This is a genomic window from uncultured Azonexus sp. (assembly GCF_937982035.1).
Taxonomy (GTDB): domain Bacteria; phylum Pseudomonadota; class Gammaproteobacteria; order Burkholderiales; family Rhodocyclaceae; genus Azonexus.
Map to the genome: position 1 here is coordinate 113218 of NZ_CALJNI010000017.1, position 55558 is coordinate 168775.

The window sequence follows — 55558 nt, forward strand, 5'->3', positions numbered from 1 at the left end:
TCGACCTGATCAACTCGGTGACGGCCAATGGTTGGACCAACTACGATGCTGCGCTTGCCCAGGCGATGGCCGCCTGGAGCAACGAGGGCAAGCTGACCAGCGTGCCGGCGGGTGGAACCCTGCAGAACGTGGTTTACTTCCTGACCGACGGTGAGCCGAATTACAACGACGGCAATACCTCTGCCCTGGTCAATAGCGGTGCTTCGAGCGGAGGCGCGGATGCCGGTATCCAGCCTGCCGAGGAACTCATCTGGACCAACTTCCTTGCCGCCAATGGCATCAATTCGATTGCCATCGGTGTTGGGTCGGGTATCAGTTCTACCGCGATGACGCGTATCGATCCGATTGCCTACAACGGATCGACCAGCACCAACACTAACGCCATCCAGGTGCTCAATGAAAACAACCTGTCCTCGGTCCTCCAGTCCACCGCGATTCCGAGCAGTTCCGGTAACCTGCTAACCGGCGCAACGCCGGGAGCGGTTGGTGCAGACGGTGGTTACATCAGCACCATTTCCATCGGTGCGCTGGGTGATCGTAGTACCTATGTCTGGAATCGTTCCACCAATACGATCGGTGTGACCAACGACGCAGGTGCGACGAATACCTACGTCTGGGATGCCGCGACGCACACCCTTACGGTGACCACCGAACAGGGCGGGACTTTCGTCATCGACATGGATACGGGGGATTATTCCTACCGTCCGTCGGCCACGATGACGGGTACGGCACAGGAGATCGTCGGATTTACGCTGGTTGATGGCGATGGTGATCAGGCTACCGGTCAATTGACGATGAATGTCTCGCGCAATCCGGGCGGCGAAATCGACGGAACGACTGCTGGCAATACCATTAACGGTACCAGCGGGAACGACATCATCAACGGCATGGCCGGCGATGACACCATTTACGGACTCGACGGTAACGACAAGTTGTCCGGTGGCGCCGGGGTCGACCGGCTTTATGGCGGCGCGGGTAACGACATCCTTTCCGGTGGTGCGGGCAACGACATCCTGGATGGTGGCGCCGGTAACGACGTCCTCTGGGGTGGTGCCGGCAACGACAACCTCACCGGTGGTCTGGGTGCGGATACCTTTGCCTGGGGCTTGGGTGATCGCGGTACGGGCGGTAGCGGTCGGGCGGTCGATACGATCACCGATTTCGATGTCCGTGCCTTTGCCAGCGGCGGTGACCGACTCGACCTGCGCGACCTGCTGGTCGGCGAGAACTCGGGTAACCTGCAGAACTACCTCGATTTCGATACCACGAGCCAGGCAGGGAATACGATCATTCGTATTTCCTCGACGGGTGCCTTCTCGAGTGGCAATTATTCGTCGGGCTCGGAAGATCAGCGCATCGTTCTGGAAGGTATCAATATCCGGACGGATCTGGGGCTGGCCAACAATGCCTCCGACAATCAGATCATCAATGAGCTGATCAGCCGCGGCAAACTGGTTACCGATTGATTCCTGACGGTGAAGGAATGAAAAGGGCGAACTTAGGTTCGCCCTTTTTTTTGCCCCGTTCAGGGACGGTAATCGCTCAGTCGGGCGAGGTCCGGGATTTCAATCTGCCGGCCGCGGACGACGATCAGGCCTTCCTCGACCAGTTCATGCAGGATCCGCGAGAAATGCTCCTGGGTCAGGTTGAGGCGCGAGGCGACGATGCCCTTGGTGGTGCTCAGGCTGACCGTGGCAGTCTGGCCCGGCGCGGTGCCGGCCGGGAGTTCGCGCAGCAGGTAGGTGATGATGCGTTCCTTGCCGGAATGCAGGGAGTTGGCTTCCAGGTCGGCCATCAGCTGGTGCAGGCGGACGGCCATGCTGGCGAGCATCTTGCGCGCCAGTTTGGGGTCGCGGTCGAGTTCGGCGAAAACGGTTGCCTTGGCAATGTGGATCATCTGCGCGTCGGCGAGTGCCTGGGCGTAGACGATGTAGGGCGTGTCCATGAACATGATCGCCTCGCCGAAAGTCTGGCCCGGCTGGATGATTTCGACGACTTTCTCGTTGCCCTGGGCTGAGGTGAAAGCGAGCTTGATCTGGCCGCTGAGCAGCAGGTGGAAACCGTGGTTGGGGTCGCCCTTGTGGAACAGGATGTCGCCCTTGGCCGCCCTGACTTCGCGGGCGCCGGCGGCGATGCGGCTGACTTCTTCGACGGACATGCTGGAAAACAGCGGCAGGCGGCCGATCAGGTTGGCGATGTCGGGGAGGGAAGCAGTCATGGCTGGTTTGTCGGGACGGAGCGTCCGATCATGTCACCGCCATCGGCTGCGCACAATACCTCCTAATGCTTACTGCCCGGCGCCGGTTTTCAGCTTGCGGTACAGCGTCTGCCGGCTGATCCCGAGTTGCCGGGCGGCGGCGCTGAGATTGCCCTGGTGGTCGACGATGGCCTGCTGGATGGCGGCCAGCGACAGCGTGGCAAGATCCTGCGCCGGCAGCACGGCACTGGCCGGCGACGGCCGCTCCGTCCCGGCCTGGAGCGCGGCCAGGATATCGTCCGGCAGGTGTTGCCAGTCGATGCGGGTATCGCCCGGGTCGAGCATGGCGCAGGCGGTGCGCAGCACGCTGGCCAGCTGGCGCAGGTTGCCCGGCCAGTGGTAGGCCGCCAGGCGCTGGCGCAGTCCCGGGGCAATGTCCACCGGCAGATCGGGGAAAAGCTCGGCCAGCAGCTTGTCGCACAGCGCCGCGAAATCGCTGCGCTCGCGCAGGGCGGGCAAATGCAGGCTCAGGCCGTTGATCCGGTAGTACAGGTCGCTGCGGAAGCGGCCGCTGGCGCAGGCGGCCGGCAGATCGCAATGGGTGGCGCAGATCAGCGCGAAATTGACCTTGACCGGCGTGCCGCCACCGAGCGGCGTGACCTGGCGCTCTTGCAGCACGCGCAACAGGCGGGTCTGCATGGTCAGCGGCATGTCGCCGATTTCGTCGAGGAACAGGGTGCCGCCGTCGGCTTCGCGCAGGCGGCCGATGTAGCCTTCCTTGCGGGCGCCGGTGAAGGCACCGGAGACATAGCCGAACAGTTCGGCCTCAATCAGGTTTTCCGGCAGTGCGGCGCAATTGATGGCGACGAAGGGGCCGTCGCGCTGCGGCGACGATTCGTGCGCGGCGCGGGCGAACATCTCCTTGCCGACCCCGGATTCGCCGCCGATCAGCAGGGGGATGTCCTTGCCGACGATGCGCCGGGCCTTGTCGGCGGCGGTACGCCAGCGGCCGTCGCCGGTATCCAGCGCGCTCAGCGCGTCGTCCTTCTTCGGGGCCGGCGTGGCCGGAACCGACAGGATGCGCGGTTCGTGCCCATCGAGCCGGGCGTACAGGGTCATGCCGTCGTGGCGGCGCAGCGCCAGGCCTTGCCCGGGGCGGCGCCGGGCCTGTTCGAGCAGGTCGGCCAGTCGCGTGTCGAGGGCGCGGAACAGCGGTGTGGCGCCGATGTCGGCGCTGGCCAGGCCGAGCATCTGCAGCGCATTGCGATTGGCGCCGACGATCCAGCCGTCCTCGGAGAGGGCGACGATGCCCTCGGCGACCGTACCGATGCCGGCCGGGTCCGGGTGCAGGTGCAGGCGCAGGTGGCGCTGGCAGGCATCGACGACCAGGCGGTTCTCGATCATCCGCGCCGCGGTGTTGACCAGCCCAAGGGTGTGCGGATGGCGGCTGCGCCGGTCGCCGGAAATGTCGAGGATGCCGAGCAGTTCGCCGGTCGCCGAGACAATGGGCGCGGCGGCGCAGGTGAGGAAGGTGTTGCGCTCCAGGAAATGCTCGTCGCCGTGGATTTCGACCCCGGCTGCTTCGGCCAGCGCGGTGCCGATGGCATTGGTGCCGCGCTGGCGCTCGTCCCAGCAGGCGCCCGACATCAGGGCGACGCGCTCGGCCTTGCCGAGAAAGTCGGCGTCGCCGAGGGTGTGCATGAGCACGCCCCGGTTGTCGGCGAGGATGACCATGCTGTGGCTGTGGCGCACCTGTTCGAACAGGTATTCCATGATCGGCCGCGAATGGCTGAGCAGTTCGTGATTGCGTCCCAGCGCCCGGCCCAGTTCCTTGCCGCTGAGATTGTCCGGGATGGCCAGACGGCCGGTCGGCGTCAGGCCGGCGGCCAGGCTGCGTCGCCATGAACGGGCCAGGCGCTCGTCGACGGCGGCATCGGAGAAGTCGCTGCCTTCGAGCAGCTTCAGGCGAGCTTGCCGCAACTGCGGGGCCGGCACGGGGGAATGAGTGCGCATCGTGTTTGTCTCCTCGCCCGTTCGTCGCCGGACTTTATCGGGAGTATAGGGGGCCGGGCCGGGCATGCAAGCCCTGGCGAACGAATTGCCGGACACTGTTCCAGAATGTGACAGTTGTTTCCTTGTGAGACGTTCCAGTCGTCGCCTGGCTGCTGGTCGAATTCTGGAAATTCTTTTTGAATCAATGATGTGTTTGCCTGGCACGGCCCTTGATATGGGTTGCTGGCCATCAGGCAACTGATTCACTCATTCGTAAAAACAGGAGACAAGATGATCTACGCAGCCCCCGGCGCCGCTGGCGCAAAAATCGCCTATAAGGCCAAGTACGACAACTTCATCAACGGCAAGTGGACCGCCCCGGTCAAGGGCCAGTACTTCGACGTGGTGACCCCGGTCAACGGCAAGGTGTACACGCAAGCCGCCCGCTCCACTGCCGAGGACATCGAACTGGCGCTCGACGCCGCCCACGCCGCCTTCCCGAAGTGGGGCAAGACCGATGCCGCAACGCGCTCGAACATCCTGCTCAAGATCGCCGACCGCCTCGAACAGAACCTCGAACTGCTGGCCTACGCCGAGACCGTCGACAACGGCAAGCCGATCCGCGAAACGCTGAACGCCGACATCCCGCTCGCCGTCGATCACTTCCGTTACTTCGCCGGCTGCCTGCGCTCGCAGGAAGGCGGCATCTCGGAAATCGACGAGAACACCATGGCCTACCACATCCATGAGCCGCTCGGCGTCGTCGGCCAGATCATCCCCTGGAACTTCCCCATCCTGATGGCCGCCTGGAAGCTCGCTCCCGCGCTCGGCGCCGGTAACTGCGTGGTCTTGAAGCCGGCCGAATCGACCCCGATCTCGATCCTGATCCTGGTCGACCTGATCGCCGACCTGCTGCCGCCGGGTGTCCTGAATATCGTCAATGGTCTGGGTCGCGAAGCCGGCATGCCGTTGGCGACTTCCAAGCGCATCGCCAAGATCGCCTTCACCGGTTCCACCGCCACCGGCCGCGTGATTGCCCAGGCTGCCGCCAACAACCTGATCCCGGCGACGCTGGAGCTGGGCGGCAAGTCGCCGAACATCTTCTTCGCTGACGTCATGGACAAGGACGATGGCTTCCTCGACAAGGCGATCGAAGGCCTGGTCCTGTTCGCCTTCAACCAGGGTGAAGTGTGCACCTGCCCGAGCCGCGCGCTGATCCAGGAATCGATCTACGATGCCTTCATGGAGCGCTGCCTGAAGCGCGTCGCCGCGATCAAGCAGGGTTCGCCGCTCGACACCGAGACGATGATGGGTGCGCAGGCCTCGCAGATCCAGATGGACAAGATCGAGTCCTACCTCAAGCTGGGCAAGGAAGAGGGCGCCCAGGTGCTGATCGGCGGCGAACGCGCCCACCTCGGCGGCGACATCGAAGGCGGCTACTACATCCAGCCGACGCTGTTCAAGGGCCACAACAAGATGCGCATCTTCCAGGAAGAAATCTTCGGGCCGGTGCTCGCCGTGACCACCTTCAAGGACGAAGCCGAAGCCCTGGCCATTGCCAACGACACGCTCTACGGCCTTGGTGCCGGCGTCTGGAGCCGCAACGGTAACGTCGCCTACCGCATGGGCCGCGCCATCCAGGCTGGTCGCGTATGGACCAACTGCTACCACGCCTACCCGGCGCACGCTGCCTTCGGTGGCTACAAGGAGTCGGGCATCGGTCGCGAGACGCACAAGGTCATGCTCGACCACTACCAGCAGACCAAGAACCTGCTGGTCAGCTACGCCGAACAGAAGCTGGGTTTCTTCTAAGCGGATTTCTCCTCCGACTCTGCGTGCCCTTGCGGGCTTTGACGGGGGCCGATGGCCCCCGTATTTTTTTCGAGGATGACATGGTCGAACGCGTCACTGCCACACCCGCTGCCCTGGTCCTGATCGAGCATTTGCAGCACACGCACGGAACGGCGATGTTCTTCTATCAGTCCGGTGGTTGCTGCGACAACAGCAGCCCGAATTGCTACCTCGACGGCGAACTGACCCTGGGGGCCCAGGACATCCGGCTCGGCGAGATCGGCGGCGTGCCGTTCTACATCAGCGCTGCCCAATACGAGTACTGGCAGCACACTCAACTGATCATCGACGCCGTGTCGGGACAGGGCGGAACGTTTTCGCTCGAATGCGGCAGCGGGCAATGTTTCATCACCCGTTCCCGGCTGTTCACCGACGAGGAAACGGCGGATTTGCCGAGCGCGTGAGCGTGCTGGCGGTATACTGCGGGCTTCACCAAAACGGATCGACTTCATGGCCGCCAACGACACCGCCAGCATGGCGCTTTTCTGCGACTTCGAGAACATCGCACTCGGCGTACGCGACGCGCAATACGAAAAATTCGACATCCGCCCCGTGCTGGAGCGTCTGCTCGCCAAGGGCAGCATCGTGGTCAAGAAGGCCTACTGCGACTGGGAGCGTTACAAGAGCTTCAAGGCGGCGATGCACGAGGCCAATTTCGAACTGATCGAAATTCCGCATGTGCGCCAGTCGGGCAAGAATTCGGCCGATATCCGCATGGTCGTCGATGCCCTCGACCTGTGTTACACCAAGTCGCACGTCGATACCTTCGTGATCATTTCCGGCGATTCCGACTTCTCGCCGCTGGTCTCCAAGCTGCGCGAGAACGCCAAGAAGGTCATCGGCGTCGGTGTCAAGCAATCCTGCTCGGACCTGCTGGTCACCAATTGCGACGAATTCATCTATTACGACGATCTGGTCCGCGACCGCGAGGCCCAGCGTGGCGGGCAACGGCGCGAGCGTGAGAAGCGTTCGCCGGAAGAGGAAGCCAAGCGGCGCGAGAAGATGGAAGAGCGCAAGGCCAAGGCGGTCGATCTGGTCTGCGCCACGTTTTCCGATCTCATGGCCGATCGCGGCGAGGCCGAGCGCATCTGGGCCTCGGTGCTCAAGGAAGTGGTCAAGCGGCGCAATCCCGGTTTCAGCGAGAGCTATTACGGTTTCCGGACCTTCGGCAACCTGCTCGAAGAGGCGGCCGGGCGCGGGCTGCTGATGGTCGGGCGCGACGACAAGTCGGGCACCTACGTGACGCGTGCGCGAGCCCAGGACAGCGAACTGGTCGCTGCGGAGGCCGGTTCCGAAGCGCTGCCGGAAACTCCGGATGTGCCGGTTGCCGGCGAAGCCGAAATAGCGCCGGCAGCGGTCGAGGAGAAATCCGGTGCTCGCCGTCGCGGCGGTCGGCGTACGCGCAAGGAGACCCGGCCGGAAGAGCCGACGCAGGTTTCCGTTGACGCCGTCTCGCAAGTTGCCGAGGTTGTTTCGCCTGAATCGCCCCTGCCGGAGCCTGCGGTGATCGTCGAAACCACGGACAAACCCAAGCGCGGCGGTCGACGCCCGCGCAAGGCGGCCGAGGCGGTCGTCGAGACGACGGAAGTGCCGTCGGCGATGCCTCCCGAAACAGCGGTGGCGGAAGAGAAGAAACCGGCCAGGAAAGCAGCGCGTAGCCGCAAGCCGAAAAAGTCGGACGCCGGCAAGAAGTCCGACGAGTCGGCGGGCTAGATCACTTTCAGCAACATCGTCCTGAGTTCCTCGGCCCGTCGGCGACCCTCGCGGGTCTGCACGACGGCATGAAACCAGGGATCGAACTGCAGCCGCAGTTCCTCGTGAGTCTGTGCGGCGAAGGCGGCTTCGACGATGTGCAGATGGGCGAACGGACCGCAGAAGGTTTTCAGCGTGTTCTGGATGAAATTGCGCGCCAGTTCCATTTCCTTCGGATTGGGCGGTTGCGGTGCCGGCCTGAAGGCGGTGATCGACGGCAGCGGTTCGGCCGGTGCCGGCTGGGTGGCGCCGGTAGCGGCATCCTTGAGCCCGCCGATTTCGATGAAACCGGATTCCTCTAGCAGGCCCAGCGTGTGCTGGAGATCGTCGGTCTGCAGCATTTCCCGCAATTCATCGACGGTGCGCTTGCCGTCGACCATGATCAGCACCCGTCGCTGACGCGGGGTCAGCCCACCCGACTTGGCGGTGAGCTCTTCGTGCCCTTTCTGTGTCTTGGCGAATACCACGCCCATGTTTGTCTCCGTTGGCTTTTTTAAAAATAGTGCAACGGATTGTACAGAAAAAGAAAAGCCCGCCAAGCGGCGGGCTTCGTCGACAACGGTGCAGGCCGTCAGCTCAGGCGGCGGCCTGAACCGGAATCTTGTGGCCGCGACGGACGATGCGGTTTTGCGAATCGACGTAGATCAGGTCCGGCTCGTGACGGGCCAGTTCAACCTCGGTATAGGCGGCGAAGGTGGCAATGATCAGGATGTCACCCGGTGCGGCGCGGCGGGCAGCCGAGCCATTGACCGAGATCACGCCTGAACCGCGTTCGGCACGAATCGCGTAGGTGGTGAAACGCTCGCCGTTGTTGACGTTCCAGATGTCGATCTGCTCGTATTCCTTGATATTGGCGGCTTCCAGCAAATCCTCATCGATCGCGCAGGAGCCTTCGTAGTGCAGGTCGGCATGGGTTGCCGTCACGCGATGCAGCTTGGATTTCAACATGGTTCTCTGCATGGTTTCACTCATCCAGAAAGTTGGGGGAAGCGCATTTTAACGGCAATGGGGTGCGTGTCAACGATCTTTTTTCTGCCCTGCCAGCCCGCGTCAAACCTCGATATTGTCGATCAGCCGGGTGGTTCCGAGACGGCTGGCGGCGACAATGACCAGTGCGGCGTCGTCGGTTGTCGCGACGGCCAGGTCTGCCTGCCGGCGAACCGAGATGTAGTCGGTTTTCCAGCCCCGGGCATTCAGTTCGGCGACGGCGGCTTGTTCCAGTGCCGCGAAATCGCGATTGCCATTGCGGACGGCGTCGCGGATTTCGTTGAGCAGCCGGTACAGGCGCGGTGCCTCGGCACGTTCGGCGGCGCTCAGGTAGCCGTTGCGCGAGGATAGGGCCAGGCCGTCTTCGGCGCGCACGGTTTCGCCGCCGACGATGTCGATCGGCAGCAGCAGCTGCCGGGTCATGTTGCGGATGACCATCAACTGCTGGTAATCCTTCTTGCCGAATAAGGCCGCCTGCGGCTGGACGCAGTTGAACAGCTTGGCGACGACGGTGGCAACGCCGCGGAAGTGGCCGGGGCGGAACTCGCCGTCGAGGATGTTCTGGATGCCCGGCGGTTCGACGAAGTATTCCTGCGGCTCGGGGTAGAGGTCGGCTTCGGTCGGCGCGAACAGGACGTCGACGCCGGCGGCAACGAGCTTGTCGCAGTCGGCCTGGAAGGTGCGCGGGTACTTGTCGAAATCCTCGTTCGGGCCGAATTGCAGGCGATTGACGAAGATCGACGCGACCACGGTGTCACCGTGCTGGCGTGCCTGTTCCATCAGGCTGATGTGGCCGGCGTGCAGGTTGCCCATGGTCGGCACGAAAACGATGCGGCCACGATTGGCCAGCGCGCCGCGCAGGTCGGCGATGCGGGAATGGATTTGCATGATCTCAGGCAGCGTAGGTGTGTTCCGGGCCGGGGTAGCTGCCGTCCTTGACGGCGGCGACGGCGCGGCAGGCAGCGTCGTGCAGGCTGCTGGCACCGTCCATGAAATTGCGCACGAATTTGGCCTTCTTGCCCGGCGGGATGTCGAAAGCGTCGTGCAGCACCATGACCTGGCCCGAACAATCCTTGCCGGCACCGATGCCGATGGTGATGATGTGCAGCGCAGCGGTGACTTCGGCGGCAAGCGTGGCGGGAATCGCTTCGAGCACGATCATCGTGGCGCCGGCATCCTGCACGGCGATGGCGTCGGCGAGCAGCTTGCGGGCGGCGCTGTCGCCTTTACCCTGGACCTTGTAGCCGCCGAGCGCATGCACCGATTGCGGCGTCAGGCCAACGTGGGCGCAGACCGGGATGCCGCGGCTGACCAGGAATTGAATGGTCGGCGCCATCTCGGCGCCGCCTTCGAGCTTGACCATCTGTGCCCCTGCGGCCATCAGCGTGACGGCGTTGCGGAAGGCGGCTTCCGGGGATTCCTGGAAGCTGCCGAAGGGCATGTCGGCAATGATGAAGGCACGTTCGGCACCGCGCTTGACGGCAGCGGTGTGGTAGGCGACGTCGGCGACGGTGACCGGCAGCGTGGTGTCGTGGCCCTGGATGACGTTGCCGAGCGAATCGCCGATCAGCAGGCAGTCGACGCCGGCGCCGTCGAGCAGGCGGGCGAAGCTGGCGTCGTAGCAGGTGAACATGGCGACCTTCTCGCCGGCAGCGTAGAGCTTGGCGAGGTCGGCCTGGGTCAGGCGGCGGGTGATGCTTTGAGCAGACATGGGCGTCCCGTGGCGTTGTTGACGGCGCCAAGGATACACAGCGGCGCCGAAGTGGCAAGGGTTAAATCAAAGGCGGCAGATACCCTGGTTGGCAACCGCCGGCAGCCAGGCGGCCAGACGGCCGCGACCGGGGATGGCCAGGTCCGGCGCCAGGTCGGCCAGCGGCTGCAGGACGAAGGCACGCAGGTGCAGGCGCGGGTGCGGCAGCGTCAGGCGCGGCGTCGCCAGCATCAGGTCGTCGTAGAGCAGGAGGTCGAGGTCGAGCGTGCGCGGGCCGTTGCGTTCGGCACGGACGCGCCCGAAGGCTTGTTCGATGCCGAGCAGCGCGTCAAGCAGGGCTTCCGGCGCCAGCGTGGTGTCGATCAGGGCGGCGGCATTGACGAATTCCGGCTGGTCGGCGATGCCGACCGGCGCCGTGCGGTAAAGCGCCGATTTGGCCAGCAGACGGCTTTCCGGCAACTGGTCGAGCGCGGCAAAAGCGGCGTTGACGGTGGCCGCCGGGTCGCCGAGATTGGCGCCCAGGGCAATGTAGGCGAGACTCATGCGTCGCTGGCTTGGGGCGTGGCGTTGGCCGGTTTTTTCCGGCGCCGGCGCTTCTTCTTGTCGCCGGCGGCTTCCGGCAGCAGCATTTCGGCGCGCTTGTCGCCTTCGGCGTTCTGGAAGCGCGTCCACCATTCGACCAGTTCCATGTCGATTTCGCCGGCCTGCGCGCGCAGCAGCAGGAAGTCGTAACCGGCGCGGAAGCGCGGTTGTTCGAGCAGCGCGTAGGGGCGCTTGCCGGCGCGCTGTTCGAAACGCGGTTGCAGCGCCCAGATGTCCTTGATGTCGCCGGCAATGCGGCGGGTGATGGCGAGTTTTTCGCCCTGCACGTCGAGGACCGTGTCCATGGCCTGGAACAGCGCCGGGATCTTGGCTTCGCCCTTGGCCTTCATCTTGTCCCAGTGCGCCAGCACTTCGTGCCAGAGCAGGGTCGCGAAGAGGAAGCCGGGCGAGGTGCCCTTGCCGCGACGGACGCGTTCGTCGGTGCTGGCCAGCGCCAGCATGACGAACTTCTCGCCGAGCGGCTGTTCGAGGATCACGTCGAGCAGCGGCAGCAGGCCGTGGTGCAGGCCCTCGTCGCGCAGTTGCGTGATGCACTTGACCGAGTGACCCGAGGTCAGCAGCTTGAGCATCTCGTCGAACAGGCGGGCAGCGGGAACGTTTTCCAGCAGTTCGGCCATCTCGCGGATCGGCTTTTTCGCCTCTGGGTCGATCGACAGGCCGAGCTTGGCCGCCAGGCGCACGGCGCGCAACATGCGCACCGGGTCCTCGCGGTAGCGGGCACGCGGTTCGCCGATCATGCGCAGCGTCCTGGCCTTGAGGTCGCCGACGCCGTGGTGGTAGTCGATGACGGTTTCGGTCGTCGGATCGTAATACAGTGCGTTGGCGGTGAAGTCGCGGCGGGCGGCGTCTTCCGCCTGCGAGCCGAAGACGTTGTCGTGCAGCACGCGGCCGTGTTCGTCCTTCTTCGTCGTCTCGTCGAGCGTGCCGCGGAAGGTGGTCACTTCGATGACTTCCTGGCCCATCATCACATGGACGATCTGGAAGCGGCGGCCGATGATGCGCGAGCGGCGGAAGTAGCGGCGAACTTCTTCCGGCGTGGCATTGGTGGCGACGTCGAAATCTTTGGGATCGGCGCCGATCAGCAGATCGCGCACGGCGCCGCCGACGACGTAGGCCTTGAAGCCTTCGGCCTGCAGGGTTTCGCAGGTGCGCCGGCTGCCGCTGGACAGGCGGTCGCGGGTGATGCCGTGGCTGGAGACGGGAATCACGGCCGGCTCATGCCGGTTGCCCTTGTTCTTGTTGCCGCGGAAGACGCGGGAAATGAGTTTGCGGATCACGGGTGCCTGAGGGTCAAGCGCATGCTGCGCTGCGAAAAGCGGGAATTTTACCGCAATGTGATGATTTTCCAGCCCATTTCAGTGGCGTGATGACACAGTTTGTCATCCGGATCGACGGCGACCGGGGTGCGGACGTGCTTCATCAGCGGCAGATCGTTGTGCGAATCGCTGTAGAAATAGCTGTTGTCGAAGCTGCCCCACCACAGGCCGTGCGCTTCCAGCCACTGCTCGACGCGGACGATCTTGCCGGCCTGGAACGACGGCGTACCGGTCGAGGTGCCGAAGAAGGCGCCGTCCTTGACGTCGACGGCCGGAATCGTGCCGATCAGGTGATGGATGCCGAATTCGCGGGCAATCGGGCCGGTGACGAAACTGTTTGTGGCAGTGACGATCACGCACAGGTCGCCGGCATCGAGGTGGCTGCGCACCAGCGCGCGCGCCGGGTCGCCGATCAGCGGGCGGATGTGGCGGTCCATGTACTCGCGATGCCAGGCGTCGAGTTCGGCGCGCGGGTGGCGGGTCAGCGGTGCCAGCTGGAATTCGAGGAAGGCGTCGATATCGAGCGTGCCGGCCTTGTAGTGCTCGTAGAACTCGACGTTCTTGGCTTCCTGGACTTCGCGATCGACGACGCCCTTGGAAATCAGGAACTGCGCCCATTCGAAGTCGGAATCGCCGGCGAGCAGGGTGTTGTCGAGATCAAAAAGGGCGAGGTTCATACGGTGGCTTCCTGGTTGAGTAGTTCGCGCAGCAACGGCAGGGTCACCGCGCGCTTGTGTTCTAGGGTGTAACGGTCGAGGGCGACGATCAGCGCCGACAGCGCGCGCATGTTGCGCGGCGCGTGGCGCATCAGGTAGTCGATGGCTTCGGGCGTCAGTTTGAGCGCCCGTTCCCTGGCCTGGGCGGCCAGCGCGGCGGCCTTTTCGGCGTCGGACAGCGGCTGCAGCCGGTAGATCAGGCCGGCACCGAGGCGGGTGCGCAGGTCCTCGCGCAGCGCCAGGTGCGAGGGTGGCTGGCCGGCGGCGGTGAGCAGGCGTTCGCCGCTGGCGCGGAGTTGGTTGAACAGTGCGAACAGGGCAATCTGGCCGGCGGCGTCGAGCGCCTCGACATTGTCCACGGCCAGCGGGCCGTCGGCAGTGACGCCGTCGAGGCCGGGATTGGCGGCGGCGTCGATGTAGTTGAAGCCGCAGGCGAGCAGCAGGTGGGTCTTGCCGCAACCGGTCTCACCGTGCAGGCAGAAGGCAGTCGCCTCCAGCGCGCCGGCCAGCCAGCCAGTCAGCGCCGCCACCGTCTCGTCGTTGCCGCCGGCAACGAAGTTGTCCAGCGACGGTGGGCTTTCCGGCAGCAGGTCGAGGGTCAGCTGGCGCATCGTCGGCTTATTGCCAGCGCAGCATCGCGTACTGCTTCTTGCCCCGGCGCAGGATGGTGAAGCGGCCGTAGAGGCGGTCATCGCCGACGAGACGGTGGTCGAGCGAGTCGGCCTTGGCGCCGTTGATCGTCACGCTGCCGCCCTGGATGAAAGTGCGCGCTTCCGACTTCGACTTGGCCAGGCCGCTGGCTGCCAGCGCGTCGATCAGGCCGTCGGCCGCGCTGTCGAGTGCGATGCCGGGCATGCCGTCCTGGGCCAGTTGTTCGAGGTCGTTTTCGGTCAGATCGGCGAGTTGACCGGAGAACAGGCACTCGGTGATGCGCCGCGCCGCCATCAGCGCCACTTCGCCGTGCACCAGGCGGGTCGCCTCTTCGGCCAGGATGCGCTGGGCTTCAGGCTTGCCGCCGCTGGCCTTGTCCGCCGCTTCGATCTCGTTGATGCGTTCGATCGGCAGGAAGGTGAAGAACTTCAGGAATTTGTAGACGTCGGCGTCGGCCGTGTTCAGCCAGAACTGGTAGAAGGCGTAGGGTGAGGTCTTCTTCGGGTCGAGCCAGACGGCGCCCGATTCGGTCTTGCCGAACTTGGTGCCGTCGGCCTTGGTGATCAGCGGCACGGTCATGCCGTAGACCTGCGTGTGGTGCAGGCGGCGGGTCAGGTCGGTGCCGGCGGTGATGTTGCCCCACTGGTCGGAACCACCGACCTGCAGGACGCACTGGTGGCGCTTGTAGAGTTCGGCGAAGTCGTAGCCCTGCAGCAGGCTGTAGGAAAACTCGGTGTAGGAAATCCCCTGGTCTTCGCGCACCAGGCGCTGCTGCACCGATTCCTTCTTGATCATGGCGTTGACCGAGAAGTGCTTGCCGATGTCGCGCAGGAACTCCAGGCAGTTCATGGCGCCGAACCAGTCGTGGTTATTCGCCATCAGCGCCGCGTTGTCGCCCTCGAAACTCAGGAAGGGCTCGACCTGGCCGCGAATCTTGCCGACCCAGGAAGCGATCACGTCCGGCGTGTTCAACTTGCGTTCGGTGGCCTTGAAGCTCGGGTCGCCGATCATGCCGGTGGCGCCGCCGACCAGCGCAATCGGCCGATGCCCGGCCTGCTGGAAGCGCTTGAGGATGAGCACCGGCACCAGGTGGCCGAGGTGCAGACTGTCGGCGGTCGGATCGAAGCCGCAATACAGCGTGATCTTCTCCTCCTGCAGCATTTTGTCGAGCGTTTCCGCGTCGGTGAGCTGGGCGATCAGACCGCGCTCATGCAGATCCTGAAGCAGGGGGGACTGGTACATCGGTGAAATCTCCACGGGATGGGCGCCATGCCGGGCGCCGGAAAGACGGACCCGCGATTTTAGCAGACCCGGCGCCATGGGTTAGGGGCTCGGCCGGCTTTCGGGTAAAATCGCGGTTTTTTCCAGCGGCCCTTGGGCTGCTTCCGGCGAGCTTTCAAGATCATGACCCAGAATACCTCCCTCTCCTACCGTGATGCCGGTGTCGACATCGATGCCGGCGATGCCCTCGTCGAGCGCATCAAGCCCCTGGCCAAAAAGACGCTGCGCGACGGCGTGCTTGGCGGCATTGGCGGCTTCGGCGCCCTGTTCGAAGTGCCCAAGCGTTACAAGGAGCCGGTGCTGGTGTCCGGGACCGACGGTGTCGGGACCAAGCTGAAGCTGGCGTTCGACCTCAATCGTCACGATACCGTCGGCCAGGATCTGGTCGCGATGAGCGTCAATGACATTCTGGTGCTTGGCGCCGAATCGCTGTTCTTCCTCGATTACTTTGCCTGCGGCAAGCTTGATGTCGATACCGCCGCTGCCGTCGTCGGCGGCATCGCCAAGGGCTGCGAACTGGCCGGCTGCGCGCTGATCGGGGGCGAAACCGCCGAAATGCCGGGCATGTACCCGGCCGGCGAATACGACCTGGCCGGTTTCGCGGTTGGCGTCGTGGAAAAATCCAAGGCCATCGACGGCAAGTCGATCGCCCCGGGCGACGTCGTGCTCGGCCTGGCGTCTTCAGGCGCCCACTCCAACGGCTACTCGCTGGTGCGCAAGATCATCGACCGTTCCAAGCCGGACATGAACGCACCGTTCGACGGCGATCGTTCGCTGGCCGACGTGGTCATGGCGCCGACCCGCATCTACGTCAAGCAGGTGCTGGCGACGATGGAAAAGGTCGCGATCAAGGGCATGGCCCACATCACCGGTGGCGGCCTGCTCGAAAACGTGCCGCGCGTGCTCCCGGAAAACACCGTCGCCGAACTGGAAAAGGCCGCCTGGCCGCGTCCCAAGCTGTTCGACTGGATGCAGGCCGAAGGCAATGTCGCCGAGAGCGAGATGCACCGCACCTTCAACTGCGGTATCGGCCTGGTCATCGTCGTCGCAGCGGCCGACGCCGATGCGGCGATGGCCGAACTGAAGGCGCAGGGCGAAGCGGTTTACCGCATCGGTAAGATCCGGGCCCGTCAGGGTGACGAGGCGCAGACCGTCGTCGTCTGATCTTGTCAGGCGGGTCGCGGCGCTCTGCTGCGGCCTGGGCCTGACCCTGGCGGCGGTTGCCGAGGCGCCGCCGCCTGTTGCCGTGGTCGAAGGGCTGGCCAGTTACTACGGCAGCAAGTTTCACGGCCGCAAGACGGCCAGCGGTGAGGTTTTCGACAAGACCGTCTTCAGCGCCGCCAGCAACCGCTTCCCGCTCGGCAGCCACGTCGCCGTGCTGCGTCCGTCCAATGGCCTGTGCGTCGTGGTCCGCATCAATGACCGCATGCATCGCCGGCATCGGGCGCGGGTCATCGATATCTCGAAGTCGGCTGCCGATTATCTGGAAATGCTCCAGGCCGGCGTCGTCAAGGTCAAGGTTGCCTTGCTCGACGACTCCCTTCGGGCCCGCGGCCATCTCGCCTGCGCCGACGCCTTCGCTTCTCCCGCAAGGGAAAACGCTGCCACGGTCGGTACCGGGGGCGATGTTGGGTACAATTCGTCTGGAATGATCAATCTCGGGCCAAGCCCAGGAATCTCCCCACCATGAACAAGATGAAACGTCGTGGCGTTCTTGCGCTTTCCTTTGCCGGTCTGCTGGGACTTGGTTTCTATGCCTGGTCGGCCAACCGCAGCGAAGCGCCGGCGCCCGCGCCTGGCCAAAAGGCCGCCGCACCGGCAGCTCAGGCGGCACCGGCACGGCCGGTGGCGGTCGAGGTCGCCACCGTGCTGGCTGTCGATTTTGCCGACGACACCACCGCGGTCGGTACGCTGAAAGCCGCCGAATCGGTCGTGCTGCGTCCGGAGGTCAGCGGACGCATCACCCGGATCGGCTTTCGCGATGGTGCGCTGGTCAACAAGGGCGATCTGCTGATTGCCTTCGATGCCACCATTCCCGATGCCGAACTGGCGCAGGCCCGGGCCAATCGCGACCTGGCGCTGGCCAGTTTCAAGCGCAACCAGGAATTGCTGGAAAAGAAATTCATCAGCCCGCAGGCGCTCGATGCCTCGGCGGCGACACTGAAGGTGCAGGAGGCGGCGGTCCAGCTGGCGGCGGCCAAGGCGGCGAAGATGCGCATCCAGGCGCCGTTCCGCGGCATCGTCGGGTTGCGCGACGTGAGCGTCGGCAGCTACATCAAGGAAGGCGAGGTGCTGGTCAATATCGAGGATGTCAGCAGCCTGCGCGTCGATTTCCGTCTGGCCGAGACCTGGCTGGAGCGGGTCAAGGTCGGGCAGTCGCTGGAACTGGGCAGCGATGCGCTGCCGGGGCAGCGATTCGTCGCCAAGGTCGAGGCCATCGATCCGCAGATCGATCCGAACGGCCGCTCGATTGCCGTGCGCGCGCGGCTGGACAATGCCGCCGGCCAGTTGCGGCCGGGCATGTTCGTCCGCCTGCGGCTGGCCTTCGGCGAGCGCAAGGGGGTGCTGATGGTGCCGGAAGAAGCCATCATGCCGGGCGCCAAGCCGGCCGTGTTCAAGGTGGTCGATGGCAAGGCCGAGCGGGTCGTGGTCCATACCGGCATTCGCCGCGACGCCCAGGTCGAGATTGTCGACGGACTGGCGGCGGGCGATGTCGTGGTCAGCGCCGGCCAGCTGAAGCTGCGCCCGGGGGCGCCGGTGACGGTGCCGGGGGCGAAGCCGGCTGACGGCGCCCAGGGCAAGCCATGAGAATTTCGGAAATCTGCATCGAACGGCCGGTCTTCGCGACCGTGCTGTCGCTGGTCGTGATGCTGATCGGTATCGTTTCCTACGATCGCCTGTCGGTGCGCGAATACCCGAAGATCGACGAGCCGGTGGTCACGGTGACCAGCGATTACCGTGGTGCCTCGGCCGACATCATCGAGTCGCAGGTGACCAAGCCGCTCGAGGATTCGCTGGCCGGCATTGAGGGCGTCGAGGTGATCACCTCGATCTCGCGTGCCGAACGCAGCCAGATTTCGGTGCGCTTCAAGCTCGAACGCGAGCCGGATTCGGCCGCTGCCGACGTCCGCGACCGCGTTTCGCGGGTGCGCAACCGCCTGCCCGACGAAGTCGACGAGCCGGTCATCGCCAAGGTCGAGGCCGACGCCAACCCGATCATCTGGCTGGCCTTCTCGTCCGAGAAGCATACGCCGCTGGAAGTGACCGACGTCGCCAACCGCATCGTCAAGCCCAAGTTGCAGACGCTGACCGGTGCCGCCGACGTGCGCGTGTTCGGCGAGCGCAAGTTCGCCATGCGCATCTGGCTGGACAAGCAGCGGCTGGCGGCCTATCGGCTGACGCCGGCCGATGTTGAGGATGCGTTACGCCGTCAGAACGTTGAAGTGCCGGCCGGGCGTATCGAGAGCGTCGAGCGCGAATTTTCCGTGGTGTCGACCACCGACCTGCGTACGCCGGAAGAATTCAGCGCGGTCATCCTGCGCAATGTCGATGGTTACCCGGTGCGTATCGGCGATGTCGCGCGGGTCGAGATCGGCGCTGCTGCCGAACGGACTTCGGTGCGCTTCAAGGGGCGCTCGGCGGTGTCGCTGGGCGTGATCAAGCAAGCCACGGCCAACCCGCTCGAACTGTCGAAGGCCCTGCGCGCCGAACTGCCGCGCATCACCGAAGAGCTGCCAGAGGGCATGCGCGTCGATATTTCCTACGATTCGTCGGTGTTCATCGACCGCTCGATCAAGTCGGTGTTCACCACCATCGGCGAAGCCATCGTGCTGGTGCTGGCGATCATCTTCTTTTTCCTGCGTAACCTGCGGGCGACGCTGATTCCGCTGGTCACCATCCCGGTCTCGCTGATCGGCGCCTTCGCCATCATGTTCGTGCTCGGCTTCACCATCAACACGCTGACGCTGCTGGCGCTGGTGCTGGCCATCGGCCTGGTCGTCGACGACGCCATCGTGATGCTGGAGAACATCTACCGCCACATCGAGGAAGGCATGCCGCGGCGCGAGGCAGCGTTCAAGGGGGCGAAGGAAATCGGCTTTGCCGTGGTCGCGATGACGCTGACGCTGGCCGCCGTGTACGCGCCGGTGGCGTTCATGACCGGGCGCACCGGCAAGCTGTTCATCGAGTTCGCGCTGACCCTGGCCGGCGCCGTGCTGGTCTCCGGTTTTGTTGCGCTGACGTTGTCGCCGATGATGTGCTCGGTGCTGCTCAAGCACGAGGAAAAGCATTCGAAGGGCTTCATGTTGATCGAGTCCTTCCTCAACTGGCTCAACGCCGGCTATCGTCGCGTGCTGACGCAGGCGCTGGCACATCGCTGGATCGTCTTCGTCGCTTTCGTCGCCGTCGCGGCCGCCTGCGGCGTGCTGCTCAAGGCGCTGAAGTCCGAACTGGCGCCGATCGAGGATCGCGGTGTGATTCTCGGGGTGTTCAACGGCCCGGACGGCGCAACCCTGGAATACACCCAGAAATACGCGCAGCAACTGGAGAACATCTACAGCCAGACCCAGGATATCGAGCGCTATTTCGTCGTTTCCGGCAACCCGACCGTGAACCAGGGCATTTCCTTCGTCGGCCTGAGCGACTGGAGCGAGCGCTCGCGCAAGTCGTCGGACATCGCCAAGGAGCTGTTCCCCAAGTTCGCCGCCGTGCCCGGCGTCATGGCTTTCCCGGTCACGCCGCCGTCGCTCGGCCAGAGTCCGCGCGAGAGGCCGATCAATTTCGTCATCGTCACCTCGGCGCCGTATGAGGAACTGCAGCAGGTGACCCAGCAATTCCTCGGCGAACTGGCGAAGAATCCGGGGCTGACCAACGTCGATACCGACCTCAAGCTGAACAAGCCGGAGCTGTCGGTGGTGGTGCGTCGCGACAAGGCGGCCGACGTGGGGGTGCCGGTCGAGACCATCGGCCGGACGCTGGAAACTTTCCTCGGTGGCCGCCAGGTGACCCGCTTCAAGCGCGACGGCGAGCAGTACGACGTGATCGTCCAGGTCGCCGACAGCGACCGCCGGTCGCCCGGCGACATCCGCGACATCTACGTGCGCGGCGGCGATGGCAGCATGATTTCGCTCGACAACCTGCTCGACGTCCAGGAAACCGTGGCGCCGCGGGAACTCAACCACTTCGGCCAGCGCCGGGCGGTGACCATCACCGCCAACCTGGCGCCGGGCTACACCATGGGCGAGGCGCTGACCTACATGGACGGGGTCGCCGGGCAGATGCTCAAACCGGGCTACGCCGTCGATTACAACGGGCAGACGCGCGAGTTCCGCCAGTCGTCGGCGTCGCTGGCGATCACTTTCGTGCTGGCGCTGGCTTTCATCTACCTGGTCCTGGCGGCGCAGTTCGAGAGTTTCCGCGATCCGCTGATCATCATGCTGACCGTGCCGTTGTCGATGGCCGGCGCGCTGTTCGCGCTCTGGGCGACCGACGGAACGCTCAATGTTTACAGCCAGATCGGCCTGGTCACGCTGGTCGGCTTGATCACCAAGCACGGCATCCTGATCGTTGAATTCGCCAACCAGCTGCAGGAAAAGGGCCGGGAACTGCGTGAAGCGGTGATCGAGGCCGCCGAACTGCGCCTGCGCCCGATCCTGATGACTACCGGGGCCATGGTTCTCGGCGCCGTGCCGCTGGCGCTGGCTACCGGCGCCGGCGCCGAATCGCGCCAGCAGATCGGCTGGGTCATTGTCGGCGGTCTGCTGCTCGGTACCTTCCTGACGCTGTTCGTGGTGCCGGCGGTCTATACCCTGCTGGCCACCCGGATCCAGCCGCATCCTGCTGAAACCCCGCTTTCCGAAGAAGCTCATTGATGAAACTCTTTTCTCCCCTCTATCGCCGGGCCATGGACTGGTCGCGTCATCCACGCGCGCCTTGGTATCTGGGCGGACTGAGTTTTGCCGAGTCGTCCTTTTTTCCGGTGCCGCCCGATGTCATGCTGGCGCCGATGGCCCTGGCCAACCCGCCGCGCTGGTGGCGGCTGGCGCTGATCACCACCCTGGCGTCAGTGCTCGGCGGCCTGGCCGGCTACCTGATCGGTTATTTCGCCCTCGATGCGATCCAGCCCTGGCTGCAGGAAAGCCGTTACTGGCCGGCTTACCAGACGGCGGTCGAGTGGTTCGGGAAATGGGGCTTCTGGGCGGTCTTCGTCGCCGGCTTCTCGCCCATTCCCTACAAGGTATTCACCATTGCCGCTGGCGCTTTGTCGATGGCGCTGTTGCCGTTTACGCTGGCTTCCATCGTCGGCCGCGGCCTGCGCTTTTTCTTGGTTGCCGGCCTGATGGCCTGGGGTGGGGCACGGATGGAGGAAGCACTGCATCGCTATATCGACAGGCTGGGCTGGGCAGTGGTGCTTGTCGTGGTGATCGTGGGCTTGTGGATCGGCCTGCGCTGAACCGGGATACAGGGAGAGAATAAATGGACAATAAACTCAAGGTGTTCATCGTCGACGACGATCCGATTCTGCTGGAGGTGCTCGGCGCCGTGCTTGAGGCGGATTTCGACCGGGAATTCTTCGGCTCGGGCGAGGATTGCCTGGCGCGGATTGCCGAGTGCAAGCCGGATATCGTCATCCTCGACCTGACCCTGCCGGGCATCAGCGGTTTCGAGGTCTGCCAGCGTTTGAAGGAGGATTGGGATACGCAGGATATTCCCATCCTGTTCGTTTCGGCCAGTGACGATATCGACACCCGGCTGCAATGCTACGAAGCCGGCGGCGAGGATTTCATCACCAAGCCTTTCGACCCGGACGAGCTTCTGCGCAAGGTCAAGGTGGCGGCGCGCATCCTGGGCGAGAAGCGCAACCTGCACGAGCAGGCCGGTTATGCGCAGCGCACGGCGATGTCGGCGATGGTCAGCATGGGCGAACTGGGTGTCGTCCTGCAGTTCCTGAGCAAGTCCTTCTCCTGCGGCAGTTCGGAAGAACTGGCGGCGGCCTTGATCGACAGCATGCGCCAGTATGAACTGAATGCTGCCGTCCAGCTGCGCATGGACGACCGGGCCCGGTCGTACAGCGAGAACGGTTGCGATCTGCCGCTGGAAGTTTCGGTGCTCAACCATGTCCGGCATTCCGGGCGGATTTTCCAGTTCAAGACGCGCTGCGTGTTCAATTACGGGCACGTCACCTTGCTGGTCAACAACATGCCGCTGGACGATCCGGACCGCTGCGGTCGTATCCGCGACAACGGTGCCTTGCTGGCTGAAGGCGCCGACGCCCGGATGCGTGCGATCGAGGCCGAGGAACTGGCGCGCCACCGGCGGGCCGGCATCGAGGCAGCCTTGCCGCGGGTGCAGTCAACGCTCGATTCGGTGCAGGCCAGCTACCGCCGCAATTCGATGGAGCTCACCGAGATCATGATCGAATTCCAGGAAGCCCTGGGCCGTTCGATGATGTCGCTGGGACTCACCGAGAGCCAGGAGGAGTCGATGACCACGCTGGCGGCGGATTACATGCAGCGCATGGTCGCCAGCCAGGATGCCAGCCTGCAGACCATCGGCCAGTTGCAGGAACTGGCGCAAAGCCTGGAGCAGGTGCTCAGGCGTTGAGGAAACGGGCGACGCGCTGGCTGACGCGTTCGCTTAATCCGGCGTCGATGCAGTCGAAAGTCTCGGCGGCAAAGGAATTGCCCAGCCAGGTAATCTGGCGCTTGGCCAGTTGCCGGGTGGCGAAGACGCCGCGGTCGCGCATTTCTTGGCGCGGAATCAGGCCGTCCTGGGCCTCCCAGACCTGACGGTAACCGACGCAGCGCATCGCCGGCAGTTCGGGGGTGAGCCGGTATTTCTGCCGCAGCATCGCCACTTCTTCGTCCAGGCCGGCGAGCAGCATTTCGTCGAAGCGGCGGGCGATGCGTTCGTGCAGCACGGCACGGTCCGACGGCAACAAGGCCAGTTGCAGGAAATTCCAGTCCGGTTTCTGTTGTTCGCTCTCGGCCAGCACCGCGGACATCGGCCGGCCGCCTGCCAGACAGACCTCCAGCGCCCGCTGGATCCGCTGGCTGTCGTTGGGCGGCAGCCGGGCAGCCGTCGCCGGGTCGAGTTCGGCCAGGCGGGCGTGCATCGCCGGCCAGCCCAGGCGGGCGGCGTCGGCGTCGATGGTGGCGCGCAGGGCATCGTCGGCCTGCGGCAACTCGGCCAGTCCGTGCAGCAGGGCGCGGAAATAGAGCATGGTGCCGCCGACCAGCACGGGGATGCGTCCGGCGGCGCGGATTTCGTTCATCGCCGCCAGTGCCTCGGCGCGGAAGCGGGCCGCCGAATAACGCTGTTCCGGCGTGATCAGGTCGATCAGGCGGTGCGGATAGCGGGCCAGTGTTTCCCGGTCGGGCTTGGCGGTACCGATATCCATGTCGATGAAGACCTGGGCCGAATCGACGCTGATCAGACCGACCGGCAAACGGTCGGCCAGCGCCATGGCGGCAGCGGTCTTGCCCGAAGCAGTCGGGCCCATGATGAGGATGGCTGGCGGTAATTTCATGGCGGGCAATGCTAGCACGGGGGGGCTATAATCCGCTAATCATGACCGTCATTCTCAGTCGTCGTCGCCTGCTCTCCGCCGGCTTGCTCGCGCCGGCCGCCGGCCTGCTGCCGTCGTTTGCCGGGGCGGCCGGTGAGCGCATACCGGGCTTGAGTGCCCGTCATGCCTTCGTCGGCAGCCTGGATGAAACCCTGCTGGCGATCGATGCCGACCGCCCGGTGCAGATTGCCTCGATCAGCAAGCTGATTTCCGCCTGGGTCGTGTTGAGCGCCGAACTGCCCCTGAACGAGACGATACGCATCGAGCAGGCGGATGCGGTGAGCTCGGAACATACCCGCTCCAGCCTCCCGGTCGGCTCGCGCTGGCGCCGCGAGCAGTTGCTTGAATGGCTGGTAGTGGCCTCGGACAACCGCGCAGCGGCGGCGCTGGCGCGGACTTTTCCCGGCGGCTGGGAAGAGTTCCGTTACGCGATGCGGGCGTTGATGACGCAGATGCAGTTGTTCAGCTTCGATTTTGGCGACGCCGCCGGGTTGTCGCCGGTCAATCAGGCCAGCGCCCGGGATCTGGGCGTGCTGCTGGCGACCCTGGCACAGATTCCCTATTTCCAGGCGTTGTCGCGCAAGACGGCGGTCGGCGGCAAGCTCAACGTGAATCGCTTCGCCCATGACCGCTCGGTCTCGCTGCTTGCCGGCAAGACCGGGTTTACCTCGCTGGCCGGCTTCTGTCTGGCCGAAGCCGAGCGCTTCGGCGGCCAGGTGATCGCCATGGTCGTGCTCAACGCCAGCGACCGCGAAGCCCGGGCGCGCGACATGAACCGCCTGCGCAGCTTCGCCCGGGAGCGGCTGGGCAGTGCCTGAGGCCGCCCGGTCTACCGGATCATGGCGCGCAACAGGGCTTCGGCGCTGGCCGCGTCGGCCGGCCGGCCGAAATGGTAGCCCTGCATCAGGTCGCATCCCTGTTCCAGCAGGAATTCGCGCTGCTCCGCCTGCTCGACGCCTTCGGCAATGACTTCCTTCTGCAGGCTGGCGGCGATGGCGATGATGGCGCGGACGATGGCAATGTCGTCCGCATCCTCCGGCAGGTCGCGAACGAAGGATTGATCGATCTTGATCCGGTCGAATGGCAGGCGCTTGAGGTAACCGAGACTGGAGTAACCGGTGCCGAAGTCATCGACCGACAGCTTGATGCCGATGGCCCGAAGTTCCTGCAGGACGTCGATGATCCGGTCGGTATCGTGAATGAACGCGCTCTCGGTGATTTCCAGCTCCAGCCAGCGCGCCTCGAGGCCGGTCTCGGCGAGGATGGCGGCGACCCGTTGGGGCAGGTCGGGCTGGCGTAACTGGACGGCCGAGAGGTTGACCGCCATTACGACCGGCGGCAGTCCCAGGTCCTGCCAGCGCCGGTTCTGCCGACAGGCTTCGCGCAGCACGCGCTCGCCAACCTGGTAGATCAGGCAGCTTTCCTCGGCCACCGGGATGAAGCGTGCCGGCGGGATGGTTCCGAGTTCCGGGTGCTGCCAGCGGACTAGGGCTTCGAAGCCGACCAGGCGTTGCTTCCTGGCATCGGTCTGGGGCTGGTAGTGGACGAATATCTCGTCGCCGCCGAGTGCCCGGCGCAGATTGTTTTCGAGCGTGACCCGCTCCGAAATGCGCAGATTCATTTCCTGGGTGAAGAAGCGGTAGGTATTGCCGCCGGTTGCCTTGGCCTGATACATCGCTGTATCGGCGTTCTTCAGCAGGCTGCCGATGTCCTTGCCGTCCTGCGGATACAGGCTGATGCCGATGCTGGCGCCGACGCGCAATTCGTGGCCGCTGACGAAGAAGGTCCGGCCGAGGACATCGATCAGGCGCTGGGCAATCGTGGCCAGTCGGGCCGGGGCGCCATGGTGACGGATCAGGATGGCAAATTCGTCGCCGCCCTGACGGCTGATCGTGTCGCGCTTGTCGAGGTTGGTGCTGAGCCGCTGGGCGACCTGCAGCAACAACTGGTCGCCGATGTCGTGGCCGAGGGTGTCGTTGATGTTCTTGAAATGGTCGAGGTCGAGGAACATCAAGGCCAGTTCGGCCTGATTGCCGAGCGTTTCGGCCAGGGCGCTGGCCATGTGCTCGGCCAGCAGGAAGCGGTTGGGCAGATCGGTGAGCAGATCGTGTTCGGCCAGGTGGCGGATGCGTTGCTGGTCTTCGTGCAGTTGCGTGATGTCGCGGGCAACGCCGGCAACACCGGCGAGTATGCCGCGATCGTCAAAGACCGGCGTGGCGATGTATTCGTAATGGCGCTGACCACCCCGCTCGGTCGGCAGGCTGCCGGTCTGTTTTTGCTGACATTGTTGCGACAGTGCTTCGTCGGAGAGGGTGCTCAGCGCTTCGGCGAGGATCGGCGGCAACGCGGCTTCGGCCGGTTGGCCGAGAATGGCCTCGACCGGTTTGCCTGACAGTTCGGTGTAGGCGTCGTTGACCGCGATCAGCAAGCCCTGGCGGTCGCTCAGCCAGGCCGGGTCGGGAAGGCTGTCGAGCAGGGCGCGGGTGCGGCGGAAGGTGGTTTCGTAGGCCCGGGTCATGCCCTGGGCGATTTCCCGGGCGCGGTCGTAGGTGCGCAGCCAGACGACGATCCAGCCGGCCAGGACGAGGGCGAGCAGGCCGGTGCTCAAGGTTGCCCAGAAGGCCTGCTGGCGCCAGTTGCTGAGGAAGTGTTCCGGTGTGTGGCCGACGACTACATAAAAGGGTAGTTCGCCAACCTGCCGGACTACATAGAGGCGTTCGATGCCGTCGAGCGCCGACCGGGTGGTGAAATTGGTGTAGCTGCCTTGTTGCCGGATCAGTTCGCCGACTTTCGGATGGCTGACCGTTTGACCGATCCTGTCCGGCGCGGGGGGGTAGCGCGCAATCAGTTGCTCCTGGGCATTCACCAGGGCGATGCTCTGGCCGTCACCCAGGTTCAGGCTGGCGAAGAAATCCTGGAAGTGTTCGGCGCGGATTGCCGCCTGGATCAGGCCGGCGAAGTTTCCCTGCGGGTCTTCGATGCGGCGGCTGAGGGTGATGACCCAGTTGTGCGTAATGCGGGCGAACAGGGGTTCTGAAATGACCAGCGCGCCCGACTTGTCGTCGCGGTTGCGCTGGAAGTATGCGCGGTCGGCAATGCGCGCTGCCGCTGGTTCTCCGGCCGCATCGAAGATGAAACGGCCATTTTTGTCGGCAACGCGCAGGCTTTGCGATTCATCGGCAATCAGTCGCAAGTAGCGGGACAGGGTGGCGTTGATGTCGACCTGATACTTGTCGCGCAGTGGTGAGAGATAGACCTTGCTGCCGAGCAGGATGGTGTCGATCTTGTCGATCGTGTTGCGGGCGTGGTCGTCGAGAACGTGGGCAAGATTCTCCAGGTTGCGCAGGGCGAAGCTACTTTCGCGCTCGTGAGCGATGATCAGGCCGATTGCCAGCAGGCTGGCATAGGTGATGAACGCCAGCGTTCCCAGTCCGAGCAGGGCATAGCGGCGCCAGTTGTCCTGCTGTGGCGAAACCAGTTGCTGGAATCGCGAAATAAGAGACTTCATCGAGGCTCCGGGCGTGATGAACCCGGATTATCGACCGCGAAGAAACAATTTGTCGAGTTCGTTAAGCGACAGCGCGGTCCACGTCGGCCGGCCGTGGTTGCACTGGCCGGCGCGTTCGGTCTCTTCCATCTGGCGCAGCAGGGCATTCATCTCAGGAATCGTCAGCTGACGGCGGGCGCGCACCGCGCCGTGGCAGGCCATGGTCGCCAGCAGTTCGTTGCGGCGGGCGGTGGCCAGCCGGGTGATGCCGTGTTCGCGCAGATCGGCGATCAGCGAGCGCGCCAGCGCTACCGGGTCGCCCGACTGGAGCAGGGCCGGCACGGCGCGCACGCCGAGCTGGCCGGGGCCGAGCGGGGCGATCTGGAAACCGAGGTCGGCCAAGGCGGCAGCATGTTCTTCGACCGCCGCGACGTCGACCGGATCGGCCGAAAAGATTGCCGGGATGAGCAGGTTCTGCGTCGCCACCTGGCGGCTGTCGAAGGCGGTCTTGAGCTTTTCGTAGAGGATGCGCTCGTGCGCCGCGTGCATGTCGACGACGATCAACCCGCCCGCGTTCTGCGCCAGGATGTAGATGCCGTGCAGTTGCGCCAGCGCGTAGCCGAGCGGCGGACCGTCGCGGTCGACCGGGATTTCCGGGCGGAACTGCGGGGCATCGGCTGCGCCGTTGCTGGTCGTTGCCGGGCGTTGGGCGGCCTGGGCGAAAGCCAGGTAAGCCGTGGCCGCGGGTTCGGCAACACCGAGGCTGCCCTGGTGGCGCAGCGGTGGTGGGAAAGTGGGCGCCGTGGGTGCTGGGGATGTCCACGGTTTTTTTTCCGCGAAAACCGTGGTTTGTCCCCTGTTTTCGCTGACCGGCGTTGGTTCGGCAGCCTGGATCGGCGTCGCCAATGTGCGCTGGATGGCGTGGTAGACGAACTGGTGCACGGCGCGCGAGTCGCGGAAGCGGACTTCGGTCTTGGCCGGGTGGACGTTGACGTCGACCAGCCCGGGGTCGATCTCGAGGAACAGGCAGACGGCCGGCTGGCGGGCGCCGTGGAGGACGTCGCGGTAAGCCTCGCGCAGCGCGTGGCCGATGATCTTGTCGCGCACGAAACGGCCATTGACGAAGACGTTCTGGCCGTCCTTGGTCTCGCTGGCGCGGGTCGGGTCGATGGCGAAGCCGGTCAGCGAGATTGGCCCGGCGGCTGCGTCGACCGTACGTGATGCCGCGACAAAGTCGTCGCCGACCACTTCGGCGATGCGCCGGGCGCGGTCGGCCGGTGCCAGCTGGAACAGGCTGCGGCCGTTGTGTGTCAGGCTGATGGCGACGTCCGGCCGGGTCAGCGCGAGGCGGCGGACGGCGTCGGCGCAGTGGGCGAATTCGGTGCTTTCCGACTTGAGGAATTTGCGCCGCGCCGGGGTGTTGTAATAGAGGTCGCGCATCTCGACCACGGTGCCCGCCATCAGTGCTGCCGGTTCGGGTTCGGCCCCATTTTCGCCGCGCAACTTCCAGGCATGCGCGGCGCCGCGTTCGCGGCTGGTGATGGCGAGCCGGGCGACGGCGGCGACCGAGGCCAGCGCCTCGCCGCGAAAGCCGAAGCTGGCGACGCGTTCGAGGTCGTCGAGGCTGGCGATTTTCGAGGTGGCGTGCCGGGTCAGCGCCAGCGCCAGTTCGTCGCGGGCGATGCCGCAGCCGTCGTCGGTGATGCGGATCAGCTTGACGCCGCCTTCCTCCAGGTGCACCTGGATCGCCGTGCTACCGGCGTCGAGGCTGTTTTCGAGCAACTCCTTCAACACGGAGGCGGGTCTTTCGACGACCTCGCCGGCGGCAATCTGGCTGATCAGGAGGTCGGGGAGGCGGGCGATGGTCGGCATGCCCGGATTATAATGCGGCCTCCTTCATTCCCCGGTGACCTGCATGCGCGGCTCGTCAAACTTCCTCCGCTTCCTGCTCCTGGCCTCGGCGGTACTGGTGGCATCGGGCTGCTCGACCCGGCTGGATCGCGAAGGTCGGCCGGCGTCACGCGTCGAGGCGCGTTATCTGCTGAAGACCGAGATCGACCGCGTTACCGACGTCAATCGAGATGAAGTGGTGGCCGGCCTGATGCGCATTGCCGACAAACTGTACAAGCGCAATCCGCGCGAGTGGCGGCAAGCCGGGCTGGCCAGCCGGGAGGCGGCGCTGCAGCGCCTGCAGCAGCGTCAGTCCTGGCCGGCGCTGGCCGGGCAGCGCGAACGCCTGGCAGCGGCTCAGGCTTTTTCCGAAGAGTATCGCGACGACCGTGTCGGTGCGCTGATGTTCGGTCTGCTGACCATGGTCGATGCGGCTTTCGAGCACAAGGACGATTTCTACATTCTCGACAGTCTGAACGAGACCAAGTTGTTCAATGCCGCCCGCAACATGGAGATCGCCATCTGGAAACTGGGCAACGACCGCAATTCGGCCGGCGAACTCTATCTCCTCTCCAACGAACTCGACCCGGCCAACCGCAATCTCTCCTTCGAGCGGGAGTTCGGACGTATCGTCGGTCTGCTCGATTTCATGGCCCAGGTCGTTGCCGACCGCAACGGCCGGACGTTGTCGCGGTTCACCCAGTCGGTCGCGACAGCCATCTTTCTTCCCGTAGGTTTCTGAACATGAAAAACATCGTCATCCTGATTTCCGGTCGCGGCAGCAACATGGAGGCCATGCTGGCCGAGCGCGCTGCCGGCCGCCTGCCGGTCAACATCGCTGCCGTGATCAGCAACCGGCCGGACGCCAAAGGTCTGGAAACGGCCGCCCGTGCCGGTATCGCCACCCGTTCCCTGGATCACAAGGCGTTTGCCGGTCGCGAGGCGTTCGACGAGGCGCTGGCCGCGTGCATCGACGAGTTTTCGCCGGACCTGGTCGTGCTCGCCGGTTTCATGCGCATCCTGACGCCGGCGTTTGTCGGTCGCTACGAGGGGCGGCTGCTCAACATCCATCCGTCGCTGCTGCCTTCCTTCCCCGGTCTGCACACGCACCAGCGGGCGCTCGACGAGGGGGTGCGCATCCACGGGTGCACCGTGCATTTCGTGACGGCGGCGCTCGATCATGGACCGGTCGTCATCCAGGCTGCCGTGCCGGTATTCGACGACGATACCGAAGACAGTCTGGCGGCCCGCGTTCTGCGCCAGGAACATCGGATTTATCCGCAGGCTGTTCGCTGGTTTGCCGAAGATCGTCTGCAACTCGACGGCGGTCGCGTCCGGGTTGCCGGCACGCAGGTAGAACAAACCGCCTTGATCGCGCCGGAAATCCGCTGACCGGGCATGCCCTTCATCCTCTTCGCCGCCCTTGCCGGATCGCTGCTGATTCACGCGCTGGCCCTGTTCGGCGTCGATTACGGGGTGTTTGCCGAACAGGTTGAGCCGCCGCCCTTACAGGCTGAATTGAAAATTCTGCCACCACCACCGGTACTGGAACGGTCGGTTTCCGAACCCCGGCCTGCGTCTGCCGAGCCTCAACGCAAGAAAAAACTTGTCAGACCGGCAAGCACACCGGTCGTGGCAAGCGCCGAGGTCGCGCCCGGGGACGTCCCGCCGGCTGCGGTCGTCGAGCCTGTGCCGCGACCCGAGCCGACACCGGTGGCGCCCGTTCTTGGCGGCAGCGGACGGATCAACTTTCTCGTCGTCCGCGATTCGCCGCGCATGAATATCGGCCGCGCCGTGCATCGCTGGGAATTTCCCGGTGACGGCAGCTATCGGCTCAGCAGCGTGATTGAGACCAGTGGCCTGGTTGCGTTGTTCAAGCCGGTGCGCCAGTCCTACGAAAGTGTCGGGCGCCTGGCGGCCAGCGGACTGCAGCCCGAGCATTTCCGGGTGGTGCGCAAGGATCGCCAGCCGGCCGAAGGCGCCGATTTCGACTGGCAGCAGCACGAAGTGACGCTGATTCGTGACGGCAGCAAGCAGCGGATTGCGCGGGGAACGCAGGACCTGCTGTCGTTGAATTACCAGCTGGCCTATCTGGCGGCGCCGGAAAACGGCTCGGCGATCGGGGTGGTCACCAGCAAGAAATACGAACGCCACGATCTCGATTCGCACGGTGAAGAGGAAATCGAGACGCCGGCCGGGCGTTTCCGCGTGCTGCATCTGCGTGCCACCGGGGAAACGTTGATGGATATCTGGATTGCGCTCGATTACGGTCGCTTGCCGGTTAAAATCCGCTTCACCGACAAAAAAGGCGACAGTTACGAACAAATCGCCACCGATATCGAGCCCGTCGTCGATGTGCCGGGTCGGAACCAAACAGGAAAACCATGAAAGTCCGCTTCACGCCCGCCCTCTTTGCCCACGCCGAAAACCTGCTGGGGCAGTTGCTGAATTTCGATCATCCGGCCGATGCCGTGGTCTCGCGTTATTTCCGTGAGCATCGCCAGCTGGGTCACGCCGATCGCGGTTTCGTCGCCGAAACGGTGTTCGCGGTCCTGCGCCGGGGGCGCAGCATCGAAGCGCGTTGTGCCGACAATCTGTCCGACCGGCGGCGTCTGCTGGTTGCCTTGCTGGTCGTGCGTGGCTGGAATCTGCGCGAGCTCGCCCCGGTGCTGAAAGCCGGCGAGGAAGCCTGGCTGGCCAGTGTGGCGGCGTTCGACGAGTCGGCCTTGTCGCCGGCGGTGCGCTGCGACCTGCCGGACTGGCTCTACGAGCGCCTGCTGACGAGTTTTACCGCGGACGAAATTCCGGTCCTGGCGGAAGCGCTGAACCGACCGGCACCGCTCGATCTGCGGGTCAATACCCTGAAAACCGACCGTCAGGCCCTGCTCGCGCAACTGGCCGAAGCCGGCATCGCCGCCCAGCCCGGCGCCTGGTCGCCGCTGGCGGTCCGCCTGCGCGACAAGCCGGCGCTGGCCAAGCATCCCTTGTTCCTGAGCGGCGCTTTCGAGGTGCAGGACGAAGGCAGCCAGTTGCTGGGGCTGCTGGTCGAAGCCAAACGCGGCGAGATGGTCGTCGATTTCTGCGCCGGCGCTGGCGGCAAGACGCTGCTGCTCGGCGCGCAGATGCGCAATACCGGCCGCCTTTACGCGTTCGACGTTTCCGAGCGCCGCCTGAGCAAACTCAAGCCGCGTCTGGCGCGTTCGGGGCTGTCCAATGTCCATCCGGTGCGCATCGAACACGAGCGCGACCAGAAGGTGAAACGCATGGCCGGCAAGGTCGATCGCGTGCTGGTCGATGCGCCGTGTTCGGGGCTGGGCACGCTGCGGCGCAATCCCGACCTGAAATGGCGCCAGGACGCAGCGTCGGTTGCCGAACTGACCGCCAAACAGACCAGCATTCTGGCGGCGGCGGCGACCCTGCTGCGCCCGGGCGGACGGCTGGTCTATGCGACCTGCAGCCTGCTGGCCGAGGAAAACGAACGCATCGTCGAGGCTTTTCTTGCAGCCCATCCGGCGTTCCGCCTGGTGCCGGCCGAACAGGTGCTGGCCCGTCAGGGCGTGGCCTTGAGCGGCGACATGCTGCATCTGCTGCCGCATCTTCACGATACGGACGGTTTCTTCGCCGCCGTACTGGAGAAGCAGAATGGATGAGTCGACGCGTCAGGCGCTGAGTCTGATCGGCAAGTTACTGGCGGACTTCGGCGATCCGCTGTTCGTCTGGCAGTTGGTCGCGCTGGGCTCCTGCCTGGTGCTGGCCTGGGGAATTGCCCACTGGTGGCAGCGGACGCATCGGGAAGACGGCGGCGGACGTTTCCGCCAGCTCGGCGGCCGACTGGCTTTTCCGGTGTCGGGGATGGTGCTGACCGGGGCGACGCAGGTGGCGCTCAAGTCCTTCATGCCTGTGACCGTGCTGCAAGTGGCGATGCCCTTGCTGGCGTCGATGGCGTTGGTCCGCAGTGTCGTCTATGTGCTGCGCCAGGCCTTTCCCGGGGCCAGTTGGCTGACTTCGTGGGAAAAGCTGATCGCCACGCTGGTCTGGGGCTGGCTGGCGCTGTACATCACCGACCTGGCGCCGTTCGTGATCGAGGCGATGACCCAGGTCGGGTTCAGCATCGGCAAGCAGCAGTTGAACCTGTGGCTGATTTTCAGCGGCCTGGTGACCATTTTCCTGACCGTGATCTTTGCGCTGTGGATCTCCGGCGTCATCGAGGCCCGCCTGATGGGCATGCGCTCGCTCGACGGCAATCTGCGCATTGTCGGCGTCCGGGTTGCGCGGGCCGTGCTGACGGTGCTGGCCGTGCTGGTCAGCCTGGCGATGGTCGGTATCGACATGACTGCGTTGTCGGTGTTTACCGGGGCGCTTGGCGTCGGTCTCGGTTTCGGCTTGCAGAAGATCGCCAGCAATTACGTGTCCGGTTTCATCATCCTGCTCGACCGTTCGATCCGCATCGGCAACATCGTCCAGATTGGCGCCGACAGCGGGGTGGTCAGCCAGATCACCACGCGCTACACGGTTATCCGTAATCCGGGCGGTATCGAATTCATCGTGCCCAATGAAATGCTGATCGGTACGGTGGTCCAGAACCAGACCTATTCCGACAACAGTCTGCGTCTGAGCACGACCGTCGGCGTGGCTTATGACAGCGATCTCGAACTGGCGATGCGCCTGATGGTCGAGTCGGCCCAAGGCCAGCCGCGGGTATTGCCCGACCCGCCGCCGCGGGTGCTGCTCACCCAGTTTGCCGACAGCAGCATCAATCTCGAACTGGGTTTCTGGGTGGCCGATCCGGAGAATGGCAAGATGAACGTCGTTTCGGACATCAACCTTGCCATCTGGCGGGCCTTCCGTGAGCATGGCGTGCAGATTCCCTTCCCGCAGCGCGAGGTCAGATTGCTGGCCGATCGTTGAGCGGGTATTTGCCATGTTTCGCGATGATTTGCAAGCGAATTGATTGTGTTTCTAGAAACTACTGCATATACTCCTCATACAGCTTTGATCTGTTGAGGTTTTTATGCTCGCTGGGACGATAAGCAAGTACCTTTTCCGGATACGGACGCGTAATGGCGTTATCGTTGAGCATCTCTCTTTCTACGGTCGGGATGAGGAAGAGGCTCGCCGCAAGGTCGCGCAGATCTACAACTATTGCGAAATTCTGGAGTGCAAGCACCATCAGGTCAGCATGAACGGCCGTCTGGGGTCGATCAACTACGAAGACGTGGTCGATCTGATCAGCGCGTCGTGACCGGCAGGCTGCCGCGTTCCAGCAGTTCGTTGAACAGTTTGCGGTAATCGTGGGCGCCGGTGCTGCCGGCGTTGTGCCGGAACACGTCCTGATTCAGTGAGGGGCTTTCGGCCACCGTCACGTTCTCGGAAATCACCGTGTCGATCACTTCGTCGCCGTAGCGTTCGCGCAAGCGGTTGCGCACGTCCTCGCTCATCCGGCGGCGGCGGTCGAAGCGTGTCAGCAGGTAGTAACGCGGGACGCGGCGTTTCATCACCGGCTCCAGAACCTGCAGCGTGCGCGTGATGTGGTCGGCGGCCTGCAACGACAGGTAGTCGGTGGATACCGGAATGATCAGGCAGTCGCAGGCGAAAATGGCATTCAGCGCCAGCACGCCGATGTAGGGACAGCAGTCGATCAGGCAGTGCCGGTCCGGATTGGCTTCCTCGAGGGCATCCAGGCCGTGGCGCAACTTGTTGAGAATGGCCGGCCCCTTGCCGAAGATCGAATCGACTTTGATCAGCTGCTGGTGGGCAGGAATCAGCCGGCCGATATGCTCCCATTCAACCTCGAGTTCCTGCAGGGTGCGCAAGTCCTGGAAAAAGGCGAACAGGCTCTGTCCGGCATCGAGCGGCGCCTGGCCGTGGATGCTCGACAGGTGGCCCTGGGGGTCGAGGTCGATCAATAGCGGCGGGTTGCCCGAGCGGTTCAGGGCAGCGCCGAGGTTGAGCGTGGTGGTCGTCTTTCCGACGCCGCCTTTCTGGTTGAATATGGCGATTCGCATGGTTTGGCCGTTCTATACAAGGCGCTATTTTTCACTTAACATTCAGCTTTCTGCAACTCTTTCCGGATTTATTTGCCGGTGCGGGTTGTGATCGTTCCGGCGGCGGTAGCCGCCGTTTTCGTTTTATGGGGTTGCCTCATGTCGCATGTCATGAATACCTACGCCCGCTTGCCGGTGGCTTTCAGCCATGGCGCCGGCAGCCGGATCACGGATACCGAGGGGCGGGAATACCTGGATGCCTTGTCCGGCATCGCCGTCAATACCCTGGGTCACGCCCATCCCAAGCTGGTCGCTGCGATCGCGGCGCAGGCCGGGCGGATGCTGCACACCTCGAATCTCTACGGGGTGACCGGCCAGGAGCAACTGGCCGACAAGCTGTGCGCGCTGTCGGGCATGGACGAAGTCTTCTTCGCCAATTCCGGTTGTGAAGCCAACGAAGCAGCGATCAAGCTGGCGCGCTACTACGGTCACAAGAAGGGTATCGAACTGCCGACCATCATCGTCATGGAAAAGGCCTTCCACGGCCGCACCATGGCAACCCTGTCGGCGACCGGCAACCGCAAGGTGCAGGCCGGTTTCGAGCCGCTGGTCGCGGGTTTTGTCCGTGTGCCCTACGGCGATCTGGAAGCGGTTCGCGCCGTCGCCGAACATAACAAGAACATCGTCGCCGTGATGCTGGAAATCATCCAGGGCGAGGGCGGCATTCATCTGTGCGATCCGGCCTACTATCAAGGTGTGCGCCAGTTGTGCGACGCCCACGAGTGGCTGATGATCTGCGACGAGGTCCAGTGCGGCATGGCGCGTACCGGCAAGTGGTTCGGCTACCAGCAGGTCGGCGTTCAGCCGGATGTGGCGACGCTGGCCAAGGGCCTGGGTTCGGGCGTGCCGATCGGCGCCTGCATGACCGGCGGGCGGGCCACCGGCCTGTTCGGGCCGGGTAACCATGGCTCTACCTTTGGCGGCAATCCGCTCGCCTGCACGGCAGCGCTGACCACCATCGAATGCATCGAGGAAGAAGGCCTGCTCGACAACGCCGCCCGGATCGGTGCGCTGATCCGTCAGGGTTTTGCCGAGGGGCTGGCCGGAGTCGCCGGCCTGGTCGACATTCGCGGTCACGGCCTGATGATCGGCATCGAACTCGATCGCCCCTGCGGCGATCTGGTCAAGCGGGGCCTGGCTGCCGGCCTGCTGATCAACGTCACCGGCGATACCGTGATCCGTCTCCTGCCGCCGCTCAATTTCAGCGAGGCCGACGCCCGCGAACTGGTCGAGCGGATGCTGCCGCTGATCAAGGCCTTCCTGGCGGAGTGAGGCAATGACGATCAAGCATTTCCTGCAGTTCAAGGACTTCAGTCGCGACGAACACCAGTACGTGTTCGAACGCACGCGCTGGATCAAGGACCAGTTCAAGTCCTACCAGAAGTACTGGCCGCTCAGCGACCGTACGCTGGTGATGATTTTCGAGAAGGCCAGCACGCGCACCCGCCTATCGTTCGAGGCCGGCATGCATCAGCTTGGCGGTTCGGCGATCTACCTGAACACCCGCGATTCCCAGCTCGGGCGCGGCGAGCCGGTCGAGGACGCGGCCCAGGTCATCTCGCGCATGAGCGACATCGTGATGATCCGCACCTTCGAGCAGGACATCATCGAGCGCTTTGCCGCCAATTCGCGCGTGCCGGTGATCAACGGCCTGACCAACGAGTACCACCCCTGCCAGATCCTCGCCGACATCTTCACCTACATCGAGCATCGCGGCTGCATCCAGGGCAAGACCGTGGCCTGGGTCGGCGACGCCAACAACATGTGCAACACCTGGCTGCAGGCCGCCGACGTGCTCGACTTCAAGGTCCATGTGTCGACGCCGCCCGGTTACGAACTGAATCCGGCCCTGATCGCCGGCGTCGATCCGTCGCGCTACGCGGTCTTTGCAGACCCGATGGACGCCTGCCGCGGTGCCGACCTGGTCACTACCGACGTGTGGACCTCGATGGGTTTCGAAGCCGAAAACGAGGAACGCAAGAAGGCCTTCGCCGACTGGTGTGTCGACGCCGAGATGATGGCGGTGGCCGATCCCAAGGCCGTGTTCATGCACTGCCTGCCGGCGCATCGCGGCGAGGAAGTGACGGCGGACGTCATCGACGGTCCGCAATCGGTGGTCTGGGACGAGGCGGAAAACCGCCTGCACGTCCAGAAGGCCCTCATGGAATACCTGCTGCTCGGCCGCCTCAAGGTCTGATCGGCGCATTGTCAAAACGAAACTGGAAAAGCAAATGAGCGACGTCAAGAAAGTGGTTCTCGCCTACTCGGGCGGTCTGGATACCTCGGTCATCCTCAAGTGGCTGCAGGACACCTATCAATGCGAAGTGGTGACCTTCACCGCCGACCTCGGCCAGGGCGAAGAGCTCGAGCCGGCGCGCGCCAAGGCGCTGAAGTTCGGCATCAAGCCGGAAAACATCTTCATCGACGACCTGCGCGAGGAGTTCGTCCGTGACTTCGTCTTCCCGATGTTCCGCGCCAACACCGTCTATGAAGGCGAATACCTGCTCGGCACCTCGATCGCCCGTCCGCTGATCGCCAAGCGCCTGATCGAGATCACCAACCTGACCGGCGCCGACGCCATTTCGCACGGCGCCACCGGCAAGGGCAACGACCAGGTCCGCTTCGAACTCGGTGCCTACGCGCTCAAGCCGAGCGTCAAGGTCATCGCGCCGTGGCGCGAATGGGACCTGCTGTCGCGCGAGAAGCTGCTGGCCTACGCCGAACAGCACGGCATTCCGGTCGAAATGAAGCACAAGCAGGGTGGTTCGCCGTACTCGATGGACGCCAACCTGCTGCACATCTCCTACGAAGGCCGTCACCTGGAAGACCCGGCGGCGGAAGCCGAGGAAAGCATGTGGCGGTGGACAGTGTCGCCGGAAGCGGCACCCGATGCGGCCGAATACCTCGACATCGAATACGAGAAGGGCGACATCGTTGCGCTGAACGGCGAACGCCTGAGCCCGGCCCAGGTGCTGACCAAGCTGAACCAGCTCGGCGGCAAGCACGGCATCGGCCGCCTCGACCTGGTCGAGAACCGCTACGTCGGCATGAAGTCGCGCGGCTGTTACGAAACCCCGGGCGGCACGATCATGCTGCGCGCCCACCGCGCCATCGAGTCGGTCACCCTCGACCGCGAAGTCGCCCACCTCAAGGACGACCTGATGCCGCGCTACGCCAGCCTGGTGTACAACGGTTACTGGTGGAGCCCGGAGCGCGTCGCGCTGCAGACCCTGATCGACCACACCCAGCAGAACGTCAACGGCTTCGTCCGCGTCAAGCTGTACAAGGGCAACGTGATCGTCGTCGGCCGCGATTCCAAGACCGATTCGCTGTTCGACTCGACCATCGCCACCTTCGAGGACGACGCTGGCGCCTACGACCAGAAGGATGCCGGCGGCTTCATCAAGCTCAATGCGTTGCGCATGCGCATTGCCGCCAATCTCAAGGCACGCAAGGGCGGTTGATCGGTGGAAGGTACTGTATTCGGCTTCAACGAGGAGCAGATCGCCGACTTTTTCTCGACCTGGGGTGTCGGCGCCTTCATCCTGTTCATGCTGTTCATCATCGGCGAAATCGCCTGGAAGTCGAAAGCCGGCAAGACCGGGACATTTGTCCTGTTCTTCGTGCTGGCTTTCGGCATGGTCGGTTTCATCGCCAAATCCATCATTGAAAAACTCTGGGGTATCTGATGTCTCAATTCGACAACGTTTCCGTGGTCAAGGCTGCCAACGTCTATTTCGACGGCAAGTGCGTCAGCCACACCGTCATCCTCGCCGATGGCACCAAGAAGACCGTCGGCGTGATCCTGCCGTCGTCGCTGACCTTCAACACCGGTGCGCCGGAAATCATGGAAGGCGTCGGCGGTGCCTGCCGCGTCAAGCTCAAGGGCGAGAGCGAGTGGAAGACCTACGGCGCCGGCGAGTCGTTCAACGTGCCGGGCAATTCCAGCTTCGAGATCGCCTGCGACGCGCCTTACCACTACGTCTGCCACTTCGAGTAATCACCATGCCGAGCTTTGACTTCACCTCCGAAGCGGACATGGTGGCGTTGAAGAATGCCGTCGACGTCACCTCGCGCCAGATCGACAACCGCTACGACTTCAAGGGCACCTCGGCCAAGGTCGAGTTGAACGAGAAGGACAAGCTGATCACCTTGTGGGGCGATTCCGAGTTCCAGCTTGACCAGATCAAGGACCTGCTTTTCCCGGCACTGGAAAAGAAGGAAAAGGACAGCGTCAAACGGCTCGATCCGCAGAAGGTGCAGAGCGTTTCCGGCAACAAGGCGAAGCAGGAACTGAAGATCCGCGACGGCATCGACAGCGAGTTGGCGAAGAAGATCGTCAAGCTGATCAAGGACGCCAAGCTCAAGGCGCAAGCCTCGATCCAGGGCGACGCGGTGCGTGTTTCGGGCAAGAAGATCGACGAACTGCGCGAAGCGATTGCGCTGGTCCGCTCGAAAATCACCGATTTCCCGATCAAGGACGGCAACTACCGCGATTGATCGCCGGAAAACCGGTCAGGAAAGGCGGCTGCGGCCGCCTTTTTTCATTCAGTGGCGCAGGCCCTTGATCCAGACCGAGTAGAGCTGTTCCGACAACTGACGCATCACCGGCAGCTGGGCGGCAATGCCGGCCTGCATTTCGGCCGGCGTCTGGGCGCTGGGCTGGTCGGCTACGGAGAGAGCCTCGTCGGCCCACTGCTCGCACCAGGTGGCGATCATTTCCGGCGTCATCTCGACATGGCACTGCATGCCCAGGTGCGGACCGAGCACGTACATCTGGTTGGCGCAGTAGGCATTGCCGAACAGCCGGGTGGCGCCGGGCGGAATGCTGAAGGTTTCGCCGTGCCACTGGAACACCGTGCCCGTCCGGCCGGCCAGTTCGCCCAGCCAGTGGCGGGCGGTTGCGTCGTCCTGCGCGTCGGCCGTGCCCCAGCCGATTTCCTTGACCGGGTTCCGGGTCACCTGACCGCCCAGGGCCTTGCTGATCAGCTGGCCGCCCAGGCAGTGACCGATCACCGGGATGTCGCGGGCGACCGCATCGCGGATCAGCGCGCAGACCGGGGCGATCCAGGGCAGTGGGTCATTCACGCTCATCGGCCCGCCCATGAAGCACAGGCCGGCGTAATCCTCGGCGCTGACGGGGACGGCTTCACCCTCGTCGATGGCGATCAATGTCCATGGAATCCCTTGCTGCTCAAGGAATATGGCAAAATAGCCCGGACCTTCGGTAGGGGAGTGACGAAAGATGGCGACCGGTTTCATGGCTGTGCTGCGCTTGGCGGGAAAGGGCGTTCATTTTACGCTCGCCGCGTTTTGTCTGTTGCTGTCCTCCGCGCTGGCCGCGCAGGAAGTCGGCCTGGCAGGCATCATCGGCAGCAAGGCGCTGCTCAAGATCAACGGCGGGGCGCCGCGCGCGGTTCCTGCCGGGGCGACGGTCGATGGCGTCAAGGTCGTTTCGGTCCAGGGCGATCAGGTGGTGGTCGAGATCAACGGTCGCAAGCGTCCGCTGAAGGTCGGGCAGAACGCGGTCGGTGTCGCTGCCAGCAGCGATTCCGACCGTCTGGTACTGCAGGCCGACGGGCAGGGGCATTTCTTCACGACTGGGACGATCAACGGTGTGTCGGTGCGTTTCCTGGTCGATACCGGGGCCAGCATGATTTCCCTGGGCGCCAGCGATGCGCGGCGTATGGGACTGGATTTCAACCGCGGCCAGAAAGGCATTTCGCAGACCGCGAACGGCCAGGTCATGGTCAGCAAGGTGCAACTCGATAACGTGCGCATCGGCGGCATGACGCTGCATCAGGTCGATGCGGTGATCCACCAGACCGATCTGCCGATCGCGCTGCTGGGAATGAGCGTGCTCAACCGCATGGAAATGCAGCGTGACGGCAGCACGATGACGCTGAAAAAGCGCTTTTAGGAGAGAGAATATGCCGCAAAAGGATCAGGAAATCGCGCTCTTGCGTACCGAGCTGGAAATGTTGATGCGCGAGCGGCAGTCGCTGTTGCGCGTGGTTGGTGCCAGCGCCGCGCTGATCGCCTCGCTCGACAGCAAGCGCCTGCCGGTGGGCGCGGTCGAGGCGGCCGATATGGTGGCCACGGCGGTCAACGGACTGCCGGAAGAAACATTGCAGGATGCGCTGAACGCCGTGCATGCGGAAATCGAGGAAGGACCGGTGGCTTGACTGAAGGCGAACTGGCACGTTTGCGCCGCAGTCTGTTGCCGGCGCCGGCAGCAGGCGAGGCGGTGATCGAGGATGGCGCCCGCAGCAGCGAACTGACGCCGGCTGCCGTCCTTTTTCCCATCGTCCGGCGCGAGCCGGGTTTCACCGTGCTGCTGACCGAACGCACCGCGCACCTGCGCGATCATGCCGGGCAGGTGAGTTTCCCCGGCGGCCGGGTCGAGGCCGGGGATGCTTCGCCGCTGGAGACGGCCTTGCGCGAGACCGAGGAGGAAATCGGGCTGGCCCGCCGCCACGTCGATATCCTCGGTTACCTGCCGGAATACCGCACCGGTACCGGTTTTTGCGTGGTGCCCGTGGTCGGTCTGGTGACACCGCCGTTCTCGCTGACCCCCGATCCTTTCGAAGTGGCCGAGGTGTTCGAGGTGCCCCTGGCCTTCCTGCTCGACGAGGCCAATCACCAGCGCCATTCGGTCCATCTGCGCGGTGCCTTGCGTCATTATTATGCAATGCCCTACGGCGATCATTTCATCTGGGGGGCGACGGCCGGCATGATCCGCTCGCTGACCGAAAGGCTTGTGGTATCTTGATGCCTTGGCCTGGAACAAACCGCTGCGCAGGGTAATACACCGCCCATGAGTCTTTTTTCGTTGATCGCCGTCTTCCTGATCGAGCAATTCAAGCCGCTGGACTATCGCCGCATCGTCGCCGAGCCGCTGGGCTTGTGGGCCGGCTTCGTCGAGTCGAAGTTCAATGCCGGCGGTCGCCACCATGGCCTGGCCGCCTGGTTGATCGCCGTCGCCCTGCCGGTGGTCCTGCTCGGTCTGCTCTATGTCCTGCTCTATTCGCTGAATCCCCTGCTCGGCTGGCTGCTCAACGTGGGCGTCCTCTATCTGACCATGGGTTTTCGCCAGTTCAGCCACCATTACACGGAGATCCAGCTGGCGCTGCGTCTCGGCGATCTGGAGCGGGCGCGTCAGTTGCTCGCCGATTGGCAGGGCATCGCCACCCAGGGGCTGAGTGCCCGCGATGTTTCCCGGCTGTCCATCGAGGGCGCGCTCGGCGCCTCGCATCGCCATGTCTTTGCCGTGCTGCTGTGGTTCGTTCTGCTACCCGGTCCCTGCGGTGCCTTGCTCTACCGACTGGCGCTGATCGTGAGGGACCGTTGGACAGCCGATGCCCCGACGGCGCATAATGAATTTCCGATATTCTCCCGGCAGGCTTTCGCGATCATCGACTGGCTGCCGTTGCGGACTACGGCCGCGGCATTCGCCGTCGTCGGCGATTTCGAGGATGCGGTGCATTGCTGGCGAACCCAGCCGGCGCTGTGGCCGGACCGCGATCTCGGTATCGTGCTGGCCAGCGGTGCGGGTGCCCTGGGCGTGCAGTTGGGTGGTTCGGTGATCGACGAAGGCGAGGTTTCCGACCGGGCCGAACTCGGGATCGGTGATCCGGCCGATGTGGATTTCATGCAAAGTGCCGTCGGCCTGGTCTGGCGCGCCACAGTGCTATGGATGTTGTTGCTCTTTTTGTTGGGGCTTGCCAGTCTGGCGGGCTGAAAATAATTTTTAAGAGGAGTTCTACATGAGCAGAGAAGTTGTCGTTCTGAGCGCGGTCCGTTCCCCCATCGGTTCCTTTGGCGGCTCCCTGGCTGACTTCGATACCAGCGAACTGGCCGGTATCGTGATGAAGGAAGCGATTGCCCGCTCCGGCGTCGATCCCCAGCAGATCAATTACGTCACGGTAGGCACCACGATGCCGACCGATTCCCGTTATGCCTACGCTTCGCGCGTTGCCTCGATCCAGGCCGGCCTGCCGATGGAGTCGGTGTCCATGCAGGTTTCCCGCCTGTGCGCCTCCGGCCTGCAGGGCATCGTCACCACCGCCCAGAACATCATGCTGAACGATGCCGACTACGGTATCGGCGGCGGTGTCGAAGTCATGTCCAAGGCCGCTTACCTGCTGCCGGCGCTGCGCTCCGGTGCGCGCATGGGCGACACCAAGGCGATCGACTCGATGGTTGCCGTCCTGACCGACCCGTTCGGCGTCGGCCACATGGGCATCACCGCCGAAAACCTGGCTGCCAAGCACGGCATCAGCCGCGAAGAGCAGGATGCCTTCGCCGTCGAATCGCAGCGCCGTGCCGCGGCCGCCCAGGATGCCGGCTACTTCCAGTCGCAGATCGTCCCCATCGTCAAGCAGACCAAGAAGGGTGAAGTGGTTTTCGATGCCGACGAATACATCAAGCGTGGCACCACGATGGAAACCCTGGCCAAGATGAAGCCGGCGTTCAAGAAGGACGGTACGGTCACCGCCGGTAATGCCTCCGGCATCAACGACGGCGCGGCCTTCTTCGTGCTGGCCGCTGCCGATGTCGCCGCCAAGGCCGGTTACAAGGCGCGGGCCCGCATCGCCGGTTACGCCGTTGCCGGCGTGCCGAACGACATCATGGGCGAAGGCCCGATCCCGGCGACCAAGCTGGCGCTCAAGAAGGCCGGCCTGACGCTGGACCAGATGGACGTCATCGAATCGAACGAAGCCTTCGCCGCGCAAGCCCTGTCGGTGTCCAAGGTGCTCGGCCTCGACCCGGCCAAGACCAACCCGAACGGCGGCGCCATCGCCCTCGGTCACCCGGTCGGCTGTTCCGGTGCCTTCATCGCCACCAAGGCGCTGTACGAACTGGAACGCGTCGCCGGCAAGTACGCACTGGTCACCATGTGTATCGGCGGTGGTCAGGGCATCGCAGTGATCCTTGAGCGCGCCTGATTCTTTGCGTTCTTCGCCAAAAAACCGCCGGAGCAATCCGGCGGTTTTTTTATTGGTGCGCACCATGTTGTTTCTTCGCACCAGTATGGGGCGTGCATATTCCCGGGGATTTCCTAATCCGCTGTTTCAATGGGGTTTTAAGTCGTGGCACGGTTTCTGCTGAATTGAAAACGAGAGCATCCTCATAAAAGAGTCGGACATGAACTTCTATAACGAGATGTACGACGCCGACGGTGGCGTCCGGGAGCACTACAAACGCTACGAAGCGTGGTTGAAGGAAACGCCGCCCGAGCGCATCGAGCGCAAGCGTGCCGAAGCCGATCTGGCTTTCCACCGCGTCGGCATCACCTTTGCCGTCTATGGCGAGGAAGCCGGCAAGGAGCGCCTGATTCCCTTCGATATCATTCCGCGCGTCATTCCATCGAAGGAATGGAAGGCGATGGAACGCGGGATGCGCCAGCGGGTCAAGGCGCTGAACATGTTCCTGTGGGACATCTACCACGACCAGGAAATCCTCAAGGCGGGCAAGGTCCCGGCCGAGCAGGTGCTGGACAACGCCCAGTATCGCGCGGTGATGAAGGGTGTCGACGTGCCGGCCGGCATCTATGCCCATATCGCCGGGGTCGACCTGGTCCGCGCCGGCGCCGGCGAGTTCTACGTGCTCGAAGACAACCTGCGCGTGCCGTCAGGTGTGTCGTACATGCTCGAAGACCGCAAGATGATGATGCGCCTGTTCCCGGAACTGTTTGCCCGGCACAAGGTGGCGCCGGTCCAGCATTACCCGGACATGCTGCTGGAAAAGCTGCGCGCTGTCGCGCCGCAGGGCATCGCCGATCCGACCGTAGTCGTGCTGACGCCGGGCGCCTACAACAGCGCTTATTTCGAACACAGCTTCCTGGCTCAGCAGATGGGCGTCGAACTGGTCGAGGGCCGCGATCTCTTCGTCAAGGACGACACGGTGTACATGCGTACGACGCAGGGGCCGCAGCGCGTCGACGTGATCTATCGCCGGATCGACGACGACTTCCTCGATCCGCTGGCTTTCCGCGCCGATTCGGCGCTCGGCGTGCCCGGCATTCTCAAGGCCTACCAGGCCGGCAACGTCACCCTGTCGAACGCCATCGGCACCGGCGTCGCCGACGACAAGTCGATCTACCCCTACGTGCCGGACATGATCCGTTTCTACCTCGGTGAGGAGCCGATCCTCAACAACGTGCCGACCTACATGTGCCGCAAGAAGGACGATCTGGCCTACGTGCTCGATCACCTCGGCGAACTGGTGGTCAAGGAAGTGCACGGCGCCGGCGGTTACGGCATGCTGGTCGGTCCGGCCTCGACCAAGGAACAGATCGAGAAATTCCGCCAGTTGCTGCTGGCCAAGCCGGACGGTTACATCGCCCAGCCGACGCTGGCCTTGTCCAACTGCCCGACCTTCGTCGAGGAAGGCATTGCGCCGCGTCACCTCGATCTGCGGCCCTTCGTGCTGTCGTCGGGCAAGTGCGTGAACATGGTGCCCGGCGGGCTGACCCGGGTCGCCCTGACCAAGGGCTCGCTCGTCGTCAATTCGTCGCAGGGCGGCGGTACCAAGGATACCTGGGTTCTGGAGGATTAATCATGCTGAGCCGAACTGCCGATCACCTGTTCTGGATGTCGCGCTACATCGAGCGCGCCGAAAACCTTGCCCGCCTGCTCGACGTCACCTGGCAGATGTCGCTGGTGCCCCAATCCGAAGAAGCCGCCAACCAGAGCTGGGCCGCGATCATCGCGTTGAACAGCCTGGAGGAGGCCTACGCCGCCAAGTACGACACAGTCAATGGCGAGAACGTGCTGCGTTTCATGGTCAGCGACCACGACAATTTTTCCTCGATCTACAGCTGCCTGCGCATGGCCCGCGAGAACGCGCATGCGGTGCGCGGCACCCTGACCACCGAGATGTGGGAAACGATGAACTCGACCTGGCTGGAAGCCCGCGAAAAGAGCTTCGAGCAGATCGTCAATGCCGGCGTCGGCGATTTCTTCGAGTGGGTCAAGCTGCGTTCCTCGCTGTCACGCGGGACCACGCTGGGCACGCTGCTGCAGGACGAGGCCTTCCACTTCATCCGCCTGGGCACGCTGCTTGAACGCGCCGACAACACGGCACGCATCCTCGACGTGAAATACCACGTCCTGCGTCCGCACGGCGAGGAAGAGGAAGCCACCGATTTCTACCAGTGGGGCGCCTTGCTCCGCTCGGTGTCGGCCTTCGAGGTCTATCGCAAGGTGTACCGCGACGTGATCACGCCGGAGCGGGTCGCCGAGCTGCTGATCCTCAACAGCGACATGCCGCGTTCGCTGCGCTTCTGCCTGAACGGCGTGGTCAAGAATCTCGAGCTGCTGTCGAACAACCACTCCGGCGAAACCCTGCGTCAGGCCGGTCAGCTCTACTCGCAGCTGCGTTACGGCCGGATCGAGGACATCCTCAAGGACGGCCTGCACGAGTGGCTGACCGACTTCATGGACCGCATCTACCTGATCGGCAACGGCATCAGCAAGGACTTCCTGGTGCCGATGGACGAAGCGGCCTAGGCGCTTTCCAGCGAGACGGGCGCGCTACCGGCCACCGGGTCCAGGGTTTCGAGCATGCGGGCGGCCTTGTTCGCCTGTTCGACCAGGCGGCGCAGGGCGCTGAAGCCGCTCATCAATTCGTCCATCTGCTCGATCGGGATGCTGCCGGCAGCGCCCGCTTCGAGCAGCCTGGCCTTGAGTGCGTGGTAAGCCAGTTCGAAACCGCCCAGTTGCTCGGCGTCGGGCAGGGTCTGACCGGCCAGCAGGGGATCGACGCGTTCGAGCAGTCCGACGGCCTGAGCGGCCAGGCTGCGGCTTTCATCGACCAGTTCGTGAACGGTGATCAGCGGCAGCGTCGAGTGAATCCGTCCGAGTTCGGCACACAGTTCGTGGCAGGTATCGTAGTAGCGGTGCACGCGCAGCAGCGTCGCCAGGTTGTGCGCCGTATCCTGCGACATCGGATGCCGATTGACCTCGGCGACGAAGTCGAGGATCGCCCGCGACAGCGGTGGGAAGGGATTGACCCGGGGCCAGGCGGCGGGGCCGGCACCATCCGGCGTGCTGCGCAGGCGGGCCATGTCGAGGACGATGTTGCCCAGCCGCGATACTTCGCGGTGCAGGGCGTCGACCGCCAGCGACGGAACCGAGCCGACGTTGCGGTCGATGTAGTGCGGCCGGCCGATTTCTTCTTCCTGAGTGCGGAAGCGACCCTCCAGGAAGCGCGCCAGGCGGGCGGTCAGCGGCCACATCAGGATCACCCCGAGCAGGTTGAAGACGGTATGGAAGAGCGCCAGGCTGACGGCGGGCTGGGCACCGAGTTCGAGCCAGTCGCGCAGCATGCCGATCAGCGAGAGCAGCGCCGGCAACATGAGCAGGGCGACGATGCCGGTCAGCAAATTGAACATGACGTGGGCAGCGGCCGCCCGGCGGGCGTTCGGTGTGGCGCCGATCGCGGCGAGCAGGGCGGTGGCGGTGGTGCCGATGTTGGCGCCGATGACGGCGGCGGCCGCTTCATTCATCGGCAGGACACCGGCTTCGGCCAGCGTCAGCACGATTGCCAGGACAGCGGCGGAGGCCTGCATGACCACGGTCAGCAGTACCCCGGCCAGCACGAAGGCCAGGATCGACCAGATGCCGTGTCCCGAGAGCACGCTGAGATCGAGTCCGCTGCCGCCGGCGGCGAAGGCCTGCTGCAGGAAACCGATACCCAGGAACAGCACGCCGAAACCGCCGATGGCGTTGCCGATGGCGCCGCGCCGCGTTTCCTGGCCGGAAATGCGCAGCAGGATGCCGATGCCGATCAAGGGCAGGGCGGCTGCCTCGATTTTCAGCTTGAAGCCAATCACGGCGACCAGCCAGCCGGTGAAGGTGGTGCCGACATTGGCCCCGAAGAAGACCCACAACGACTGGCCGAGCGGCAGCAGGCCGGCGTTGACGAAACCGATGGCGGCGACGGTGATGGCCGTCGACGACTGCACCAGGGCGGTCGAAAAAATGCCGAACAGCAGGCCGCGCAGCCGGGTTGCCGTCCAGGTGTGCAACAGGCTGGCCAGCGAGGGGCCCAGCGCCAGCTTCAGCCCGTCGGTCATCATCGTCATCCCGAGCAGGAAGAGGCCGATGCCGCCGAGCATCGCAGGCAGGTTGATTCCGTCCATAACGCACCATACTGTTTGGGTGTGCACAGCGTGGCGCCAGACGCCCGCGCCGTCAAGCATTGCGCCGATGTTAGAATCCGGCGCCTGATGCCGAGCGAAGCGATGTGCCATGCAATTTGACGTGATCATCATCGGTGCCGGTGCCGCCGGCATGATGTGTGCCGCCCAGGCCGGGGCCCGCGGGCGGCGCGTCCTGCTGGTCGACCATGCTGAAAAGCTCGGCGAGCGCATCCGCATCTCCGGCGGTGGCCGCTGCAATTTCACCAACCGCAGCGTCAGCGCCGACAACTACCTGTCGCAGAATCCGCATTTCTGCCGCTCGGCGCTGGCCCGTTTCACCCAGCACGATTTCATCGCGATGCTGGACAAGCGCCGCATCGCCTACCACGAGCGCGAACACGGCCAGTTGTTCTGCAACGACTCGGCCGAAGAGATCATCGCCATGCTGCGTGATGCCTGCGCGGATGCCGGCGTGCGCTGGGCGATGCCGTGCGCGGTGCAGGGCGTCGAACGCCTGAGCAATGACGCGGCGTTGCCGTGGCGGGTGCTCACCGATCAAGGGGCCTTCCGCAGCCAGTCGCTGGTCGTTGCCACCGGCGGCCTGGCGATTCCGAAAATCGGCGCTTCGCCTTTCGGCTATCAACTGGCCGAACAGTTCGCCATTCCCGTGGTGCCGCCGCGACCGGCGCTGGTGCCGCTGGCGCTGGCGCCGGAACTGCTCGAACCGCTGAAGCCGATGGCCGGCGCCACCCTCGATGCCAGTGCCAGTTTTGCCACGGCGGCCTTCCGCGAAAACGTGCTGATCACCCACCGCGGCCTGTCCGGCCCGGCCATCCTGCAGATTTCCAGCTACTGGCAGATGCAGGAGTACGGCAGCGGCAAGAAACGGCCGCTGGAAATCGACCTGCTGCCCGGCATCGACGCTGGCGACTGGCTGGAAGGACAGCGCCAGGGTCGGGTGCATCTGCCCAATCTGCTCGCCGAACGCCTGCCCCGGCGCTTTGCCCACGAGTGGTGTGCGCTGGTCGGTGGCGACAAGGCGGTCAATCGGCCAATCGGCGAACTCGGCCGGCGCGACCTCGAACATATCGCCAGACAGCTCAATGCCTGGTCGCTGATGCCGGCGGGCACGCTGGGTTTCGCCAAGGCCGAAGTCACGCTCGGCGGCGTGTCGACCGCGGCATTGTCGTCAAAAACCATGGCGGCGCGTGAGGTGCCCGGCCTTTACTTCATCGGCGAAGTGGTCGACGTCACCGGTTGGCTGGGTGGCTACAACTTCCAGTGGGCCTGGTCGTCGGGCTGGGTGGCCGGGCAGTTCGCCTGATCAGGCTTGCGTCATTGCCCGGGCCACGGCTTCCGCCACCTTGATGCCATCGACGCCGGCCGACAGGATGCCGCCGGCGTAGCCGGCGCCTTCGCCGGCCGGGTAGAGGCCGCGGGTGTTGATGCTCTGGAAGTTGTCGCCGCGCTTGATACGGATCGGTGACGAGGTGCGCGTCTCGACGCCGGTGAGCACCGCGTCGGCCATGGCGAAGCCGTGGATCTGTCGGTCGAAGGCGGGGATGGCTTCGCGCAGCGCGTCGATGACGAAGGCCGGTGCGCAAGTGCTCAGGTCGGTCATGTGCACACCGGGCTGGTAGGACGGATCGACCTGACCGAGGACGGTCGACGGCCGTCCGGCGAGAAAATCGCCGACGCGCTGGGCCGGTGCGTCGTAGTTGCTGCCGCCGGCGAGGAATGCCTGGCTTTCCCAATGACGCTGGAAATCGACGCCGGCCAGCGGATTCTGGCGGTAGTCGCCGGGAAAGTCTTCCGGCTCGACATTGACCACCAGCGCCGAATTGGCGTTGCGCTCGGCGCGCGAGTACTGGCTCATGCCGTTGGTGACGACGCGTCCCGGTTCCGAGGTGGCGGCGACCACCTGGCCGCCCGGGCACATGCAGAAACTGTAGGCGGCGCGGCCGTTGGCGCAATGATGAACGAGCTTGTAGTCGGCGGCGCCGAGCAACTCGTTGCCGGCGTTGGGGCCGAAGCGGGCCTTGTCGATCAGCGTCTGCGGGTGTTCGATGCGGAAACCGATGGCGAAGGGCTTGGCTTCGACATAGACGCCGCTGTCGTGGATCATCTGGAAGGTATCGCGAGCGCTGTGGCCGATGGCCAGCACCACATGGCGGCTGGCGATACGCTCGCCGCCGGCGAGTTCGACGCCTTCGACCTGGCCGTTGGCGATCTGCAGGCGCTCGACGCGGGCGCCGAAGCGAATTTCGCCGCCCAGTTCGCGGATCGTCGCGCGCATGTTCTCGACCATCTTGACCAGCCGGAAGGTGCCGATGTGCGGCTTGCTCACGTACATGATCTCTTCAGGCGCGCCGGCCTTGACGAACTCGGCCATGACCTTGCGCCCGAGGAAGTTCGGGTCCTTGATCTGGCTGTACAGCTTGCCGTCGGAGAAGGTGCCAGCGCCGCCTTCGCCGAACTGGACGTTCGATTCCGGGTCGAGCACGTGCTTGCGCCACAGGCCCCAGGTGTCCTTGGTCCGCTCGCGCACGGCCTTGCCGCGTTCGAGGATGATCGGCCGGAAACCCATCTGCGCCAACAGCAGCCCGGCCATCAGGCCACAGGGGCCCATGCCGATGACCACCGGGCGCTCGTTCAGGCCTTCGGGGGCGCGGGCGACGAAGTGGTAGTCCATGTCCGGCGTCGGCACGACGTGGCGGTCGTCCTTCAGGCGGGCGGCGACGCGGGCCTCATCGCGCAGTTCGACGTCGATCTGGTAGAGCAGGACGATGGCCGATTTCTTGCGCGCATCGTGGCTGCGCTTGAATACCGTGTAGCCGATCAGTTCGTCGTCGGCGATGCCGAGCCGGGCGCACAGCGCCGGGCGCAGGGCTTCCGGCGGATGATCGAGCGGCAGCTTGAGTTCGGTCAGACGCAACATGCCGGGTCAGCGCGCCTTGAACGGGTTGTGACAGCTCTTGCAGCTATCGTAAACCGTTTTGTAGGCCGCTTCGATACGCGGCAATTCCTTGCTTTTGGCGGCGGCGAGCAGATCGTCGGTGACGGCGACGAAACGCTGACGTTCCTCCTCGAAGCGCGCCGGTTCTTCCCAGACACGCGGGGTTGCCTTGGTCGGCGGATAGTTGGTGTCCGGTCCGAAGTGTGTCCAGGGTAGGTCGCGTTTCTCGACCAGCACCGTGGCCATGCGCAGGAAGCGGTCTTCCTCGTAGCGCTTTTCGCGCAGCATCAGGCCCATCGGCTCGAACACCCGCAGCATTTCCTTGAACGCATCCTGGCGGGTTTTCACCGGCTGGCCGGGGCGGGTGTCCTCGACTTCGCCGCAGGCGGGCAGGAGCAGGGCCGGGATCAGGGCAAGGAGTGCGGTTCTGGCGATCTTGTGCATGGATATCAAGCGGTGGATGAAGCAGAGGCCGGATTATAACCGGCGCCACATGCATCCACCGTCTCACCAGGCGCGCGCACCCCGCATGTAGCTGCGCGTCTCGGCGGTACGCTGCACCGCTTCGACCGGCTTCGTTTCGGGTGCGGCAATGACTTCGGTGTCTCGGGCGACCGGCAGCAGCAGGTCGCGCAGGCGCAGGACCATGATCAGCAAATCCTCGTCGTCGGCCGCATCTTCAATTTCGCTGAGGCGCTGGCGGGCGTAGGCGGGTTCGCGGGTCAGTCGTTCCAGGTCAACGGTTTCGCCCAGGCTGCGCTTCACCTGCAATTTGAAGCGGGCCAGCAACTGTGCGGTTTCCATTTGCTTGTCCATTGGCCGATTTCTCCTTTTTCTGGGTGAATCTCCCCGTTGGGGTCGGGTGCCGGAAATTAGCGAAAATCGTGCCGGATGTTGCGCTGCAATATAGTGTTTTCCAATCAATGCTTTAGGCATTTCCCCTTGGCGGGTGTGGCTCTGCCGGTGTTTGCCGATGGTGCGGCCTGCCCGGTGATGGTGCGCTACAACATGCCGCGTTCGCGAATGAAGGCGATGATGGTTTCCAGCCCTTCGCCGGTTTTCAGGTTGGAAAAGACGAAGGGGCGCTGGCCGCGCTGCGCCTTGGCGTCGGTCGCCATGACCTCGAGCGAGGCGCCGACCATGGGCGCGAGGTCGATCTTGTTGATCACCAGCAGGTCGGATTTGGTGATGCCGGGGCCGCCCTTGCGTGGGATCTTCTCGCCGGCGGCGACGTCGATCACGTAGATGGTGAGGTCGGAGAGTTCGGGCGAGAAGGTTGCCGCCAGATTGTCGCCGCCGGATTCGACGAGGATCAGCTCGACGCCGGGAAAGGCACGTTGCAGGCGGTCGACGGCTTCGAGGTTGATCGAGGCGTCCTCGCGGATGGCGGTGTGCGGGCAGCCGCCGGTCTCGACGCCGATGATGCGCTCGGGCGCCAGCGCCGAGTGATTGACCAGGAACTTGGCGTCCTCGGCGGTGTAGATGTCGTTGGTGACCACGGCCATGTCGATCTTGTCGCGCAGGGCCTGGCACAGCGCCAGGGTCAGGGCGGTCTTGCCGGAACCGACGGGGCCGCCGATGCCGACGCGCAGGGCTTGTTTGCTCATGTTTTTCCTAGGATCTGAAGAGACGGGAGTATTGGGTTTCGTGGCGGGCGCAGGCGATGGCGAAGGCCGGGGTGAAATTCGACCATTCGCCTTCCGGCAGTTTCAGGGCAAGGGCGGCAATTTCGGGCAGGCGCCCGCCGAGTTCGGCGAGCAGCCGCTGGCCGCTGGCCTGGCCGAGCGGTACCGCCTTCAGTGCGGCCATTACCTGGTTTTCGGCCCAGGCCCAGAGGTAGGCCGTCAGCGCCGCTTCACGGTCGATTCGCCAGGTCGCGGCGATGCCGGCCCAGCCGGTCGGGAAGGCGATCTCGCCGAGTCCGGCCAGCGTCGTTTCGACATCGGCCAGCGCCGGGTCGCGCAGGTCGCGCACCAGCCGGTGCAGCGAAAAGCCCATCTGGGCCGTTTCCGCGCGCAGTTCGGCGGATTCGCGGCTGGCCAGGAATTCGGCGTTGAGGCGGGCGATTTCGGCGCTATCTGCCGCGGTCCACGCGCGCATCAGCGCAACAACCAGCGGCGCTTCGTAGCGGCCGATGCCGTGTGCGAGCAGATCGGCGATCCAGCGGCCGGCGCTCGTTTCGTCACGAATGACGCCGGATTCGACCGCCCATTCCAGGCCCTGCGAATAGGTGTAGGCGCCGACCGGCAGCGCCGGGCTGGCGAGCTGGAGCAGGCGGGCGAGTTGCAGCGAAGGGGTCAACGCGGTTTGAACTCGTGGATTTTCGGCACCGAGCGGTGCGGGCCGTGGCCGGGGTTGTGCAGATCGGCATGGTCGGGCTCGTCACCGTGGTGATGATGGCCGCCGTGCGCCCCATAGGCGCCGGATTCCGGCTGGAACGGCGCTTCCGTCTCGCTGATGATGCAGCCCAGGCCGCGTGCCATGTCGGCGAGCACGTGGTCGGTCTGGAAGCGCAGCTTGCCGCCGTTTTCGGTGGGCAGGATCTGCACCGGGACGTGTCGGTTGCCGAGATGGTAGGCGGCGCGGGCGAAGAGCAGCGGGCTGTCGGCGACGGCCTCGATCAGTTTTTCCGGCGCGGCGAGGATTTCGACGACGCTAGAGCAGTCTTCAGCAATCAGCTTGTCGCCGCCGTGCAGGTGGTCGCCGCGTTCGAGGAAAATGCCGGCCTCGCTGCCGGAAGCCAGCGTCACCTTGAGGCGGCTGCGTTTGCGTTCGTCGTAGGCGAGCGCCACCGAGTCGGTGGCGGGGGCGGTCGTGCGTTTATTCAGGATCAACATGGTCAGAACAGGAAATAGCGTTGGGCCAGCGGCAGTTCGGTCGCCGGTTCGCAGACGAGATGCACGCCGTCGGCCTTGACCACGTAGGTTTCGGGATCGACGGTGATTTCCGGTGTGGCGCCGTTGTGCACCATGTCGGATTTTTGCACGTCACGGCACCCGGAGACGGCGATCAGCGGTTTCTCCAGCTTCAGCGCGGCGACCGCCGGGTTGTTCAGCGCCGCCTGCGAGACGAAGGTCACCGAAGTCTTCAGCGCCTTGCCGAAGCTGCCGAACATCGGCCGGTAATGGACCGGCTGTGGCGTCGGAATCGAGGCGTTGGGGTCGCCCATGGCGGCGGCGGCGATCATGCCGCCCTTCAGGATCAGGCTGGGTTTGACGCCGAAAAAGGCCGGCTTCCACAGCACCAGGTCGGCCAGTTTGCCGACTTCGATCGAGCCGACGGTGTGGGCGATGCCATGCGTCAGCGCCGGGTTGATCGTGTATTTGGCGATGTAGCGCTTGACGCGGAAGTTGTCGTGGCGCGCGTTGTCTTCCGGCAGCGTGCCGCGCTGGACCTTCATCTTGTGCGCCGCCTGCCAGGTGCGGATGATGACTTCGCCGACGCGGCCCATGGCCTGCGAGTCGGACGACATCATCGAGAAGACGCCGAGGTCGTGCAGAATGTCTTCGGCGGCGATGGTCTCGCGGCGGATGCGCGATTCGGCGAAGGCTACGTCCTCGGCGATGCTCGGGTCGAGGTGGTGGCAGACCATCAGCATGTCGAGATGCTCGTCGATGGTGTTGACCGTGTACGGCATGGTCGGATTGGTCGAGCTGGGCAGAACATTGGGCAGCCCGGCCGCCTTGATGATGTCCGGCGCGTGGCCGCCGCCGGCGCCTTCGGTGTGGAAGGTGTGGATGGTGCGGCCCTTGAAGGCATCGATGGTCGCTTCGACGAAGCCCGATTCGTTGAGCGTGTCGGTGTGGATGGCGACCTGGATGTCCATCTCGTCGGCCACTGACAGGCAGCAGTCGATGGCGGCCGGCGTCGTGCCCCAGTCCTCATGCAGCTTCAAGCCGATGACGCCGGCTTCGACCTGCTCGCGCAGCGCGGCCGGCAGGCTGGCGTTGCCTTTGCCGAGAAAGCCCAAGTTCATCGGGAAGGCCTCGGCGGCCTCCAGCATGCGGTGGATGTGCCAGGGGCCGGGCGTGCAGGTGGTGGCGTAGGTGCCGGTTGCCGGCCCGGTGCCGCCGCCGATCATGGTGGTGACGCCGGAATTCAGTGCTTCGTCGATCTGCTGCGGGCAGATGAAATGGATGTGGCTGTCGATGCCGCCGGCGGTGACGATCATGCCTTCGCCGGCGATGACTTCGGTGCCGGGGCCGATGACGATGGTCACACCGGGCTGGATGTCCGGGTTGCCGGCCTTGCCGATGGCGGCGATGCGGCCATCCTTCAGGCCGATGTCGGCCTTGATGATGCCGGTGATGGCATCGACGATCAGCGCGTTGGTGATGACGGTATCGACGGTCTCGGCGGAAACGCGCTGGCTCTGCCCCATGCCGTCGCGGATGACCTTGCCGCCGCCGAA

55 protein-coding genes (1 of these 55 cut by a window edge) are annotated in these 55558 nt (G+C 64.4%); 31 read left to right on the forward strand and 24 right to left on the reverse strand.

Features of this window, described 5'->3' with window-relative positions:
- Positions 1-1466, forward strand: partial view of a retention module-containing protein gene (locus Q0799_RS12575; protein ID WP_298398844.1) — the 3' portion only. The gene continues 2296 nt to the left of window position 1, outside the view; the window shows 1466 of its 3762 coding nt (coding positions 2297-3762); its start codon lies beyond the left edge, outside the window; the stop codon is at positions 1464-1466.
- 59 nt (positions 1467-1525) lie between these two features.
- Here the strand turns inward: Q0799_RS12575 and Q0799_RS12580 are convergent, their stop codons facing one another.
- Positions 1526-2218, reverse strand: coding sequence for a Crp/Fnr family transcriptional regulator (locus tag Q0799_RS12580; RefSeq protein WP_298398847.1), 693 nt, complete (start codon positions 2216-2218; stop codon positions 1526-1528).
- Positions 2219-2287: 69 nt separating this feature from the next.
- Positions 2288-4210, reverse strand: coding sequence for a sigma-54-dependent Fis family transcriptional regulator (locus tag Q0799_RS12585; protein ID WP_298398849.1), 1923 nt, complete (start codon positions 4208-4210; stop codon positions 2288-2290).
- Between the two features lie 270 nt (positions 4211-4480).
- On the opposite strand from Q0799_RS12585, the gene Q0799_RS12590 reads away from it, so the two are divergent.
- The 3 genes from Q0799_RS12590 to Q0799_RS12600 all read left to right on the forward strand — a co-directional run bounded on the left by Q0799_RS12590 (position 4481) and on the right by Q0799_RS12600 (position 7753).
- A complete protein-coding gene (locus tag Q0799_RS12590) occupies positions 4481-6001 on the forward strand; it encodes an aldehyde dehydrogenase family protein (RefSeq protein ID WP_298398851.1) in 1521 nt (506 codons plus the stop codon).
- An 80-nt stretch (positions 6002-6081) separates the two neighbouring features.
- Complete coding sequence (locus Q0799_RS12595) at positions 6082-6444, forward strand: DUF779 domain-containing protein (protein WP_298398853.1); 363 nt, start codon at positions 6082-6084, stop codon at positions 6442-6444.
- 46 nt (positions 6445-6490) lie between these two features.
- Entirely contained in the window at positions 6491-7753 is a 1263-nt protein-coding gene (locus Q0799_RS12600; protein WP_298398855.1) for an NYN domain-containing protein, read from the forward strand.
- Here Q0799_RS12600 and Q0799_RS12605 read toward each other — a convergent pair.
- The 9 genes from Q0799_RS12605 to tyrS all read right to left on the reverse strand — a co-directional run bounded on the left by Q0799_RS12605 (position 7750) and on the right by tyrS (position 15018).
- Complete coding sequence (locus tag Q0799_RS12605) at positions 7750-8265, reverse strand: hypothetical protein (RefSeq protein WP_298398857.1); 516 nt, start codon at positions 8263-8265, stop codon at positions 7750-7752. The two genes, Q0799_RS12600 and Q0799_RS12605, sit on opposite strands and share 4 nt — an antisense overlap.
- Positions 8266-8368: 103 nt before the next feature.
- The gene (panD, locus tag Q0799_RS12610; protein WP_028996063.1) at positions 8369-8752 is read right to left on the reverse strand and encodes an aspartate 1-decarboxylase; all 384 of its coding nucleotides are present in this window, start codon (positions 8750-8752) and stop codon (positions 8369-8371) included.
- 90 nt (positions 8753-8842) lie between these two features.
- Complete coding sequence (gene panC / locus Q0799_RS12615; RefSeq protein WP_298398860.1) at positions 8843-9667, reverse strand: pantoate--beta-alanine ligase; 825 nt, start codon at positions 9665-9667, stop codon at positions 8843-8845.
- Positions 9668-9671: 4 nt separating this feature from the next.
- Positions 9672-10490 carry a 3-methyl-2-oxobutanoate hydroxymethyltransferase gene (panB, locus tag Q0799_RS12620; protein ID WP_298398862.1) on the reverse strand — a complete coding sequence of 273 codons (819 nt, stop codon included), beginning with the start codon at positions 10488-10490 and terminating at the stop codon, positions 9672-9674.
- Between the two features lie 66 nt (positions 10491-10556).
- Complete coding sequence (gene folK, locus Q0799_RS12625) at positions 10557-11033, reverse strand: 2-amino-4-hydroxy-6-hydroxymethyldihydropteridine diphosphokinase (RefSeq protein WP_298398864.1); 477 nt, start codon at positions 11031-11033, stop codon at positions 10557-10559.
- Positions 11030-12370 carry a polynucleotide adenylyltransferase PcnB gene (gene pcnB, locus Q0799_RS12630; RefSeq protein ID WP_298398866.1) on the reverse strand — a complete coding sequence of 447 codons (1341 nt, stop codon included), beginning with the start codon at positions 12368-12370 and terminating at the stop codon, positions 11030-11032. The genes folK and pcnB overlap by 4 nt, the downstream gene beginning before the upstream one ends.
- Positions 12371-12417: 47 nt before the next feature.
- Positions 12418-13086, reverse strand: coding sequence for an HAD family phosphatase (locus tag Q0799_RS12635; RefSeq protein ID WP_281985439.1), 669 nt, complete (start codon positions 13084-13086; stop codon positions 12418-12420).
- On the reverse strand, positions 13083-13736 hold the full coding sequence (gene hda / locus Q0799_RS12640; RefSeq protein ID WP_298398871.1) for a DnaA regulatory inactivator Hda: 654 nt from the start codon (positions 13734-13736) through the stop codon (positions 13083-13085). Before hda ends, Q0799_RS12635 begins: the two co-directional genes overlap by 4 nt.
- Positions 13737-13743: 7 nt before the next feature.
- Entirely contained in the window at positions 13744-15018 is a 1275-nt protein-coding gene (gene tyrS, locus Q0799_RS12645; protein ID WP_298398873.1) for a tyrosine--tRNA ligase, read from the reverse strand.
- 162 nt (positions 15019-15180) lie between these two features.
- On the opposite strand from tyrS, the gene purM reads away from it, so the two are divergent.
- Genes purM through Q0799_RS12675 form a run of 6 tightly spaced genes read left to right on the forward strand, consistent with a single transcriptional unit; the run spans position 15181 to position 22659 of the window.
- Positions 15181-16221, forward strand: coding sequence for a phosphoribosylformylglycinamidine cyclo-ligase (purM, locus tag Q0799_RS12650; protein WP_298398875.1), 1041 nt, complete (start codon positions 15181-15183; stop codon positions 16219-16221).
- On the forward strand, positions 16193-16747 hold the full coding sequence (locus Q0799_RS12655; protein WP_298398877.1) for a septal ring lytic transglycosylase RlpA family protein: 555 nt from the start codon (positions 16193-16195) through the stop codon (positions 16745-16747). The genes purM and Q0799_RS12655 overlap by 29 nt, the downstream gene beginning before the upstream one ends.
- Positions 16744-17865, forward strand: a complete 1122-nt coding sequence (locus Q0799_RS12660; protein ID WP_298398879.1) for an efflux RND transporter periplasmic adaptor subunit — start codon at positions 16744-16746, stop codon at positions 17863-17865. The genes Q0799_RS12655 and Q0799_RS12660 overlap by 4 nt, the downstream gene beginning before the upstream one ends.
- Positions 17862-20927, forward strand: coding sequence for an efflux RND transporter permease subunit (locus Q0799_RS12665; RefSeq protein WP_298398881.1), 3066 nt, complete (start codon positions 17862-17864; stop codon positions 20925-20927). The genes Q0799_RS12660 and Q0799_RS12665 overlap by 4 nt, the downstream gene beginning before the upstream one ends.
- Positions 20927-21508 carry a YqaA family protein gene (locus Q0799_RS12670; RefSeq protein WP_028996049.1) on the forward strand — a complete coding sequence of 194 codons (582 nt, stop codon included), beginning with the start codon at positions 20927-20929 and terminating at the stop codon, positions 21506-21508. Before Q0799_RS12665 ends, Q0799_RS12670 begins: the two co-directional genes overlap by 1 nt.
- A 23-nt stretch (positions 21509-21531) precedes the next feature.
- Positions 21532-22659 carry a response regulator gene (locus Q0799_RS12675; RefSeq protein ID WP_298398884.1) on the forward strand — a complete coding sequence of 376 codons (1128 nt, stop codon included), beginning with the start codon at positions 21532-21534 and terminating at the stop codon, positions 22657-22659.
- On the opposite strand, the gene miaA is transcribed toward Q0799_RS12675, so the two are convergent.
- Positions 22649-23584: a tRNA (adenosine(37)-N6)-dimethylallyltransferase MiaA gene (gene miaA, locus Q0799_RS12680; protein ID WP_298398885.1), complete on the reverse strand. Its 936-nt coding sequence runs from the start codon at positions 23582-23584 to the stop codon at positions 22649-22651. The two genes, Q0799_RS12675 and miaA, sit on opposite strands and share 11 nt — an antisense overlap.
- A gap of 41 nt (positions 23585-23625) precedes the next feature.
- Between miaA and Q0799_RS12685 the strand changes: the two genes are divergently transcribed.
- On the forward strand, positions 23626-24441 hold the full coding sequence (locus Q0799_RS12685; protein ID WP_298398886.1) for a D-alanyl-D-alanine carboxypeptidase family protein: 816 nt from the start codon (positions 23626-23628) through the stop codon (positions 24439-24441).
- An 11-nt stretch (positions 24442-24452) separates the two neighbouring features.
- On the opposite strand, the gene Q0799_RS12690 is transcribed toward Q0799_RS12685, so the two are convergent.
- Both Q0799_RS12690 and mutL read right to left on the reverse strand, forming a co-directional pair.
- Positions 24453-27131: an EAL domain-containing protein gene (locus tag Q0799_RS12690; RefSeq protein ID WP_298398888.1), complete on the reverse strand. Its 2679-nt coding sequence runs from the start codon at positions 27129-27131 to the stop codon at positions 24453-24455.
- Between the two features lie 27 nt (positions 27132-27158).
- On the reverse strand, positions 27159-28982 hold the full coding sequence (gene mutL / locus Q0799_RS12695; RefSeq protein WP_298398890.1) for a DNA mismatch repair endonuclease MutL: 1824 nt from the start codon (positions 28980-28982) through the stop codon (positions 27159-27161).
- 43 nt (positions 28983-29025) lie between these two features.
- On the opposite strand from mutL, the gene Q0799_RS12700 reads away from it, so the two are divergent.
- The 6 genes from Q0799_RS12700 (at position 29026) to Q0799_RS12725 (ending at position 34242) form a co-directional block, all read left to right on the forward strand.
- Complete coding sequence (locus Q0799_RS12700) at positions 29026-29742, forward strand: hypothetical protein (RefSeq protein WP_298398892.1); 717 nt, start codon at positions 29026-29028, stop codon at positions 29740-29742.
- Positions 29743-29744: 2 nt separating this feature from the next.
- On the forward strand, positions 29745-30392 hold the full coding sequence (gene purN, locus Q0799_RS12705) for a phosphoribosylglycinamide formyltransferase (protein WP_298398894.1): 648 nt from the start codon (positions 29745-29747) through the stop codon (positions 30390-30392).
- A 6-nt stretch (positions 30393-30398) separates the two neighbouring features.
- Positions 30399-31388, forward strand: coding sequence for a DUF3108 domain-containing protein (locus Q0799_RS12710; protein ID WP_298398895.1), 990 nt, complete (start codon positions 30399-30401; stop codon positions 31386-31388).
- The gene (locus Q0799_RS12715) at positions 31385-32650 is read left to right on the forward strand and encodes an RsmB/NOP family class I SAM-dependent RNA methyltransferase (RefSeq protein ID WP_298398897.1); all 1266 of its coding nucleotides are present in this window, start codon (positions 31385-31387) and stop codon (positions 32648-32650) included. Before Q0799_RS12710 ends, Q0799_RS12715 begins: the two co-directional genes overlap by 4 nt.
- Positions 32643-33908 (forward strand): mechanosensitive ion channel domain-containing protein, encoded by a 1266-nt coding sequence (locus tag Q0799_RS12720; protein WP_298398899.1) that lies wholly within the window; start codon positions 32643-32645, stop codon positions 33906-33908. The genes Q0799_RS12715 and Q0799_RS12720 overlap by 8 nt, the downstream gene beginning before the upstream one ends.
- A 103-nt stretch (positions 33909-34011) precedes the next feature.
- Entirely contained in the window at positions 34012-34242 is a 231-nt protein-coding gene (locus Q0799_RS12725) for a hypothetical protein (protein WP_043421686.1), read from the forward strand.
- On the opposite strand, the gene Q0799_RS12730 is transcribed toward Q0799_RS12725, so the two are convergent.
- A complete protein-coding gene (locus tag Q0799_RS12730) occupies positions 34229-35005 on the reverse strand; it encodes a ParA family protein (protein WP_298398901.1) in 777 nt (258 codons plus the stop codon). The two genes, Q0799_RS12725 and Q0799_RS12730, sit on opposite strands and share 14 nt — an antisense overlap.
- A 138-nt stretch (positions 35006-35143) precedes the next feature.
- Here Q0799_RS12730 and Q0799_RS12735 point away from each other — a divergent pair, with 138 nt between their 5' ends.
- From Q0799_RS12735 to Q0799_RS12760, 6 genes are read left to right on the forward strand one after another with little or no spacing between them, the layout of a single operon-like run.
- The gene (locus Q0799_RS12735) at positions 35144-36316 is read left to right on the forward strand and encodes an aspartate aminotransferase family protein (RefSeq protein WP_298398903.1); all 1173 of its coding nucleotides are present in this window, start codon (positions 35144-35146) and stop codon (positions 36314-36316) included.
- 4 nt (positions 36317-36320) lie between these two features.
- Positions 36321-37241 (forward strand): ornithine carbamoyltransferase, encoded by a 921-nt coding sequence (gene argF, locus Q0799_RS12740; RefSeq protein WP_298398905.1) that lies wholly within the window; start codon positions 36321-36323, stop codon positions 37239-37241.
- Between the two features lie 34 nt (positions 37242-37275).
- Positions 37276-38508 carry an argininosuccinate synthase gene (locus Q0799_RS12745; RefSeq protein WP_298398907.1) on the forward strand — a complete coding sequence of 411 codons (1233 nt, stop codon included), beginning with the start codon at positions 37276-37278 and terminating at the stop codon, positions 38506-38508.
- A gap of 3 nt (positions 38509-38511) precedes the next feature.
- Positions 38512-38733 carry a DUF2788 domain-containing protein gene (locus Q0799_RS12750; protein ID WP_028996035.1) on the forward strand — a complete coding sequence of 74 codons (222 nt, stop codon included), beginning with the start codon at positions 38512-38514 and terminating at the stop codon, positions 38731-38733.
- Positions 38733-39044, forward strand: coding sequence for a pyrimidine/purine nucleoside phosphorylase (locus Q0799_RS12755; protein WP_298398911.1), 312 nt, complete (start codon positions 38733-38735; stop codon positions 39042-39044). The genes Q0799_RS12750 and Q0799_RS12755 overlap by 1 nt, the downstream gene beginning before the upstream one ends.
- Before the next feature lie 5 nt (positions 39045-39049).
- Positions 39050-39544, forward strand: a complete 495-nt coding sequence (locus Q0799_RS12760; RefSeq protein ID WP_298398913.1) for a YajQ family cyclic di-GMP-binding protein — start codon at positions 39050-39052, stop codon at positions 39542-39544.
- Between the two features lie 48 nt (positions 39545-39592).
- Here Q0799_RS12760 and Q0799_RS12765 read toward each other — a convergent pair whose 3' ends face one another.
- Entirely contained in the window at positions 39593-40306 is a 714-nt protein-coding gene (locus Q0799_RS12765; RefSeq protein WP_298398915.1) for a type 1 glutamine amidotransferase, read from the reverse strand.
- A gap of 58 nt (positions 40307-40364) precedes the next feature.
- On the opposite strand from Q0799_RS12765, the gene Q0799_RS12770 reads away from it, so the two are divergent.
- The 7 genes from Q0799_RS12770 (at position 40365) to Q0799_RS12800 (ending at position 46557) form a co-directional block, all read left to right on the forward strand.
- Positions 40365-40964, forward strand: coding sequence for a TIGR02281 family clan AA aspartic protease (locus Q0799_RS12770; RefSeq protein WP_298398918.1), 600 nt, complete (start codon positions 40365-40367; stop codon positions 40962-40964).
- Positions 40965-40974: 10 nt separating this feature from the next.
- Positions 40975-41229, forward strand: a complete 255-nt coding sequence (locus Q0799_RS12775) for a hypothetical protein (protein ID WP_298398920.1) — start codon at positions 40975-40977, stop codon at positions 41227-41229.
- The gene (locus tag Q0799_RS12780) at positions 41226-41816 is read left to right on the forward strand and encodes a CoA pyrophosphatase (RefSeq protein WP_298398922.1); all 591 of its coding nucleotides are present in this window, start codon (positions 41226-41228) and stop codon (positions 41814-41816) included. The genes Q0799_RS12775 and Q0799_RS12780 overlap by 4 nt, the downstream gene beginning before the upstream one ends.
- Positions 41817-41861: 45 nt before the next feature.
- Positions 41862-42785, forward strand: coding sequence for a CobD/CbiB family protein (locus tag Q0799_RS12785; RefSeq protein WP_298398924.1), 924 nt, complete (start codon positions 41862-41864; stop codon positions 42783-42785).
- A 25-nt stretch (positions 42786-42810) separates the two neighbouring features.
- A complete protein-coding gene (locus Q0799_RS12790; RefSeq protein WP_298398926.1) occupies positions 42811-43992 on the forward strand; it encodes an acetyl-CoA C-acyltransferase family protein in 1182 nt (393 codons plus the stop codon).
- 199 nt (positions 43993-44191) lie between these two features.
- Positions 44192-45604 (forward strand): circularly permuted type 2 ATP-grasp protein, encoded by a 1413-nt coding sequence (locus Q0799_RS12795; RefSeq protein WP_298398930.1) that lies wholly within the window; start codon positions 44192-44194, stop codon positions 45602-45604.
- 2 nt (positions 45605-45606) lie between these two features.
- Positions 45607-46557, forward strand: coding sequence for an alpha-E domain-containing protein (locus Q0799_RS12800; protein ID WP_028996026.1), 951 nt, complete (start codon positions 45607-45609; stop codon positions 46555-46557).
- On the opposite strand, the gene Q0799_RS12805 is transcribed toward Q0799_RS12800, so the two are convergent.
- Complete coding sequence (locus tag Q0799_RS12805; RefSeq protein ID WP_298398933.1) at positions 46554-48191, reverse strand: Na/Pi symporter; 1638 nt, start codon at positions 48189-48191, stop codon at positions 46554-46556. The two genes, Q0799_RS12800 and Q0799_RS12805, sit on opposite strands and share 4 nt — an antisense overlap.
- A gap of 109 nt (positions 48192-48300) precedes the next feature.
- Here Q0799_RS12805 and Q0799_RS12810 point away from each other — a divergent pair, with 109 nt between their 5' ends.
- A complete protein-coding gene (locus tag Q0799_RS12810) occupies positions 48301-49515 on the forward strand; it encodes an NAD(P)/FAD-dependent oxidoreductase (RefSeq protein WP_298398934.1) in 1215 nt (404 codons plus the stop codon).
- Here Q0799_RS12810 and Q0799_RS12815 read toward each other — a convergent pair whose 3' ends face one another.
- The 7 genes from Q0799_RS12815 to ureC all read right to left on the reverse strand — a co-directional run.
- Positions 49516-51129 (reverse strand): NAD(P)/FAD-dependent oxidoreductase, encoded by a 1614-nt coding sequence (locus Q0799_RS12815; RefSeq protein WP_298398936.1) that lies wholly within the window; start codon positions 51127-51129, stop codon positions 49516-49518.
- A 6-nt stretch (positions 51130-51135) separates the two neighbouring features.
- Complete coding sequence (locus Q0799_RS12820) at positions 51136-51591, reverse strand: cytochrome c (protein WP_298398937.1); 456 nt, start codon at positions 51589-51591, stop codon at positions 51136-51138.
- Positions 51592-51654: 63 nt separating this feature from the next.
- On the reverse strand, positions 51655-51963 hold the full coding sequence (locus Q0799_RS12825; RefSeq protein ID WP_298398938.1) for a hypothetical protein: 309 nt from the start codon (positions 51961-51963) through the stop codon (positions 51655-51657).
- 185 nt (positions 51964-52148) lie between these two features.
- On the reverse strand, positions 52149-52754 hold the full coding sequence (gene ureG / locus Q0799_RS12830; RefSeq protein ID WP_298398940.1) for an urease accessory protein UreG: 606 nt from the start codon (positions 52752-52754) through the stop codon (positions 52149-52151).
- 7 nt (positions 52755-52761) lie between these two features.
- Positions 52762-53448 (reverse strand): urease accessory protein UreF, encoded by a 687-nt coding sequence (locus tag Q0799_RS12835; protein ID WP_298398942.1) that lies wholly within the window; start codon positions 53446-53448, stop codon positions 52762-52764.
- Positions 53445-53984, reverse strand: a complete 540-nt coding sequence (ureE, locus tag Q0799_RS12840) for an urease accessory protein UreE (RefSeq protein WP_298398944.1) — start codon at positions 53982-53984, stop codon at positions 53445-53447. The genes Q0799_RS12835 and ureE overlap by 4 nt, the downstream gene beginning before the upstream one ends.
- Before the next feature lie 2 nt (positions 53985-53986).
- Positions 53987-55558, reverse strand: a 1572-nt coding sequence (ureC, locus tag Q0799_RS12845; RefSeq protein ID WP_298398957.1) for an urease subunit alpha, incomplete at its 5' end; no start/stop codon positions are given.

Bases quoted from the DNA above. Each gene is read 5' to 3' on its own strand.
- Q0799_RS12580 (WP_298398847.1), bottom strand. From the start codon at position 2,218: ATGACTGCTTCCCTCCCCGACATCGCCAACCTGATCGGCCGCCTGCCG.
- Q0799_RS12585 (WP_298398849.1), bottom strand. From the start codon at position 4,210: ATGCGCACTCATTCCCCCGTGCCGGCCCCGCAGTTGCGGCAAGCTCGC.
- Q0799_RS12590 (WP_298398851.1), top strand. From the start codon at position 4,481: ATGATCTACGCAGCCCCCGGCGCCGCTGGCGCAAAAATCGCCTATAAG.
- Q0799_RS12595 (WP_298398853.1), top strand. From the start codon at position 6,082: ATGGTCGAACGCGTCACTGCCACACCCGCTGCCCTGGTCCTGATCGAG.
- Q0799_RS12600 (WP_298398855.1), top strand. From the start codon at position 6,491: ATGGCCGCCAACGACACCGCCAGCATGGCGCTTTTCTGCGACTTCGAG.
- Q0799_RS12605 (WP_298398857.1), bottom strand. From the start codon at position 8,265: ATGGGCGTGGTATTCGCCAAGACACAGAAAGGGCACGAAGAGCTCACC.
- panD (WP_028996063.1), bottom strand. From the start codon at position 8,752: ATGCAGAGAACCATGTTGAAATCCAAGCTGCATCGCGTGACGGCAACC.
- panC (WP_298398860.1), bottom strand. From the start codon at position 9,667: ATGCAAATCCATTCCCGCATCGCCGACCTGCGCGGCGCGCTGGCCAAT.
- panB (WP_298398862.1), bottom strand. From the start codon at position 10,490: ATGTCTGCTCAAAGCATCACCCGCCGCCTGACCCAGGCCGACCTCGCC.
- folK (WP_298398864.1), bottom strand. From the start codon at position 11,033: ATGAGTCTCGCCTACATTGCCCTGGGCGCCAATCTCGGCGACCCGGCG.
- Q0799_RS12635 (WP_281985439.1), bottom strand. From the start codon at position 13,086: ATGAACCTCGCCCTTTTTGATCTCGACAACACCCTGCTCGCCGGCGAT.
- hda (WP_298398871.1), bottom strand. From the start codon at position 13,736: ATGCGCCAGCTGACCCTCGACCTGCTGCCGGAAAGCCCACCGTCGCTG.
- tyrS (WP_298398873.1), bottom strand. From the start codon at position 15,018: ATGTACCAGTCCCCCCTGCTTCAGGATCTGCATGAGCGCGGTCTGATC.
- purM (WP_298398875.1), top strand. From the start codon at position 15,181: ATGACCCAGAATACCTCCCTCTCCTACCGTGATGCCGGTGTCGACATC.
- Q0799_RS12660 (WP_298398879.1), top strand. From the start codon at position 16,744: ATGAACAAGATGAAACGTCGTGGCGTTCTTGCGCTTTCCTTTGCCGGT.
- Q0799_RS12665 (WP_298398881.1), top strand. From the start codon at position 17,862: ATGAGAATTTCGGAAATCTGCATCGAACGGCCGGTCTTCGCGACCGTG.
- Q0799_RS12670 (WP_028996049.1), top strand. From the start codon at position 20,927: ATGAAACTCTTTTCTCCCCTCTATCGCCGGGCCATGGACTGGTCGCGT.
- Q0799_RS12675 (WP_298398884.1), top strand. From the start codon at position 21,532: ATGGACAATAAACTCAAGGTGTTCATCGTCGACGACGATCCGATTCTG.
- miaA (WP_298398885.1), bottom strand. From the start codon at position 23,584: ATGAAATTACCGCCAGCCATCCTCATCATGGGCCCGACTGCTTCGGGC.
- Q0799_RS12685 (WP_298398886.1), top strand. From the start codon at position 23,626: ATGACCGTCATTCTCAGTCGTCGTCGCCTGCTCTCCGCCGGCTTGCTC.
- Q0799_RS12690 (WP_298398888.1), bottom strand. From the start codon at position 27,131: ATGAAGTCTCTTATTTCGCGATTCCAGCAACTGGTTTCGCCACAGCAG.
- mutL (WP_298398890.1), bottom strand. From the start codon at position 28,982: ATGCCGACCATCGCCCGCCTCCCCGACCTCCTGATCAGCCAGATTGCC.
- Q0799_RS12700 (WP_298398892.1), top strand. From the start codon at position 29,026: ATGCGCGGCTCGTCAAACTTCCTCCGCTTCCTGCTCCTGGCCTCGGCG.
- purN (WP_298398894.1), top strand. From the start codon at position 29,745: ATGAAAAACATCGTCATCCTGATTTCCGGTCGCGGCAGCAACATGGAG.
- Q0799_RS12710 (WP_298398895.1), top strand. From the start codon at position 30,399: ATGCCCTTCATCCTCTTCGCCGCCCTTGCCGGATCGCTGCTGATTCAC.
- Q0799_RS12715 (WP_298398897.1), top strand. From the start codon at position 31,385: ATGAAAGTCCGCTTCACGCCCGCCCTCTTTGCCCACGCCGAAAACCTG.
- Q0799_RS12720 (WP_298398899.1), top strand. From the start codon at position 32,643: ATGGATGAGTCGACGCGTCAGGCGCTGAGTCTGATCGGCAAGTTACTG.
- Q0799_RS12725 (WP_043421686.1), top strand. From the start codon at position 34,012: ATGCTCGCTGGGACGATAAGCAAGTACCTTTTCCGGATACGGACGCGT.
- Q0799_RS12730 (WP_298398901.1), bottom strand. From the start codon at position 35,005: ATGCGAATCGCCATATTCAACCAGAAAGGCGGCGTCGGAAAGACGACC.
- Q0799_RS12735 (WP_298398903.1), top strand. From the start codon at position 35,144: ATGTCGCATGTCATGAATACCTACGCCCGCTTGCCGGTGGCTTTCAGC.
- argF (WP_298398905.1), top strand. From the start codon at position 36,321: ATGACGATCAAGCATTTCCTGCAGTTCAAGGACTTCAGTCGCGACGAA.
- Q0799_RS12745 (WP_298398907.1), top strand. From the start codon at position 37,276: ATGAGCGACGTCAAGAAAGTGGTTCTCGCCTACTCGGGCGGTCTGGAT.
- Q0799_RS12755 (WP_298398911.1), top strand. From the start codon at position 38,733: ATGTCTCAATTCGACAACGTTTCCGTGGTCAAGGCTGCCAACGTCTAT.
- Q0799_RS12760 (WP_298398913.1), top strand. From the start codon at position 39,050: ATGCCGAGCTTTGACTTCACCTCCGAAGCGGACATGGTGGCGTTGAAG.
- Q0799_RS12765 (WP_298398915.1), bottom strand. From the start codon at position 40,306: ATGAAACCGGTCGCCATCTTTCGTCACTCCCCTACCGAAGGTCCGGGC.
- Q0799_RS12775 (WP_298398920.1), top strand. From the start codon at position 40,975: ATGCCGCAAAAGGATCAGGAAATCGCGCTCTTGCGTACCGAGCTGGAA.
- Q0799_RS12785 (WP_298398924.1), top strand. From the start codon at position 41,862: ATGAGTCTTTTTTCGTTGATCGCCGTCTTCCTGATCGAGCAATTCAAG.
- Q0799_RS12790 (WP_298398926.1), top strand. From the start codon at position 42,811: ATGAGCAGAGAAGTTGTCGTTCTGAGCGCGGTCCGTTCCCCCATCGGT.
- Q0799_RS12795 (WP_298398930.1), top strand. From the start codon at position 44,192: ATGAACTTCTATAACGAGATGTACGACGCCGACGGTGGCGTCCGGGAG.
- Q0799_RS12800 (WP_028996026.1), top strand. From the start codon at position 45,607: ATGCTGAGCCGAACTGCCGATCACCTGTTCTGGATGTCGCGCTACATC.
- Q0799_RS12805 (WP_298398933.1), bottom strand. From the start codon at position 48,191: ATGGACGGAATCAACCTGCCTGCGATGCTCGGCGGCATCGGCCTCTTC.
- Q0799_RS12810 (WP_298398934.1), top strand. From the start codon at position 48,301: ATGCAATTTGACGTGATCATCATCGGTGCCGGTGCCGCCGGCATGATG.
- Q0799_RS12815 (WP_298398936.1), bottom strand. From the start codon at position 51,129: ATGTTGCGTCTGACCGAACTCAAGCTGCCGCTCGATCATCCGCCGGAA.
- Q0799_RS12820 (WP_298398937.1), bottom strand. From the start codon at position 51,591: ATGCACAAGATCGCCAGAACCGCACTCCTTGCCCTGATCCCGGCCCTG.
- Q0799_RS12825 (WP_298398938.1), bottom strand. From the start codon at position 51,963: ATGGACAAGCAAATGGAAACCGCACAGTTGCTGGCCCGCTTCAAATTG.
- ureG (WP_298398940.1), bottom strand. From the start codon at position 52,754: ATGAGCAAACAAGCCCTGCGCGTCGGCATCGGCGGCCCCGTCGGTTCC.
- ureE (WP_298398944.1), bottom strand. From the start codon at position 53,984: ATGTTGATCCTGAATAAACGCACGACCGCCCCCGCCACCGACTCGGTG.